The 57,671-nt window shown below is 46.6% G+C and carries 38 protein-coding genes and 1 riboswitch (1 of these 39 cut by a window edge); of the genes, 16 read left to right on the plus strand and 22 right to left on the minus strand.

Features of this window, described 5'->3' with window-relative positions; genetic code table 11:
- Nucleotides 1–72: 72 nt before the first annotated feature.
- The 3 genes from KN811_RS06445 (at nt 73) to KN811_RS06455 (ending at nt 3,001) form a co-directional block, all read left to right on the plus strand.
- Complete coding sequence (locus KN811_RS06445; protein ID WP_187965835.1) at nt 73–816, plus strand: GNAT family N-acetyltransferase; 744 nt, start codon at nt 73–75, stop codon at nt 814–816.
- Nucleotides 817–954: 138 nt separating this feature from the next.
- The gene (locus tag KN811_RS06450) at nt 955–1,404 is read left to right on the plus strand and encodes a RidA family protein (RefSeq protein WP_187965834.1); all 450 of its coding nucleotides are present in this window, start codon (nt 955–957) and stop codon (nt 1,402–1,404) included.
- 292 nt (nt 1,405–1,696) lie between these two features.
- Entirely contained in the window at nt 1,697–3,001 is a 1,305-nt protein-coding gene (locus tag KN811_RS06455) for a Na+/H+ antiporter NhaC family protein (RefSeq protein ID WP_187965833.1), read from the plus strand.
- Between the two features lie 80 nt (nt 3,002–3,081).
- Here the strand turns inward: KN811_RS06455 and tssD are convergent, their stop codons facing one another.
- Nucleotides 3,082–3,468 (minus strand): type VI secretion system tube protein TssD, encoded by a 387-nt coding sequence (gene tssD / locus KN811_RS06460; protein ID WP_187965832.1) that lies wholly within the window; start codon nt 3,466–3,468, stop codon nt 3,082–3,084.
- 294 nt (nt 3,469–3,762) lie between these two features.
- Between tssD and KN811_RS06465 the strand changes: the two genes are divergently transcribed.
- From KN811_RS06465 to KN811_RS06500, 7 genes are all read left to right on the plus strand, one after another.
- Nucleotides 3,763–4,959 (plus strand): lactonase family protein, encoded by a 1,197-nt coding sequence (locus KN811_RS06465; RefSeq protein WP_187965831.1) that lies wholly within the window; start codon nt 3,763–3,765, stop codon nt 4,957–4,959.
- Nucleotides 4,960–5,174: 215 nt separating this feature from the next.
- Nucleotides 5,175–5,241, plus strand: a riboswitch (Fluoride riboswitch).
- Nucleotides 5,242–5,301: 60 nt separating this feature from the next.
- Nucleotides 5,302–6,609 (plus strand): voltage-gated chloride channel family protein, encoded by a 1,308-nt coding sequence (locus KN811_RS06475; protein WP_187965829.1) that lies wholly within the window; start codon nt 5,302–5,304, stop codon nt 6,607–6,609.
- Nucleotides 6,610–6,781: 172 nt separating this feature from the next.
- Entirely contained in the window at nt 6,782–7,651 is an 870-nt protein-coding gene (locus KN811_RS06480) for an alpha/beta hydrolase (protein WP_216334729.1), read from the plus strand.
- A gap of 10 nt (nt 7,652–7,661) precedes the next feature.
- Nucleotides 7,662–8,183, plus strand: a complete 522-nt coding sequence (locus KN811_RS06485) for a hypothetical protein (protein ID WP_187965711.1) — start codon at nt 7,662–7,664, stop codon at nt 8,181–8,183.
- Between the two features lie 39 nt (nt 8,184–8,222).
- Entirely contained in the window at nt 8,223–9,806 is a 1,584-nt protein-coding gene (locus tag KN811_RS06490; protein WP_187965710.1) for a T9SS type A sorting domain-containing protein, read from the plus strand.
- A gap of 477 nt (nt 9,807–10,283) precedes the next feature.
- A complete protein-coding gene (gene pruA, locus KN811_RS06495) occupies nt 10,284–11,909 on the plus strand; it encodes an L-glutamate gamma-semialdehyde dehydrogenase (RefSeq protein WP_187965709.1) in 1,626 nt (541 codons plus the stop codon).
- 239 nt (nt 11,910–12,148) lie between these two features.
- On the plus strand, nt 12,149–14,584 hold the full coding sequence (locus tag KN811_RS06500; protein ID WP_187965708.1) for a TonB-dependent receptor: 2,436 nt from the start codon (nt 12,149–12,151) through the stop codon (nt 14,582–14,584).
- A 287-nt stretch (nt 14,585–14,871) separates the two neighbouring features.
- On the opposite strand, the gene pdxR is transcribed toward KN811_RS06500, so the two are convergent.
- Nucleotides 14,872–16,380, minus strand: coding sequence for a MocR-like pyridoxine biosynthesis transcription factor PdxR (pdxR, locus tag KN811_RS06505; protein WP_187965707.1), 1,509 nt, complete (start codon nt 16,378–16,380; stop codon nt 14,872–14,874).
- A 148-nt stretch (nt 16,381–16,528) separates the two neighbouring features.
- On the opposite strand from pdxR, the gene KN811_RS06510 reads away from it, so the two are divergent.
- Together KN811_RS06510 and KN811_RS06515 are read left to right on the plus strand one after the other, a co-directional pair.
- Entirely contained in the window at nt 16,529–17,011 is a 483-nt protein-coding gene (locus tag KN811_RS06510) for an OsmC family protein (RefSeq protein WP_187965706.1), read from the plus strand.
- Between the two features lie 39 nt (nt 17,012–17,050).
- Nucleotides 17,051–17,713, plus strand: a complete 663-nt coding sequence (locus KN811_RS06515) for a pyridoxamine 5'-phosphate oxidase family protein (RefSeq protein ID WP_187965705.1) — start codon at nt 17,051–17,053, stop codon at nt 17,711–17,713.
- Between the two features lie 282 nt (nt 17,714–17,995).
- On the opposite strand, the gene KN811_RS06520 is transcribed toward KN811_RS06515, so the two are convergent.
- The 4 genes from KN811_RS06520 to KN811_RS06535 all read right to left on the minus strand — a co-directional run bounded on the left by KN811_RS06520 (nt 17,996) and on the right by KN811_RS06535 (nt 26,732).
- Nucleotides 17,996–19,771, minus strand: coding sequence for a M60 family metallopeptidase (locus KN811_RS06520; RefSeq protein WP_187965704.1), 1,776 nt, complete (start codon nt 19,769–19,771; stop codon nt 17,996–17,998).
- 526 nt (nt 19,772–20,297) lie between these two features.
- Nucleotides 20,298–21,896, minus strand: coding sequence for a RagB/SusD family nutrient uptake outer membrane protein (locus KN811_RS06525; RefSeq protein WP_187965703.1), 1,599 nt, complete (start codon nt 21,894–21,896; stop codon nt 20,298–20,300).
- Between the two features lie 136 nt (nt 21,897–22,032).
- Nucleotides 22,033–25,248 carry a TonB-dependent receptor gene (locus KN811_RS06530; RefSeq protein WP_187965702.1) on the minus strand — a complete coding sequence of 1,072 codons (3,216 nt, stop codon included), beginning with the start codon at nt 25,246–25,248 and terminating at the stop codon, nt 22,033–22,035.
- A gap of 329 nt (nt 25,249–25,577) precedes the next feature.
- Nucleotides 25,578–26,732, minus strand: a complete 1,155-nt coding sequence (locus KN811_RS06535) for a FecR family protein (RefSeq protein ID WP_187965701.1) — start codon at nt 26,730–26,732, stop codon at nt 25,578–25,580.
- 370 nt (nt 26,733–27,102) lie between these two features.
- Between KN811_RS06535 and KN811_RS06540 the strand changes: the two genes are divergently transcribed.
- Entirely contained in the window at nt 27,103–27,690 is a 588-nt protein-coding gene (locus KN811_RS06540; protein ID WP_187965700.1) for an RNA polymerase sigma factor, read from the plus strand.
- Nucleotides 27,691–27,859: 169 nt separating this feature from the next.
- On the opposite strand, the gene KN811_RS06545 is transcribed toward KN811_RS06540, so the two are convergent.
- From KN811_RS06545 to KN811_RS06620, 16 genes are all read right to left on the minus strand, one after another.
- Nucleotides 27,860–29,509: a RagB/SusD family nutrient uptake outer membrane protein gene (locus KN811_RS06545; protein ID WP_187965699.1), complete on the minus strand. Its 1,650-nt coding sequence runs from the start codon at nt 29,507–29,509 to the stop codon at nt 27,860–27,862.
- A gap of 30 nt (nt 29,510–29,539) precedes the next feature.
- Complete coding sequence (locus tag KN811_RS06550) at nt 29,540–33,007, minus strand: SusC/RagA family TonB-linked outer membrane protein (protein WP_187965698.1); 3,468 nt, start codon at nt 33,005–33,007, stop codon at nt 29,540–29,542.
- Between the two features lie 175 nt (nt 33,008–33,182).
- Nucleotides 33,183–34,364 (minus strand): FecR family protein, encoded by a 1,182-nt coding sequence (locus tag KN811_RS06555; RefSeq protein WP_187965697.1) that lies wholly within the window; start codon nt 34,362–34,364, stop codon nt 33,183–33,185.
- 261 nt (nt 34,365–34,625) lie between these two features.
- On the minus strand, nt 34,626–35,222 hold the full coding sequence (locus KN811_RS06560; protein WP_345725284.1) for an RNA polymerase sigma-70 factor: 597 nt from the start codon (nt 35,220–35,222) through the stop codon (nt 34,626–34,628).
- 632 nt (nt 35,223–35,854) lie between these two features.
- Entirely contained in the window at nt 35,855–37,099 is a 1,245-nt protein-coding gene (locus tag KN811_RS06565) for a hypothetical protein (protein ID WP_187965696.1), read from the minus strand.
- Nucleotides 37,100–37,224: 125 nt separating this feature from the next.
- A complete protein-coding gene (locus tag KN811_RS06570; protein ID WP_187965695.1) occupies nt 37,225–37,866 on the minus strand; it encodes a hypothetical protein in 642 nt (213 codons plus the stop codon).
- A 17-nt stretch (nt 37,867–37,883) separates the two neighbouring features.
- Nucleotides 37,884–38,378, minus strand: coding sequence for an RNA polymerase sigma factor (locus KN811_RS06575; protein WP_247716421.1), 495 nt, complete (start codon nt 38,376–38,378; stop codon nt 37,884–37,886).
- 181 nt (nt 38,379–38,559) lie between these two features.
- Nucleotides 38,560–40,005, minus strand: a complete 1,446-nt coding sequence (locus tag KN811_RS06580; RefSeq protein ID WP_187965694.1) for an alpha-L-fucosidase — start codon at nt 40,003–40,005, stop codon at nt 38,560–38,562.
- Nucleotides 40,006–40,012: 7 nt separating this feature from the next.
- The gene (locus tag KN811_RS06585) at nt 40,013–41,602 is read right to left on the minus strand and encodes a beta-N-acetylhexosaminidase (protein ID WP_187965693.1); all 1,590 of its coding nucleotides are present in this window, start codon (nt 41,600–41,602) and stop codon (nt 40,013–40,015) included.
- Nucleotides 41,603–41,800: 198 nt separating this feature from the next.
- Nucleotides 41,801–43,948 carry a glycoside hydrolase family 2 protein gene (locus KN811_RS06590; protein ID WP_247716422.1) on the minus strand — a complete coding sequence of 716 codons (2,148 nt, stop codon included), beginning with the start codon at nt 43,946–43,948 and terminating at the stop codon, nt 41,801–41,803.
- Nucleotides 43,949–44,336: 388 nt separating this feature from the next.
- Nucleotides 44,337–45,719, minus strand: a complete 1,383-nt coding sequence (locus tag KN811_RS06595) for a M60 family metallopeptidase (protein ID WP_187965692.1) — start codon at nt 45,717–45,719, stop codon at nt 44,337–44,339.
- Between the two features lie 80 nt (nt 45,720–45,799).
- On the minus strand, nt 45,800–47,182 hold the full coding sequence (locus tag KN811_RS06600) for a beta/gamma crystallin family protein (protein WP_187965691.1): 1,383 nt from the start codon (nt 47,180–47,182) through the stop codon (nt 45,800–45,802).
- A gap of 54 nt (nt 47,183–47,236) precedes the next feature.
- Nucleotides 47,237–49,021, minus strand: coding sequence for a RagB/SusD family nutrient uptake outer membrane protein (locus tag KN811_RS06605; protein WP_187965690.1), 1,785 nt, complete (start codon nt 49,019–49,021; stop codon nt 47,237–47,239).
- Between the two features lie 21 nt (nt 49,022–49,042).
- Nucleotides 49,043–52,534, minus strand: coding sequence for a TonB-dependent receptor (locus tag KN811_RS06610; RefSeq protein ID WP_216334731.1), 3,492 nt, complete (start codon nt 52,532–52,534; stop codon nt 49,043–49,045).
- A 117-nt stretch (nt 52,535–52,651) separates the two neighbouring features.
- Nucleotides 52,652–53,680, minus strand: coding sequence for a FecR domain-containing protein (locus KN811_RS06615; protein ID WP_187965689.1), 1,029 nt, complete (start codon nt 53,678–53,680; stop codon nt 52,652–52,654).
- 624 nt (nt 53,681–54,304) lie between these two features.
- The gene (locus tag KN811_RS06620) at nt 54,305–54,907 is read right to left on the minus strand and encodes an RNA polymerase sigma factor (protein WP_187965688.1); all 603 of its coding nucleotides are present in this window, start codon (nt 54,905–54,907) and stop codon (nt 54,305–54,307) included.
- A gap of 384 nt (nt 54,908–55,291) precedes the next feature.
- Here KN811_RS06620 and KN811_RS06625 point away from each other — a divergent pair, with 384 nt between their 5' ends.
- From KN811_RS06625 to KN811_RS06635, 3 genes are all read left to right on the plus strand, one after another.
- The gene (locus KN811_RS06625) at nt 55,292–55,849 is read left to right on the plus strand and encodes an RNA polymerase sigma-70 factor (protein WP_187965687.1); all 558 of its coding nucleotides are present in this window, start codon (nt 55,292–55,294) and stop codon (nt 55,847–55,849) included.
- 169 nt (nt 55,850–56,018) lie between these two features.
- The gene (locus KN811_RS06630) at nt 56,019–57,002 is read left to right on the plus strand and encodes a FecR family protein (RefSeq protein ID WP_216334733.1); all 984 of its coding nucleotides are present in this window, start codon (nt 56,019–56,021) and stop codon (nt 57,000–57,002) included.
- 235 nt (nt 57,003–57,237) lie between these two features.
- Nucleotides 57,238–57,671, plus strand: partial view of a SusC/RagA family TonB-linked outer membrane protein gene (locus KN811_RS06635; protein ID WP_187966564.1) — the 5' portion only. It continues 2,920 nt past the right edge of the window; 434 of the gene's 3,354 nt are visible here — the first part of the coding sequence; its start codon is at nt 57,238–57,240; its stop codon lies beyond the right edge, outside the window.

Genomic DNA, 57,671 nt, shown 5'->3' on the forward strand with positions numbered 1-57,671 from the left:
TCAGAAGTCAGAAATAGCATTAATCCACATACAGAACCTCAAACTCCGGATTTTCAACCTAAAAATCAATCAATGAAAACACAAGAAAACATCAATATCACCAAAGCCAATATAGAAAACCTGACCTCGCTTTGGGCCACTGTGAGTTCTCCGTTTAAATCCTATCACACAAACGGGTTTTTCGATTATGCTACGGTACCGGACTCTGACTGGCCCAATCGTTTATGGTTTAACCGGGATATTACGGAACACACCGTAAAAGACATCTTAAACATCCTGAAATCGAGCCAGGTAAAACTGACGGTGCCTTACTGGGATATTTACGATAGCAGATCGTATGAATTACTGGAATCCGAAGGGTTTACCCAAATTTTTGAACAGGTAGGCATGTCCTTACCCCTTACCACTCATTTCCCGCAGGCGGACCGGTTGGACATACGGCCTGTTTCCAATCGTGATGAGGCCAGTGCATGGGCAACCCTGTATCCGAAGGCTTTCGGATACCGTATAGGCGAGAACATACTGCTGCACACCGGGAAAGAGGTTTCGTATTTCCTGGTCTGTTTTCAGGACCAGCCCATAGGAACTGCCATTATACACTATACAGGCAGGGTAGCCGGGATACACGGCGTAGGTGTTATTCCCGAAATGCGAAGAAAAGGATTTGCCGAAGAGATCATGCGATTTACACTGAACAAGGCAATAGACGCCGGAGCCCAATACGCCACTTTGCAAGCCTCCGCCATGGGGAAAGGCCTTTATGACAAGCTGGGATTTACCGAACAGTTTGTGATGAAAAACTATACGCTGGTTTAGAGCATGCCAGGCAAATACACGGTGCTGCCATAAAGGGCCACCGTGTATTTGTCTTTTTTCTGATCACTTTAGATTTTGGAAACAGGAAACTAATCCATATTTTCGAAGTAGCATTTCCCTAACCTAACATCCGGAAAAATGAAATCCATCCCCCTGCTCCTCGTTTCCCTGTTATTTATTGCCTGCACTCCCGAACATTCCAAAACCGAATTTATAGATGTTTCCGAAAGGGGCTATTCGAATAGTGCAGAGATAGACCTGGGCGGTTCTAAAATGGTTATTCTGTCCGGCCAGATCGCCGTCAATACAAAGGGTGAAATTGTAGGTATAAACGATTTTGAAAAACAGGCAGACCAGGTTTTCCGGAATATTAGCTCTCTCGTGGAAAAATCGGGAGGAAGCATGGACGACCTGGTAAAAATAGACTGCTATTTTACAGATATTTCCAAACTGGGAACATTCAGAAAAGTCCGGGACCGTTATATTAACCCGGAGGCACCACCTACCAGTACCGCAATGCAGATCGACCAACTGGTCCACAAAGACCTGATGATCGAAATTGCGGCGACGGCTGTGATCAAAAAATAATATTCCCTTTCATTTCAATCTGTTTCTGAAGTTCCGGGGCCGGCTCTCCCCTTTTCTCCTTAAACCTGAAACTTCTTATTGATCCAATGATATTTTTACAGCCCTTTGGCTTCGCCCAACCATGCGGAAGCGCATAAAAAAATACGCCTATATTTGCAGTATCATTAAAATTTCACTTTCCATATCAAAAACGGTGCTGCCATCATCGGGTCGGAAATTGGGGAAATATGGCATTTTTCAATCCATTTTTTTCCAACCGGGACTACCTTTGCCCATCTTATAACGTAATCAAATGTCAAAAAACAAGTTTTACACCTTAATTCCCCTTTTTGTTTTTATTGCGATTTTTCTCGGTACGGGAATTTATCTGGGAGATTTTTATCAGCTTCCCTCTCCCGTGGCGATTGCTTTGGGCATTATGGTTGCTTTTCTGATCTACCGGGCACCGGTTCCGAAAAAAGTGGATCATTTTATAGCGGGCTGCGGTGATCCGAAGATCATCACCATGTGTATTATTTATCTCCTGGCAGGGGCTTTTGCTACGGTGACCAAGGCCATTGGCGGGGTAGATATGATGGTTAATATCGGGCTTACTTATATTCCTGTACGCTATCTGGCAGCAGGTATTTTTATGATCTCATGTTTTTTATCGGTTTCCATCGGTACCTCCGTAGGCAGTATTGTGGCCCTAGGCCCCATCGTTGTGGGATTGGCAGAACAAAGCGGTATTTCTATGGCTTTGCTTTGCGGGGCACTTTTGGGTGGTTCTATGTTTGGAGATAACCTGTCGTTCATTTCAGATACGACCATTGCAGCCACACAAACACTGGGCTGTGAGATGAAAGATAAATTCAAGGCGAATTTCAAGCTGGTATTTCCGGCAGCTCTCATCACCCTGCTGATCCTTTTCTGGAGTGGCCGGAACGAAGTTTTACCGGAAGGACTGTCTATGGCTACGGTCCCTAACAATTATTGGCTAATGGTCCCTTATCTTTTGATCATTGTTCTGGCCATACTGGGCGTCCAGGTTTTTATAGCCTTACTGCTCGGGATCCTGGTGGCAGGTGCAATCGGGTTCGTTCAGGGGGATTTTACTGTGATCTCCTATACAAAAGAGATATACAGCGGTTTTACTTCCATGACCGAGATCTTCTTGCTTTCTATGCTCACCGGAGGATTGGCTTATATGGTAGAAAAACAAGGGGGGATCGATTGGATATTATCGCAAATGAAAAAGCGGATCCGCTCGGCTAAAAGTGCGCAATGGGGCATTGGGCTCCTTGTCGGTGCTGTCAATTTTGCCGTAGCCAACAACACGGTTTCCATCCTGGTCTCAGGCTCCCTGGCCAAGGATATTGCCACGGAATATCACCTCCCGAGGCCCCGGGTCGCTTCGATCCTGGACCTGTTTGCCTGTATTGTACAAGGTATATTGCCCTACGGGGCCCAGGTACTTATTCTATTGAGCTTTACCAATACCCAGCTGGGCTATATGGCATTATTCCAAAACTCTTATTACATATTTGCCGTACTGGCAGTGACCGTTCTGTATTTTCTCCTGCCGCAAAAAAACTATGGCCGGGATACAGGATATTGAATATAAAATAAGGGGGAAGTTTAAAACTCCCCCCTTAGCATTTGATTTGATCACTTACGATATTAAATCAAAAGGAATAATTACACCCATTCGTTCATGTGCTCCCCGCCACCGCTGGAAATCACACGACATGAAATGGTAAAGGTCTCCGTCAAGGGATTCCTTCCTGCAGCTTCGAAATTCTCCCTGTATTTTACAAGGTAACCTTCCGTAAAATGCACTTCCCTGAGTTTAGCGTCAGTATCGCGCTTAATATAAGTGATGGTTCCGTTCTTACGTTCAAAATTATTGGTCATCCACTCAAAAAAGAAAGAGTCCCCGGTAGATTCTACCGTCAGATAAATTCTTCCTCCACGGGTTACAGAAGAAGGACGCCCTGTGGCATCAACTTCCTGTGCCAGATCGTAATTGGCATTCAGAATATTTACTTTCTTCCCGCCTACATTTAACGTTGCTTTAAAAGCCATACTACTAAGTTTTTAAAAATTAAGGTTTACAAAAAAATATACCAAATCAAATATCGAATTACTAATACCCGCAATATATTAAAGATAAAACCGTCCCCCAAGACAAATACGGGTTATTTTCTACTTTTATATAAGAATTAACTTTTAGAAGCTGTTTTAAACAGGCCGGACCCGGTTCAAATGACAAAAACCTTTTTTTGCCTGTTCAAAATGTACAATCGGAAAAATCCTTATTTTTGGAAAGAAAGGGACACAATCCAAAAGCCCCGTCATTCTTTTTAAAAATACATTTCAATGCTAAAAAAAACGTTTTTACTCCTCGCCTGCACCGCGACCCTTCTGGCCTGCAAAGAAAAAAAGAACCGGACCACCCTGCCCGGGGAAAACAAGGCCCCAAAAAATACAGCAGCCCCTAAAGATGCTTCTTTTGCCTTTATCGGTACTTATACCAGGAAAGAAGGACATGTGGACGGCAAGGCAGAAGGCGTATACCTGTTGCAAAGGGAAGGAAACGATGGCCAACTCAAAATTGTAACCACAGCAGCAAAAATGACAAATCCATCTTTTCTGGCCATTTCTCCCGACAGACAAAACCTCTATGCAGTGAGTGAGGTTGCCAGAGAGAACGAAACAGGGGCCCTGCATGTATTTGCCCTGGACGATTTTAAAAAGCCGGTCTTTCTCCAGGAATTACCCACCGATGCCAAGGCCCCCTGCCACGTGAACCTGGACCACAAGGGAAAATATGTATTTGTGGCCAATTATGTAGGTGGCGTAGTAAAAATGTACAAAAGGGACAAAAAAGGTTTGTTGTCTCCGGCAGATACTGTACAATTAAACGGATCAGGCCCTGACACAGCGCGGCAGGGAGAATCGCACCCCCATTCGGTAGCCGTTTCACCCGATGACCGTTTTATATTTATTCCCGACCTCGGTAGTGACAAAATATGGATTTTCGGTATCGACGGGGAAAAAGACCGCCTGGTCCCCGCGCCAGGGGAATTTGCTGCCACATCGCCCGGGGCGGGCCCGAGGCATTTTATATTTCATCCGGAAGGGCATTATGCCTACGTGATCAATGAACTCAACAATACCATCCACGCCTATGCATACGATGCCGAAGAAGGAAAACTGACCGAGATACAAACCATCAACACGCTTCCCGAAGGGTTTGAAGGACAAAGCAATACAGCCGATATACACATACACCCCAACGGAAAATTCCTCTACGGTTCCAACCGTGGGCACAACAGCATCGCAGTATACGCCATAGACCCGGATAGCGGTAAATTATCGCTTGTGCAACACGAATCTACCCGGGGAGATTTTCCGAGGAACTTTGCCATCCACCCTTCCGGAAAGCAGTTGTATGCAGCCAATCAGAATTCGGGAAATATTGTACAGTTCGACATTGATCCCGAAACAGGAAGATTGTCTTACGAGGGGCAATTAGACGTAAAATCCCCGGTTTGTATCACATTCTATCCCTGAGTTCACCAATGATAAACTTACCCCGGATAATGTTATCTGAATTGTAAAAGATTGATACGAGATTGGTCCGGCTAAGCCGGAAGATTGAAAGAGATTGAAACTTTTTTTATCAATCTTCCAACAGCCATCAGGATTCAATCTTCCATCAATCTTTTACCTGAAAAACGAGTTTTGTCTCCGATTTCAGGAAATTTAACTATTTTTGCAGCTTTAATCTTATCAGTGGCAATGGTGTCTGCCGGAAACCGCCCTTTAACGAGGGATGATGGCGCCTGTTTGATCCGGGTAATTGTTTCAGATAACCTTTATCGGGCATTATATTAATGTATAACAGGCATCATTATGACAAAACAAGAGGTTTCCAGAAAACTGCGTTCCATAGAACAATTTCCCTCCCTTTTTTTCCTGGGCAAATGGATCTTGCTATCTGCACTGGTAGGTATCCTGGCCGGATCGGCCTCAGCCTTTTTTCTTATTGCACTCGATTGGGCCACGAATTACAGGGAAGCACATCAGTGGATCATCTGGCTGCTTCCTTTCGGCGGACTTATCATAGGGTTGAGCTATCACTATTGGGGCCAGGATGTGGTGAAAGGGAACAATCAGCTTCTCGAAGAATTTTACAGCCCCAGGCAGATCATTCCGCTGAAAATGGCGCCCCTGGTACTATTCGGCACCGTAGCCACCCACTTTTTCGGGGGATCGGCCGGCCGTGAAGGTACTGCGGTACAGATGGGCGGGGCTATTGCCGACCAGTTTACCAGGATATTCCGCCTGCGCCCGAGAGACCGGAAAATACTGCTTATCATCGGTATCAGTGCCGGATTTGCCTCGGTCTTCGGCACGCCTCTTGCCGGGGCGGTCTTTGCCCTGGAAGTGCTGGTTATAGGCCGAATGCGTTACGAAGCCCTCCTGCCCAGTGTCCTTACCGCGGTCATTGCCGATTATGCCTGCCGCTGGTGGCAGGTAGGCCATACCCACTATCATATTGCCACAGTACCCGACATGCAGTTACCGTTCCTGCTATGGGCTGTACTGGCCGGAATTTTATTCGGCCTGGCCGCCCTGGCCTTTTCGCGGTCGACACATTTTTTCGGCAAGCTGTTCGGCAGTAAAATAAAATACCCGCCGCTACGCCCGGTTCTGGGAGGAGCGGTTATTGCCGTAGTCGTATATCTTATGGGGACTACCAAATACATAGGCCTGGGGATCCCCACTATTGTAGATGCTTTTGAAACAGAACTCCCGCCTTATGACTTTGTCCTGAAGATCGTCTTTACCGCCTTTACCCTCGGTGCCGGCTTTAAGGGTGGCGAGGTGACCCCTTTGTTCTTTATCGGTGCCACCTTGGGCAATGCCCTGGCCCTTTTTATTCCCCTGCCTGTGGCATTACTCGCAGGAATGGGCTTTGTAGCCGTCTTTTCCGGGGCGACGAACACCCCCATTGCCTGTACCATTATGGGCATAGAGCTCTTCGGTATTCAAAGCGGTATGTTCATCGCCATTGCCTGTGTCACCGCCTACCTGTTCTCCGGGCATTCCGGGATTTATTCCGCCCAGGTCATCGGAAGCCCCAAACACCTGTTTTACGGCAGGGACCGCGGAAAGACCCTTACGGAAGTGGATAAAAGGCGTAAGGAAACATCTTAGTAAGCGATAAGAAGGCTATAAGGCGAACTATTAAGCTAAAAGATGAAACTCTAAGTGTGGACACAGGGGGTGTAACCCACAACACGAAACCAACAATCAGAAAGTTAAACCTGCCGCCTCTCCTTTGCCCCGTGCAAACAATACACTAACTTGCATCCTGCAAACCCTGCCTATGGAAAAAAAAGGAAACAACAACGGTTATCGTCAGACCATCGAAATACCCAAAAGCATACGATATACGGGAAAGTTCCTCCAATCGCTGTCCCCCGGCCTCGCTACAAAGTTTGCAGCGAAGCTGTTCACCTCCCCTTTTAAATATAAAATACCGAAACGGGAACAGCATATGGACGGGGAAAGCAGGCAAACCCGAAAGAATATCCCTTCCATTGATAAGGAGATCGTGGTATATGAATACGGGGACAGTCCTGAAAAAATACTGTTGGTACACGGATGGAGCGGCCGGGGCACCCAGTTGGTTAAGATTGCCGACGCCCTGTGCAAAGCAGGATATTCTACCGTGAGCTTCGATGCCCCGGCCCATGGCAGGGCAGACGGAAAGACCTCCAATATGGCAGAATTTATCGAAGCGGTAATGCTGCTCGAAAAGGAATACGGCCCGTTCAAAGCTGCCATCGGCCATTCCCTCGGAGGGATGACGCTGCTCAACGCTGTGAAAAAAGGGCTGGACATACAAAAACTGGTCACCATAGGTTCCGGCGACATGGTCTCGGATATTGCCCTGGACTTCGTGAGGACACTGGGATTAAAGGATGAAATAAGCCACCGCTTAAAAAAGTCCTTTGACCAGCAGATGGGCTTTGACATTAACACCCTCTCTGCCAGTACAGCCGCCCGGGACGTATACATCCCGGTGCTGATCATCCACGATACGGACGACCTGGATGTCCCGGAAAGCGCAGCCCGGAATATCCTTAAAAACCTAAGCCAGGGAGAACTGATGATCACCTCCGGGCTGGGACACAGAAAAATTCTCGGGGATGGACGGGTCATTCAGAAAATTATTACCTTTATCAAAAATTAAAACGAAAACGATGAAAAGAATTCTTGCATTATTAGTAGTGACCAGCCTGGCTTTTGTTTCTTGTGAAGGTGATCAGGGACCTCCCGGGGAAGACGGGTTAGATGGAGCAATTGGTACGACTTATGATTTTTTTGTAGACTTTAACGAAAGTAACGGCTATAGTCATACACTCCTTTTTGCCGATAAAGGTATAGAAGTCTTTGAATCCGATGGTGTTTTAGTTTACAGATCGAGCGAATATTATGAAGATCCGGAAGGAGAAATTGATATTTGGAAACCTCTCTCTCAAAGAGTTTATTTTACTAATGGAGATATTCTGGAATATGATTTCGAGCATACTTTTGGAGAAGTCAATATTTTCTTGGGTGGAAATATCGAAGACTTCGGAACCCTTAGTGACGAATATACTCAAAACCAATTATTCAGAATTATTGTTGCACCGTCTGATTTTATAAATAACGCAAATGTAAATTTAAATGATTATAATTCTGTAGTTAAAGAACTACAATCCTATAAATTGAATCGTCAATAGCCCCCTATTTAATCCAAACAAACTAAACCTACTTCTGCTATGAAACAAAATTACTTTTTGTTAGCTACGCTATTGCTAACAATTTCATTAGCCCATTCCCAATCCATTAAAATTAAGAATGTTAAATATTCCGGAGGTTCTTCTATAAGCAACGGAACCATAGAAATACCGGATGGAGGAAGTGTTAAAATTGATTTTACCGTGGAATATAATACTGGTGGAATTGATTATGGAGGGTCGGCTAATATTGGAATTATGTTCCCCAACTCCTCCATGATAACTTCTATTTTAGGCACCATGACCATTTCACCGAGATACTGGGATAGTCGAACTTTTTCTAATAAAACTTTGTCATCCTCAAATTATCCCGATGGTTCAACTCTTATTGCCGAAATGAATATTCCTAGTTATGGAATCACGAAAAGCAATAAAATTCCAATAAAAATAAAACCTAAACCGATAAAACCTATAGATCATAACGATATAAGAGATAATCAATCCGTTGGACAAGGCGTTACTCCTAAAAAATTGTTAGGCAGCACCCCGACGGGAGGAAATGGACAATATGAATATCAATGGCAACATTTCAACAGTGGCCGTTGGCAAAATATAACTATAAATTCAAAGGGGAAAGATTATCGACCTCCTGTTCTAACCAAAACTACAAAATACAGGAGAATTGTAAACTCAGGCGATGCTAAAAAAAGTATTAGTAATGAAGTTACCATCCGGTTTATCTCAATTAACAATACAATTTACGGAGATAAAACTGTATTTTATAGAGAACATTTTGAAATAACAGGAAATAATGCCTCTGGAGGAGATGGAGACCCAACTTATAAATGGCAAAGAAAAGAAGAGTCTCAATGGATTGATATATTTAATCGCGGTTCTTCCAATCCAATAAATCTTCACTTATACCCCAGAGCGACATATAAATATAGGCGTTTAGCAATTTTTGAAAATGTAACAGGCGCAAGTAATACGGTAACTATTACCGTTAAGCCTAAATATGTTATTGAAAACAATTATATATCAGGAGATCAAACCATAAATATCAATGAAAGACCAAGTGTAATAACCGGAAGTACTCCTCAAGGAGGTAGTGGTACCTATTCTTATCAGTGGAGAGAATTAAAAGGTAGAGGAGCCCGAGATATTGAAGGTGCAACATCTAAAAACTACCAGCCTCCGAGTTATTCTGAAGCCCAAACGATACAATACAAAAGATTTGTGTATTCTAAAAATTCGGATAGAAGTCAGAGCAATATCATTACAATAACAGTAGTTCCTAATTCTCAAAAGACAAATGTTGATCTTATTTCAAAACCCATTGCAGAAACAACAGACATAAACACTTCTTTCCAAGTTTACCCCAACCCATCCAACAACGGAAGAATTCAACTTCAATACACCGCAAATGATAATATAGTCTCAGATAATGCCAAAGTTATTATATACTCCGGGACTTCCGGAAAAAAGATGTTTGATAAAGATGTCAAAATAGTGAACTCTGAAGTACAAACAGAGATCAACATCCCTCAATATCGAAGTAATGATATTTATGTTATAAAACTTTTGGTTGATGATAAAACCCTGACCAAAAGAGTACTCGTTAAATAGAGTTATAATTCAGCGTTTCTAAAAACACCTGTTAATTTTTTTTCGATATTAACAGGTGTTTTTTATTTTACACAAAAAAGAGGTGATATAAATCTTCACAACCATGTCAGGCTACAGATCCAAATTCGAAACAGCACCTCATTCACAGTTACAGATTGTGTTTCATATTATGTATCAACGAAACCAGAACAAAGTACTGTGTGAACTCCGCCAGCCTAACGTGAAAACCGAAAAAATACACCCCCGCTTCGCATCTGTTTCAACCTTATTTCCAAAACACACTTACACCACTCATTAACAACTATTTAACCCTGATTTTCGCACCTGTTTTTCCGGAGAAAAAATTTCTTGATCAAATCCCCCTAAAACCTTTTCGTATTTATTACCTTTGGCCCTTGTTGTACACATAATATGTACCCTGAAAGAGATATCAGGGGCTTAAAAGGAAACACTAAACAATTAAATTCAATCTGAGAAATGGGAAAAGGTTTTTTTCATGTTCCGGTGGCAGTTAATGAACCTGTAAAGTCATATGCCCCTGGAAGCCCTGAAAGAGAAGAGGTACTAAACCAGTACAAAGCCTATTTTAACGGTTCGGTAGATATCCCCATCTATATAGGTGGTGAGGAGATCCGTACCGGGAACACCAGGTCTATTGCACCTCCGCATGACCATCAGCACATTGTAGGCCAGTACCACCTTGCTGAAAAATCGCATATAGAAAAGGCCATAGCTACGGCTCTGGAAGCCCGTAAAAAATGGGCTGCCCTGCCCTGGGAACAGCGTGCTGCCGTGTTCTTGCGTGCTGCTGATCTTATTGCAGGCCCTTACCGTGCCAAAATGAATGCAGCTACCATGCTGGGGCAATCCAAGAACATCTATCAGGCCGAAATTGATTCAGCATGTGAGATCGTAGACTTTCTGCGGTTTAACGTAGAATACATGGCTCAGATATACAACGACCAGCCCGAATCGTCCGAAGGTATCTGGAACCGGGTGGAATACAGGCCCCTGGAAGGTTTTGTATATGCCATTACCCCGTTCAATTTTACAGCTATTGCAGGAAACCTGCCTTCGAGTGCTGCCCTGATGGGTAACGTGGCCATTTGGAAACCCAGCGACAGCCAGATGTTCTCCGCCAAGGTGATCATGGACGTATTCAAGGAAGCAGGAGTACCCGACGGTGTTATCAACATGGTATCCGGCGATCCCGTGATGATCACCGACACCATCCTGGCCAGCCCGGATTTTGCGGGAATACACTTTACCGGGTCTACCAACGTATTCAAGAACATATGGTCCAAGATAGGAGCCAACATACACACCTACAAGACCTACCCGAGGATCGTAGGCGAAACCGGGGGAAAAGACTTTATCATCGCCCACCCCAGCTCGAAAGCAAAACAGGTGGCTACGGCTATTTCCCGCGGAGCTTTCGAATTCCAGGGACAAAAGTGCAGCGCCGCCTCGAGGGTATACCTGCCGAAATCGATGGCCGATGAAGTCCTGTCCTTTGTTAAGGCCGATGTGGAATCCTTTAAGATGGGATCGCCCGAAGATATGAGCAACTTTATCACGGCAGTGATCCACGAAGGTTCCTTTGACAAGCTGGCCAGCTATATCGACCAGGCCAAAGCAGATCAGGATGCGGAGATCGTTGTGGGTGGAGGTTATGACAAATCCAAAGGATATTTTATCGAACCCACCGTGATCCTCACCACAAACCCGCAATACAAGACCATGACCACCGAATTGTTCGGCCCGGTAGTTACTGTATATGTCTATGAAGACGAGAAGTGGGCAGAAACACTTCAGCTGGTAGACAGTACATCCGAATACGGCCTTACGGGAGCAGTCTTTTCCAATGACCGCTATGCCGTGGAAGAAGCTGCCAAAGCCCTGGAAAACAGTGCAGGTAACTTCTATATCAACGACAAACCCACGGGAGCCGTTGTAGGACAGCAGCCTTTTGGCGGTGCCAGGGCATCCGGGACCAATGACAAAGCCGGGTCTGCGCTCAATCTGCTGCGATGGGTCTCTACCCGCCTTATCAAGGAAACTTTTGTATCTCCCGAAGATTACCGCTACCCCTTCCTGGGATAAGCTTTCTTCCGGAACAACTATAAACCAAACTTCCCTGCCAGCCCGTGATCTTTTCGATCCCGGTCCGGGCAGGGATTTTTTTGTTTCCCTATTTGTTCCTTTTCCCTTCTCCCACGCCTGTTTACAGGGGTTAAGTGTTAAATTCCACATTTAACAAACATTTAACCATATCCCCTTAAACCTTGGCTTACATTTACGATCTAACTTAAAAATCCTAAAAAAAATAACTCACCTAAGTAATGAAAAAAACCTTATTATTACTGAGTATTTTCCTTTTACAATACTCTTTCGCCCAGCAGTCGGGATCCGATTCGGTAACTCTTACCGGAACAGTAGTAGACAGTGAAACCAATGATCCCCTGGAATTCGCCACCCTGGTGGTGCGAAGCCTCGATAACCCGGAAAAAGTTAGCGGGGGCCTGACCGATGCGGAAGGAAAATTCAATGTAACCATAAGTGCCGGAAACTATGATGTAAGCGTGGAATTCATGTCTTACAAATCCTATACTTTAAAAAATCAGTCCCTCACCGGTTCCAAAAACCTGGGGACCATCCCCCTTTCTCTAGACATCGCACAACTGGATGAAGTGGAAGTCGTGGGACAACGGACCACAGTAGAACTTCGTCTCGACAAAAAAATATATAATGTAGGACAGGACCTCACTACCAAGGGAGGTTCCGTTTCAGACGTCCTGGACAATGTACCTTCTGTTTCTGTCGACGTGGAAGGGAATGTAAGTTTAAGGGGAAATGACAACGTTCGTATCCTCATCAACGGAAGGCCTTCGGGCCTTGTCGGGCTGAACTCCGCAGACGCATTGCGGCAACTTCCGTCTGACGCCATCGAAAAAGTGGAGGTCATTACCAGCCCTTCCGCCCGCTATGACGCGGAAGGTACCGGGGGTATACTGAACATCATCCTCAAGAAGGGAAAAGCCGACGGCTTTAACGGCTCTGTAACCGTTAATACAGGAATTCCGGATAATCACGGGGTTTCTACAAACCTCAATTACAGAACAGGTAAATTCAACTTTTTTACCAATGGAGGTTACAGTTACAGGGACGCTCCCGGAAACTCATATAACTTCACCGAATACAAGGGCAATGTGGACAACAGATTCCTGGAAGAAACGCGTGACCGAAACCGAAAGTCCAATAATTTAAACGCCAATGTAGGGGCTGAATACAATATCAATGACAAGCACTCCATAGTAGGGTCTGTTCTTATTCGTGACCAGAACGGTGATAACACCACGAAAAACTATACGGATAAATTCGATGATAACCGCAACCTCACCAACCAGGTCTTCCGCTACACCGGAGAAGATGAAAAGGACAAGACCCTGGAATTCAACCTCAATTATTTAGGAAAGTTCAACGATGAGGGCCACGAACTTTCTGTTGCCCTGCAGCACAGTGACGACGAGGAAGATGAACGCTCCAACATTTACGATCAGCCGGTCTATCCGGATGAAGGACCGCGAACCTATGAAAAGCTAAGAACATTTGAAAAACAAAAGAATATCCTGGTGCAGGCCGATTATGTCCTCCCCCTGGGAGAAGAGTCCCAGTTCGAGGCCGGTTTTAAAAGCAACCTCAACGATATGTCCAATGACTATACCGTAGAGAACCAGGACGATGAAGGGAACTTCTACGTAAACGACAGCCTTACCAACCTGTTCAACTACGATGAACACATTCATGCCTTCTATGCACAGTATGGCACGAAATTCGACAAATTTTCCGTGCTCCTCGGGCTGCGTACCGAAATTACCAATATCGATATTTCCGTAGAAGGCTTTGACCTGGATGCCAAAAAGAATTACACCAAGGTATTCCCCACTGTAAACCTTGGGTACGAACTCCGGGAAAACGAAAGTATTACCCTCGGCTATAACCGCCGTATACGACGCCCCTGGTCACGATTCCTCAACCCTTTCCCTTCCAGGGAGAGCAAGACCAATGTATTCCAGGGAAATGCCGACCTCAACCCCAGCTATTCCGATGCATTCGACCTGGGATACCTGAGGCAGTGGACAAACCTAACCTTTAATGCTTCCGTATATTACCAATACGCCACCGACGTTTTTCAGTTTATTTCCGAACCTACGGGCAATGTTACAGACGAAGGGGATCCCATTATAAAACGCGGTCCCATAAACCTGGCTACGGACAGCCGTTTCGGTTTTGAACTGGCCCTGATGTACTCTCCCTTTCAGTGGTGGAGAATAAATACGGACTTTAACTTCTTCAGATCCTCATTAAGGGGAAGTTATAACGATGTCAGCTATGACGCCGACAATACCAGTTGGTTTACCCGTCTTAATTCCAAGGTAAACCTGCCCGGAAAAATTGATTTCCAGACCATCCTTTTTTACAGGGGGCCATACAGTAATTCCCAGAACGAATACAAGGGCATGCTGTCTACCAACCTAGCCTTCAGCAAAGACATTCTTAATGACAATGCTACCGTTTCCCTTAATGTCAGTGACCTCTTTAATTCCCGCAAACGGAAAATGGAGACCATTACGGATTCTTTCGAAACGGAAAGTGAATTCCAGTGGAGAGAACGTCAGTTTACCCTTTCTTTTACGTACAGGTTCAACCAGTCTAAAAGACAAAGGGACAGGCAGGAAAGAAACGGAGACGAAGATATGGGAGGTTTTGAAGGATAAAGCCCGTATTTTATCGGTCGGCCTCCTTTAAACAAGGCCTCTTTATTTTCGGTTTTAGAAATAGATAAGGGATGTCTAAAAAGTCCAGAATCCTGTCATGTTGAACTCGTTTCAACATCCCATTACGCTGATCAGACAATCGCTATGGGAACCTGAAACGAGTTCAGGTTGACGTGAAATTTTTTTTAAGGCATCCCTTTTGCGTTTTTTATATGGTTTTGTGCCTCGAAAGTCCGGCTCTGACCATAAGAATATCACAAATCCGGGGACCTGCAAAAACATCTATATTACACATAGCTTTCTACTTTCTGTTCCAGGAACTTCATGGTTGTTTCCAGCCTGTTCACCGCTTCTTTTATTTCGTCGGGGGTCAGTGAGGCGAAGCCCATACGCAGGCCGGGATAGGGTTGGTCTATGGTATCGTCTTCATCGCCGCAATACCCGCCCAGTTTCAGTTTGTTCTTCTTCGCCTCGGCCTTTATTTCTTCCCAGTCATAACCTTCCCGAAGGGTAACCCATATGGCCATTCCCCCTTCCGGTTTTCTGAATTCGAAATATTTTCCCAGTCTTTCCCGGAGCAGTGTGCAAAACAGGTCGCGCCGGGCATGATAGATCTTTAATGCTTTTTTGCTGTGCCTTTGTATTTCGCCATCGCGTATCATCCGGGCCAGGGTTAGTTCCAGGATCTGGTCGCCCTGCCGGTCTATGACCCTTCGCAGACGGGCGGCCTCATCTACAAAATCTTTCGGGGCTACCAGATACCCTACACGAATAGCCGGGGCCACGATCTTGCACAAGGCTCCTATATAAATCACATTTCCTCCGGAATCACCACTGGCCAGGGGTAATATCGGGGCATTACAATAGTGAAAATCATAGTCGTAATCGTCTTCAACGATGGCAAAATGGTACTTCTGGGAAAGTTCCAGAAGGTGCATACGCCGGGGTGCCGAAAGGGTTACTGTGGTAGGGTGATGGTGATGTGAGGTGACATAAACCGCCCTGATCTTCTTTTTTTTGCACAGGGCTTCCACATCGGATGTCACCATACCGTTTTCATCCACTCTTACCCTGTTCAGCCTGCCCCCTGTCTCTATAAATACTTTATTGGCCGACCGGTAATTGGTTTCGCCTACCACGATGTTTTCTCCTTGTGCAAGCAATAACCTGGCGGAAAGATAGATCCCCATCTGGCTGCCCCGGGTGATAAGGATGTTATCGGGGCTCGTACTCAATCCCCTGGTATCGTTCAAATAATCGGCCAGGGCTTCCCGGAGTTCCATATTACCGTAAATAGACCCGTAGGACAGATGCCTCCTGTTATAGGACTTCTTTACGATGTTGCGATATACCCGCGCTATCTCTTCTATCGGGGCAATACGGTTATCGGGGACACCGTCGTCCAGCCCCAGAATGCCTTTCCTGGGAAATTCGGTATCCCTGCTGTTCAAATGTTTTCTTTGGATAAAGCTAAAACCTGCCTTTTGCCGGGCTTTTTCCGCTAACCCGGTCCCGGAGATGGGCTGCTGTTCTACCAGGGGAAGCGATCCGTTTACAAATGTTCCTTTGGCAGGACGAACCTCTATCCAGTCCTGGGCCATGAGCTCGTCATAGGCAGCTATTACCGTTTTCCGATGGACCTGCAGCGTATCTGCCATCCATCTTGTTCCCGGAAGTTTGGTAGAAGGTGCCAATACACCACATTTTATAAGTTGTATAACCTGATTGCACAGTTGAATGTAAAGCGGGGTGCAGGCTTTTTTATCGAGCTTGATCACTGTCTTGTATGGAAGCATAACCGGACTACTTAATATATTAAAACTGGACCACTAAAACACTCCATAAAACTAATACTTTTGACATTATAAATCAACATAGACCGATGATTTTTCATATTTCCGGGCTTCGATTGATGCCTGGTCCGCCAAAATAATAAAAGTAGTTATGAACAAGACCCACAAATACGACCTTACGGTAAAATGGACAGGAAACAAGGGATCGGGAACCAGCAGCTACCGTGCCTACGACCGGGACCATTCCATTATTAAAGAGGGGAAAGCGGATATAGCGGGCTCGTCCGACCCTGCTTTCCGGGGCGACAGTACCAGGCACAACCCGGAAGAATTGCTGGTCGCTTCCGTATCATCCTGCCATATGCTGTGGTTTTTACACCTCTGTTCCCAAGCGGGGGTGCTGGTCACCGATTATGAAGACCATCCTGTCGGCCATATGGAAGAGACCAGGGAAGGCGGTGGCCGTTTTACAGAGATCGTACTGCACCCCAGGGTAACGGTTTCAGAAGAATCCATGACAGGCAAACTGGACGCGTTACATCACAGGGCCGGCGAGCTTTGTTTTATTGCCAATTCCTGTAATTTCCCCATACGCCACGAGCCTGTCTGTCTCGTAAAAAACAAACAGAACTGAAGTAAAGGATCAACTGAACACTTGTAAATAATCAAGGTTATGCCGAATTACGAAACCACGCCCCTGAATAAACTGGTCCGCGGACCGAAACGGGCTTCTTACGACCAGGAGCAGATATATCGCATACTGGACAAAAAATTCCTTTGCCACGTGGCTTATACCTGGAACGGAAAAGCCATTGTTATCCCCACGGCTTACGGCAGGAAAGGAGATCGCCTGTACATTCACGGTTCACTGAAGAACAGGATGATGTCCTGCCTGTCCGAAGCGGGGGAGGCTTGTATATCGGTGACCCACCTGGACGGGCTGGTCCTGGCGCGTTCGGCATTTCACCATTCTGCCAATTACCGTTCGGTCAATATCTTCGGGAAAGTGAGAAAACTGGAAGGGGATGAAGAAAAAATGCAGGCCCTTGAGTGTATACTGAATCACATGGTGCCGGGCCACTGGAAACACGTAAGGCAGCCCAACGACAAGGAGCTCCGTGCCACCCTGGTACTGGAAATAGCAATAGACAGCGCTTCTGCCAAGATAAGATCGGGAGGAGTTGCTGACGAAAAAGAAGACCTGGACCTGCCCATATGGGCGGGAGTAATCCCGATTACAGAAACCGTGGGGGAACCCGAATACGACCCGTTCCTGCCAGAACATATAAAAGCCCCGGCGTCTGTACTGAATTATGTAAAAAATCACCAACCCTAAAACAGAAAAAACTATGGCTGCATGCACACCGTGTCAATGCGACACATCAATCGGTAAAAGCGAAAACCACCTGACAACCGGGATTTATAATCTCCTGCCCTACGTTATGGAAAGGTTTGTTCAAAATCCGGGGAAGAAATATCTGGATATCGTTTCTTCACTGACCCCGGAATACTTGTCCAAATACAAATAATTCCGCTAAATCAATTATTTTTCCATAACAACAAGCCCGGATGTATGTTACAACCGGGCTTGTCCAACGAACAAAACTTAGCAAACAGGTCAGTAAACAGCGACTTCTGCCATAGCGGCAAACTGAAGGCCGTCGTGCGCTGATTTCATAATGAGTTTAAAATACCGGAACGACCTGCTTTCGGCCAGATCGATATTCTGTGGAGTTGCATTGTCCTCCAATACAAAATCTCCCAGGCTTTCCCAATCTTGATTGTCGTTACTTACCTGTATTTCCAGGTCCTTTACCTTTCTTTGCCCGTCGCGCTGGGTAAGTGTAAACCCGCCGACCGCGGCAGATTCTTTCATATCCACCGTTACGTAGTGCGGATATTCGGCGGCATTGTCGAACCAACGTGTATGCCAGTAGGTCGCCGGATCGCCATCAATGATGTTGGACGCCCTGCCGTTTTCGCCGGCGGTCTCCTGTGAACTGTAATCTGTCACCAGCCACCTGCTGTCCCAGTCGGGATCATCTGTAAGTGTGGTGAGGTCAATATCCGGTTGGGGCAGGTTCAGGGCAGCGATCTCGTCATATACCGATGCGCTTGCCTTAAGCCCCCACTTCCGGAAAAATTCAGCGAGGTCATTTCCCGAAATTTCACAGGCTTTCAGCATAAAATACCGCATTTTCTCTTCTCTGCTGCTTAGCGACGGCTGTTCTTCCCGGGTATGTTTATGCAATTCCTGGAAAAACTCATCGCCATAGGCCAGCCATAATTGCTGAAACATGGCCAGGCGTACGAACAGTCCTGCTGCATTGCTGTTAAAATCGCGTTCTTCATCGGACAGGGCCAGGTAATCGGCTACGGCATACCATACCCCATCCCGTACCAGCCGGGAAGGGCTCACTCCCATGGCCCTTTCTGCGGCAAGGGCATATATGTTTACGGTAACTTCGCCCAGGGTATCCCAGGTCCAGGCACTTTGCTGGTGCATATGCCCGAGTTCGTGCCAGGGGCCCCAGCCATTATTTCCGAGGCCTTCTACCGTGAGAATATGATTTGCGACATCGCGGTGATACCAGGTGCGGTACCAGGTCGCCGCCATAAAGGTATCGTCCTTATCGGTCTCTGTCATCAGTATACGGTGTACATTGCGCTGATGTTCGGGAGCAGAGCCGTCCAGCCCGCTTATATCGTCTTCCGTTTTCAGCACCTCATCTACCAGGGTGAGCAACTGGTTCTGGTCGTCATCCCGGTATTGGAGGGCCTTGTCCCTGGAGGCAACGATAATGGCCTTATCGCTCACAAGCTGTACGTCCGGGGCTTCTGTCCAGGTATCGAGCATAGTCTGCCACTGGCCGTTAGTAGTTTCTCCCAGGACAAAATACGGCAACGGTTCATGCCCGTTCATAAATTCAAGACGGACACGGCCCGAGGAGACATTATTGCTCTTGGCATTGTAGCGAACGTACAACAGGCCCCCATACTCATCTCCCTTAATGGTATTTATCCCTTTGTGGAGCTGTACCTCAGCAGGATTCCACTTGGCTTCGTACCTGGAATAGGAACCTATAAGCAACACCGGGGTGCCACTCCCCTGCTCCAGTTGTTCCATTTTTACCATCAGGTCCGTACCGGGCGGCAGGTAAAATCCTGAAGGTGTAAAATCCGAGGCCGGAAAAGACTGTCCGAGCCGTGCGGCCTCTTCCTGCCCCGAAGGGGTTTCGTTAAATTCCTGTATTTCATTGACAGCAATGCCGCTTCCGTCCGGGTTATCGGGGTCTCCCGGATCGGTTTCCGGGGGCACACCACAGGAAAATACAACTCCTGTCAATGCTACGAACAGGATAAAACGGTTAAGTTTCAGGTTCAGGTGTTTCATAAGTATTTGGATTTAAAGGTTAATATACAATGATCCGGGACTAAAAATGTTGTCGAACACATTTTAAAACGTAACATACTTCAGTTTTCCATTGTTCCCAACCCGACTTTTTATCGCAAATGAAGATTATTTATAAAATGGTATCGAACACATTACAGAATAAAGATAAAAATATTTTTAATATTTAACATATTTTTAGCTTTTAATTTTAGTTAACCCCTCATAAAAGTTAAAAAAATCGTAAATTCACCACAAAAGCGCCTCTATCGTCATGACTGCTACAACTTTTCTTTCAAATCATATAAAAAGCCGCTACTGCACTCGCATACAGCAACGGCTTTGACCAACTAACTAACTCAAACAAAGGTTAAAAGATTGATAGGAGATTGATAGGAGATTGATGAAGATTGATGGAAGATTGAATCCCGATCGCTATCGGGAGATCGATTTGAAGCATTTCAATCTCGTTCAATCTTCCCGCGTAGCGGGACCAATCTCCTATCAATCTCCTTTAAAAAACACCGTCTTAATACCCAGCGTTCTGTTTCAGGTTGGGGTTCACTTTCAGGCTGCTTTCGTGAAAAGGCCACAGGTAATTCCGCGGGGCGAAGGAACGGTTTTCGATCTTCAGGGATACTTTGCTTCCGTTTACCATTCTCGTATGTCCCAGGGCAGGTTTATTGAGCATATCTTCCGCGATCTTCCACCTTATGATATCGTCATAGCGCAATCCTTCCCCGGCAAATTCGATACGGCGTTCGTTCCTTATGAGGTCTATCCACTGCTGCTGCGAATAGGCACTGTAATCCGGCAGGGTAACATCGGCCACGGTCATATCCAGGCCTGCCCTTTCCCTGACCTGGTTAATGCAGCTTTTGGCCAGGTTATCGACATCGTTCATCATGATCTTCGCTTCGGCATAGGTGAGCAATACTTCGGCGTAACGGAGCAATCCGTAAGTAAGGTTGCCATTACGGAAAGCATCGGCCTCCGATACGAATTTCCGGAACCAGTAGCCGGAACGGCTGGCCCGCTGGTTTTCGTAAAACATCGGGTTGTTCGGATTGTAGATATCTATGGTCTCTCCGTAAAACTCATCGCCGGGCCCCATGATACTGGCCTCATAACGAGGGTCGCGATTGAGCTTGGGGTCGAGTTCGTATTCTTCTTTGGTGTGTAACGGGCATTCGTCAATAGGGCGTCCCTGAAGGGTCCAGTAGGTGTCTACGAGGGACTTCAGGGGAACACAATAGGACTCCCCGTTCCCGGTTCTGAAATGCGGCCCGAGGTCGCGAAACGAATAGGTGGTACTACCGCTGAAACTTTCGATATCCTGGTGCTGGATAAACTCGTTGTTCGTGGTGGCCCCTTCGTATTGGAAGAGGTCCCTGTAACTGGAGTGCAGGCTATAATTCCCACTGTCCATGATTTCCCTGGCCAGCCGTGCAGCGAGTTCATAACGTTCATTATAAAGGGCATACCGCATCACCAATGCCTTAAAGGAGTATTTGTTGAACATGTATTTATTGGTCGTATATTCATCCGGGGGAAGCCGGTCTGCTATATCTTCGGACATCTGGAACAGCTGGTTCAGTATTTCTTCTTTAGGAGTAGGTTCTACCGTTGCTTCTTCCACGGTGACCGGTTCCAGTAGAAAAGGGACATCTCCCCACCTTGCGGTCAATTCGAAATAATGCCAGACCCGGAGGCCTTCCAGTATGCTTTTATAACGGGCTCGGACAGCTTCGTCTTCCACATAGGGTACATCGATATTGGCAATATAAGTGTTTAGCCTTCCCACGTGTTTGAGGCGCAGGGTGTAGTAATATTCAAATGCCCGTGTATTGCTGTTGATCGTACCGTTGGCAATACGAAGGTGATGGTCGTCTTCCGAACGGGCATAGGCGTTATCGCTCCTTCCGTCTTTCATATACAGCAACGTTCTCCTGTTACTGTGATGGGTGAATACATCATAAAAACTACTGTAGGTCACCCGTCGCAGGTCGTCTTCATCGATAAAGAATTCCTGGAAGGTGGTGGCCTTGGGGTCTGTCTTGTCCAGGAAGGACTCGCACCCGGTCATTCCAAGGATCATAAAAATGTAAATAATAAATATTCTTTTCATGTGTATATTTTTTATTTGTTTTTCAACGGCCATGCTTCGACTAAGCTCGGCACAGGCATGGAACACCCATATTCATGCTTGTTTATGTTAAAGGAAACTTTATCGTGGGTGTTTCATTTTTGTTTTGCTTAAGCGGTTATAGTATGGTAAGTTTTAATCCCAGGCTATAGGTAGCCATTCTCGGGTAATTTCCATTCCCTCCGTCTCTTTCGGGGTCCAGGCCTTCCCAGTTGGTAAAGGTTATGGCATCCTGGGCATTTATGTAAATACGAAGGTTCCTGATACTCTTTCCTATTTCGGGGATGGTATATCCCAATTGCAGGGTTTTTATCCGGAAATAAGCCGCATTGCTCAGCCAGACATCACTGAGCACGGCATTGGCGCTGGCTCCTGTCCAGACTCTCGGGAAACGGCTGTTGGGATTATCGGGTGTCCACCGGTTGTCCATATAATATTGCCGGGGGGTCCCGAGATCGTTGTCCCTGCCGTCCATCAATACCGGGTAGCCCTCAAGGCCGTTAAGTCTGCCTGTCCGCTTGCCTACCCCCTGTCCCAGCATACTGAAATCCCAGCGCCTGTACTGAAGGTTCAGTGTCACGGAATAGTTCATATGGGGAAAAGGATCACCCAGGTTTATCTTGTCCAGCTCATTAATGATCCCGTCGCCATTCTGGTCTACATAACGGATGTCCCCCGGAAGGGTATTGGGCAGTTTGGCCGTGGTGGCGTCTACTTCCTCCTGGTCCTGAAAATAGCCGTTACTTTCGTAACCGTAAAAGTTATCTATGGCAATACCACGATACCATACTTTGTCGGGGTCTTCTTTAAATACAAGCGTATCAGACTTGGAATAGCCGGCTTTCAGTATTTTGTTCTTATTATCGAACAGCATGGCGCCGATACTATAAGACAACTCTCCTATCTGGTCGCTCCACCTTGCAGATATCTCCCAACCCTTATTCTCCACTTCTCCGATGTTTACCGAAGATTCCGGGATGTTGGCCCCTGTGAGTGGCGGTACGGTAAAACGGGAGTAAATAAGGTCGTACGAATGTTTCCTGTACAGTTCGGCAGTGAGGCTGAGCCTGTTGTTCAGTACAGTGAGGTCCAGCCCTGCATTGGCCTGTCTTTGCTTCTCCCAGGTAAAATCGGGATTGGGTACGCGAATGGTCCACCCCCAGTTGTTCACTATTTCCTGGTACAAATAGGGGGCTACATTCTCATTACCGATCAGCCCGTACGAAAAACGGAGTTTCAGGTTATTGACCGTCCCGTTATCCCTGAGGCCGGAGAGGAAGTTTTCGTTGTGAACGTTCCATGCCACGGCTGCGGAAGGAAAGAAGCCCCATCGGTGCCCCGGGGCAAATTTACTGCTACCGTCGGTACGGGCGGTCATTTCCAGGATATAGCGGTTGTCCAGGGAATAGTTCAGTTTTCCGAAAAAAGAGGCCTTACTGATCTCCCGGTAATCGGTATAGTTGTAATTCATGATCTCCGACCCGGCTATAAGGTAGAGTTTATCCTTGTTTTTCCGGAGTGGCTGTTCGTAATTGACATTAGCTCGGGCCGTTAACTGGCTGACACTGGTACCCTGCCTCGACTTTACATGATTGCCCCATGTATCTGCAGGTTTGCCGTCCCCGTCAAAAAATTTAAAAGTTTCGCGTTTAATCTTACTGGCCGACTTATTGATCATATAAGAGACATTGCCATCAATAGACAGGTTGTCGGTAATAAAATACCTGGGCCTGAGATTGATGGTACTTCTATCATACATATTATTCCTAAGCCCACCATGGCGAATGGCAGCCACAGGGTTTAAATTGTTGTGAAGGATATAATGCTCAGGCAGATCGGAATCATAAAATATTTTCTGGGTAGGATTCATTTTCCAGGCATCGCGATACAACCAGTGCGAACTGGGATCATCACTCGAATCATCAGACAGATCACTCAGTTGCAGCCGGTCTACCTGCAACCTATGCGCATAAAAATCGGCCATCAGGATAAACTTATCGTCTATATTGATATTGGTATTGAAACGGGCGCTGAATTTTTCGCTGCCTTCCTTGGCGTTCAATCCCTTGTCGGTAATATAACCTAGCATCAGGTTAAAGGTACCTACCCCCCCGCCTCCGGAAATACTCGCGGTGGCGTTATAGGAGTGTGACCTCTGTTTCATGACCTCGTCCAGCCAGTCCACATCGGGATAAAGTCCCTGATCGGCCAGGCTTATATCCTCTTCGGTAAACAAGGGGGTCTGGCCCTGCATGTTCCTCGCTTCATTATTGAGCCGCATATAATTTGCAGAATTCACAAAATCGGGCAGGTCTATGGGATCGCTTGCGGCCGCCCAGGTATGCAGGTCTACCTTGAACTGCCCGGTAGTTCCCCGTTTGGTCTCGATAATGATCACCCCGTTAGCCCCGCGCGAACCGTACAGGGATGCGGAGGCAGCGTCTTTCAGTACGCTAATGCTTTTTACCTGGTTGGGATCAATGTCGGTAAGGCTTTGCTCCATTCCATCCACGATAACAAGCGGGGTTTCATTTTGCAATGTACTTATCCCTCTTATGGAAATGGTTCCGGGTACTTCTCCCGGCATATTGCTTCCCTGCATCAGGGTAACACCGGGGAGGGTTCCGCTGAATGCCTCCTGTAATTTAAAGATAGGACGGTTCACGGCACGGTCTATATTCATTTCGGCCACGGACGAGGCCACGTGCTGTTTTTCTATGGTGCTGTAACCGGTGACCACGACCTCATCGAGTGCCGTACTGGCCTCCTTCAATACAACATCGATCTGCTCCTGGCCTTTAATATGTATTTCCTCATTCTTATAACCGATCATACTGAACATAAGAATGTTTCCTTCCCCGGCAGTAAGCTGGTAATATCCGTCTTCATTGGTGTTGGTCCCTACATTGGTCCCCTTTACCAGGACCGTGACTCCCAGTAATGGTCCTCCCTGTTCATCGGTCACCGTGCCGTATATCATATCTTGCTGATACCTGAGGTTATTGGTCTTCCCGTACCGGAATGCCCTGGCTTTTTTACGGGTAAGTACTATTTGTTCGTGTACAACTTTATAACTGATCTCCGAGCCCCTGAAGAGTTCGTCGAGCACATGGCCGAGTTGCTTCCGGTCGGCCCTGACGGAAACAGGCCTCCGGGTATCTACATCATTGAGGTTATAGAAGAATTTATATTCCGTCTGGGATTCTATGGCCTTAAAGACTTCTTCCAGGGGGCTGTTCTCCATTTTCAGGCTTACTTTTGTCTTTTGCCCATAGGAAGAAAAGGCCTGGAGTTGAAAAAGAGAAAAGACTGTAAACAATACAGCGAGTTTCATTTTGAGATCAAATTTTAAAGGACAAAGGGGAACTCCTTTAATCCGTAAGGGATTTTTCATACTTTTATGTTTTGGTGGTTCTACTTTATTTTTAATCACTAAAAATCCGGATCGGGGGATGTGGCGGCATTCCCCGGTCTTTTTTATACGCTCTGAAAAATGGAAATGTTTTTACAAATGCATAGCTACAATGTAGGTGGCCTGATGGAAAATGGTTTCATAGAGTTGGTTGTTTTTATGTTAGTTGATGCTTCTATTAAAAATTTACTAAATAACCACACTTATATTACACGGGTATTTTCCGTGTATTAATATATGGTTAAGTCCCCCTATTCTTCGGGTTTTTCAATAACAATAATATTATTTCGGATACGATAACTGAAAAGCCGGCTCTCGGTAAAGGTCCTTAATACCTGTTCTATGGTTTCGTCGTCGAAAATCGCTTTGAAACGTTCTTTATTCAGTTCGGGGTAATCGTTCTTAATGGTTACGTTGTATTTGCGTTCGAGTATTTTCAGTACATCCTTAAATGCCTTGTTATAAAAGATAACCTTGCCGTCCATCCAGGCGATATAATCTTCCACATCCACTTCCCGTAGGTCTATACGGGATGTGCCCCTGGCCAGTGCCCCCCTTTGTCCCGGTGACAGGGTTGCAGAGGTTCCGGTTTTGCCCGATCTCCCGGTACTGTGAATGGTTATGGCTCCTCCGGCCAGGACCACGGAGGTTTCGGGGTCGTCTTCATAGGCGGAAACATTGAACCTGGTCCCGGTAACCTCGATGTCCATATTTCCGGTCCGGACCAGAAACGGTCTGTCCTTATTTTCGCTTACGTCAAAAAACGCTTCTCCTTCGAGGAACACCTCCCTGGCCCTCCCGCTGAACTTCACCGGGTATCGCAATGAAGTCCCTGCATTGAGATGGGCCATGGTGCCGTCAGATAATTTTAGCTTAAAGGTCTTTCCGTATGGTACCCGGAGTATATTGAACAACAGACTGTTTTCCGGGAGCCCGGAACTGTAATAAAGCGTATCTCCCTGCCGGGTAGCTACCGCCTTGCCCTTCCCGGTAGTGATCTGTTGTGGCTCCCCGGGCGTAATGGTTCGTATACTACCGTCCTCCAGCTCTAGCGTGATCTTTTCATCGGAAATGACGAGCTGTTCTTTTGTGTTCGAAGACAAATGCGTATATAAAAAATAGCCGCATCCCAGTGCGATAACCAATACGGCTGCATATCGAAGGTAGGTCCGCCAGCAGAAATGCTTTTTTTCAGCTTTTTGCACGAGCCGGGAAGTTTGGCCATAGGCTTTTTCCCCGTCAAAGCTGTGCAAAGTGGCCCGGACGAGGTGGTGTAACTGTATTTCTTTTTTGAGGAATTGCCGGCCTCCCGGGGTTTCCAGCCACTCGCGGAGTTCTTTTTCCTCTTTCGGAGACAGTTTGTCCTGTAAAAATCTTTCTATCAGTTGATCCGGTCTGTCTTTCATCTTAACTTCAAACACATTTTTTTTAGTACACGACAACATTTGTTTTCTTAGGAACTGTTTGAATTTTTTCGCCCCTCTACAGGTGTTATACTGAGTTAATCGAAGTGCTCTGGGCAACTTTGTGTAATAGCTATTTCACAGAGATACACAGAGGTTTCACAGAGTTTCGCAAAGATCTAATCACGGGTTTTAACGTCATCACCGGCTACCGATCACCTAACACCTGTCGCTTAACGTAATTTCCATACGTTTCTATACAGTGTTACGCAGTTTTTGTCAAAATCCCCCACGCCTTTTTAACTTTTTTTTGGAAAAGTATTATTCTATCTTTAATTTACTATCCCAAAAAAAGATGATCCCCTAATTAAACATGGAATATTTTCCGGAGAACGAAACGAAATCGATTTCAGATATACGGGCAGGCAGCGAGGCTGCTTACCGGTCTGTATATCTGTATTATTACGACAGGTTGTGCGTATATGTTCTTAATTTTACTTCAGACCGGGAAGTTGCTGAAGATGTGGTACAGGAAGTGTTCCTGAAACTCTGGACCAGGCGAAAGGAGCTCAAACCGGAGGGATCGCTCAACGGCTATCTGTATACCCTGGCCTACCACGAATTTGTAAACGCCTTCCGTCAAAACAAACAACGTGATAAGGAACTGGAGGCTTTCAGACTGAAGAGTCTCTCCGAACTTCTGGAAGGCAACGAGGACGCCTTTCAACGTAAACTGGAGCAGGTAAAAAAGGCCATAGAAGAACTCCCTCCGCGCTGCAAAGAGATCTTTATCCTGAACAAACAGCACGGCATGCGCCACAAGGAAATCGCAGCACAACTGGACATTTCGGTAAAAACCGTAGAGAACCAGGTGGGCAAGGCCATGGCCCAATTGCGGAAGAAGGTCACTTCAGATTCACTGATGCTGCTTTTTTTATTGAAGAAGGCATTGACAACATAGTTTGGCTCCGATCTCCTCCGTAAAAAAAGCCGCCCCGTAATACATATTACAGTGACGGCTTTAACAACTAACTAACTCCATTAGCCGATCGTCTACGGCTAACTTATCATTACACTTACAAGCTCTCCCGGCCTTTTCGGAAATCCTGTTCCGGAATTACTGCAAGTGATCAGTACCCCGGGTTTTGTTCCAATATCCCTTCAGACAGGTCTATTTCCGATTGGGGTACAGGCATGAGGTAGAGCTTATCGTCCCAGATACGGCTCTGGGCTGTGGTATTTTTTATATTTTTGATATCTTTCATGACTTCAGGAGCTATTTCCCAGCGCCTGATATCCATATACCTGTGCCCTTCCAAAGCCAGTTCTACCCTTCTTTCGTTCCTGATCGCCTCCCGAAGTTTGCTCTGCGTATTGTAGAGATTCCTGTCAACCGGGGGCATCCCTGCCCTTTCCCTTATCCGGTCGAGGGCCTCATAAACAGACGTGTCCGGACCATTCAGCTCGTTTTTCGCTTCAGCATATGTAAGCAGGACTTCTGCGTAGCGTATCAATACCACATTGGCGTGGTTTCCGATATTCTGCTGGTATATTTCCGGATCAACCAGTTTTCTGAAATTATACCCGGTCTGTGACATATTGGAAGCACCTTGTATCCATTCGAATGCAAAATCGTTTTTGATGGCATTCCAGGGAGATCCGGGAAACATTACGGTAGCGTATAAACGCGGGTCCCGGTTGCGGAATTCTTCTTCGAAAGCCGGGTCTTCATTGTCATACCAGGTGGCACGCTGTTCCGGTGATGGCGGGGAAACGGGCTCACCTGTTTTATAACTGCCATAACTGTTGACCAATTCCTGTGTGGGGGTTACTGAACTCCATCCTCCTATGGACCCCGGGGGCAGATAGGTGTTCAGGAAGTTATCATCTACCTGCGGGATACGTTGCCGGTCGAGAATAACCTCTTCATTGCCTTCATACTTCTGATGAAAAAGAGCTTCATAGCTTCGCAGTCCCAGCCTGAATCTCGTTTTGTCGCTTTCGTCCTCGAAATCCACCCAATGGCTGTAATCATCCGCCAGGTTTTTTTCACTTTCAGTATCCAGTTTAAACAGGTCGTAAACCCCGAGGTCCATGACCTGGCTGGCAGCATCTGCGGCTTCCTGCCACTGGCCTTCATAGAGGTGTACCCTGGCTTTGAGTGCCAATGCGGCACCCCGGGTGATCCTACCCTTTTCGTTGGGGGCCCCTCCGGGATAACTGACCGGAAGTATTTCAGCAACTTCCTCAAGTTCTTTTACAATAAAGTCCAGGACTTCGGCTCTCGGGGTACGGGGAACATCAACCTCATCGATCTTCAAAGTAGTGGTAAGCAACGGAATATCTCCGAATTTACTCATCATCCTGAAATAAGAAAATGCCCGGACAAACCTCACTTCTGCTTTATATCTCGCCAACAGGCCGGGGTCTACATTTTCTACAATATCCGCATTTTCCAGAAAATAGTTACAGCGGCGCTTGTCAATATATCCCCAACCGGCATCAATAGCGGTGGTAACGCTTCCGGAGGACACTTCCGTTGCCGTGCTTTCCCAGGGATACTGGGCATGGGCATTATCTGACGCACCGTCGTCATATATAAAACCCTCAGCCGGCAACTGGTTGTATATGCCATTCACGGCCTTGTAAAGGTCTTCTTCGGTTTTCCAGAAGGTCTCTTCAGAAAGTTCATCGAGCGGGGGCCTTTCCAGGAAATCATCCGAACAGGATGTTATCACTGCCAGAACTCCGATGAGCATGTATATTAATTTCTTATTCATAATCTTATCATTTATACTGTTAGCAATGGACTAAAACCGGAAATTAAACCCGAGGGAAAAGGTTTTGATACCCGGATACCCTCCCCGTCCGGAACCGGACTCGGGATCGTAATCTGCCAGACGTTTGTCTGCCATAAAAGTGAAGGGATTGTTGGACGTAGCATAAACACGGAACATGGACATCCCCAGTCTTGAACTCACCTCTTCGGGAAATGTATACCCCAGGGTAATAGCCCTTATCCTGAAGTAAGAACCGTCAAACAACCAAAAGGAAGAGCGGTTACCCGAAGCATAGTTCTGAGTTCCGTCCTGCGACAGCAACAAACGTGGAAAATCCGCATCGGGATCCGGGTTGTCCTCGGTCCACCTGTTTTTCAGTTCTTCTTTTATTCCCGCACCGTTAAAGAAGGGAAAAGAAGCCTCATTATCCAGGTATGTCTTGACTTTGCCCACACCATAGGTGAGTACTTCAAGGCTAAGCCCTTTATATTCTGCACCGAGGTTAAAGCCATAGTTCAGCCAGGGAACGTCATTCCCTATGACCACGCGGTCCTCGGCATCGATCACCCCGTCGCCATTGATATCCCTGTACTTGATATCTCCGGGAGCGGTTGCCGCTGACTGGAAGGCGTGATTTTCTACATCGGCCTGGTCTGCGAACAGGCCGTCTGCCTGGTATCCGTAAAAATCTCCGACAGAACCGCCTACCCTTTCTATCCAGTAATCCCGGATCCGTTCTTCCCGGCCGCCTCCCAGGCTGAGTATCTCATTATCGATCGTAGAGAAGTTACCTTCTATGGTATAACGGAAGTCCTCCCCGATCTTATCGGAGTAGTTGACCGTAAGTTCAAAACCTTTATTCCTGGTCTTGGCGAGGTTCTCGTACGGAATACCGTTATTAATTCCGGAATCGGGAATTCCGTAGGTTTTTAATACGGGCCTTCGCGTAAGTATATCTCTGGTATCTTTGATATAATAATCGGCAGTAATGTTCAATCTGTTATTAAACAAAATAATGTCGAGCCCCACATCGGTCATATTCACTTTTTCCCAGGTAGCCAGTTTATTCACGCCTTTACCCTGCCATACACCGTCCTGCGGGCCGCCTTCAAAGTTATACTGGTAACCGATATCGAGCAGATCAAAATAATTCCCGATCCTCACTACATCCTGATTTCCCAGGGAGCCCCACGATCCGCGGAGTTTAAGGTGACTCAGCCAGTCGATATTTTCCATAAAGGACTCTCTCGAAATGATCCATCCGGCAGAAAAGGAAGGGAATACCGCCCTGCGCTGGTCCGGGTGGAAACGGGAGGAATAATCGATACGGGTATTGGCTTCCAGCAGGTACTTATCGGCAAAGGTATAGTTGAACCTTCCGAAAAGGGACCGCATAGCCCATTCTACCTGCCCGCTCCTGTTGGCCTGCCCGTCATCGTCCGAGCTTATATCCTCAGGGTTTCCTGAGCCGCTTCCGACAGTGGTCATATCGTCATTGGGAAAATTTTTCCGGCCTACGAAGGCCGTACGGTATATATTGCTTTCCTGGCTTGCTCCCAGGGTTATCTTTCCGAAGTGTTCGCCGAAACGGCGCTCATAATCTATAGTTCCCTGTATGAGGAACTCCTGTCTTTTTCTCCAGTATTCCTCCATTTCGTTCGGAGTTACCCAGGTAGGACTCATAGGCTCCCCGGTTAGAAAATCATTGACCGGGGCTATGGTACTGTCAAAAGACCAGGAATTGGAATTGGTGTACTTCAGGGAAGTAAGCCCGTTTATTGACAAGCCTTCCAGGGGGGTTAACGAAGCATTGGCGGCCATTTGCAGGTAGTTGTCCCTGTCCCAGCCACTTCCTCCTTCTCTCAGTTTACGAAGCTGGTTCCGTTTGGCGGTCTCCGCATTGATATCCCCGGCATCCATGGAACCCCATTCACCGTTGGACTGGCGTACTACGGAGGTGGGAAGGGAACGGTTGAGTTCCGTCCAGCTCATATTTCCCCCGCTCCGGTCAAAATCCTGTTTGATAAAAGAGAAGTTGGTCCCCACTTTTAAAATATCTTCGATAACCTTGCTCTCCGTGTTCAGTTTGGCTACGATCCTGTCCTGTTTTTTTCCGGGGATCAGGGATTTCTGGTCAAAATAAGACAAGCCCAGGTAATAATTGGTCACTTTCCCGGGGGCACTGATACTGAGGCTGGCCTCACTTTGTGGTGCGGCCGACCGCAACACTGTTTTGTACCAGTCTGTATTCGGATACAGGTCGGGTTCTGAGCCATCTGCAAATTTTTGTATTTCCTCTTCGGTGTATATGGGTGCCCGTCCTGCATTGCCCAGGGCTTCGTTATAGAGCCTGGCATAATCTGCCGAGTTTACATAATCCGGCAGTTTTGTAGCGGATTGCCACCCGTAACTGGTATTGAGTTCAATGGTCACCTTTTCTGCACTTCCGCGCTTGGTCGTTACCACGATAACCCCGTTTGCCGCACGTGAACCGTACAAGGCGGCAGAAGAAGCATCCTTGAGGACCGACATGTTTGCAATGTCATTCGGGTTGAGTGTGGCAAATTCCTGGGCCGTAGCCGGAATACCGTCAATAATGTACATAGGCCCCGGAGAGTCGAGGTTACTCCGGCCCCGTATGGTTATCCCTCCGGTATTACTGCTCGTTCCGTCTTTTGCACGACCAATATCCCCGGGCCGTTGCAATATGGTTACACCGGGTGCAATACCCTGCAGGGCATTCTGGGTAGATGTCACAGGACGGTTGGTCAGTTTATCACTACTTACAGATACTACTGCTCCCGTAAGGTTTTCTTTTTTCTGGGTACCGTAGGCCACTACGATAACCTCATCCAGTTCGGATACATCTTCCTTAAGCGTTACATTGATCCGGGCCTGATCATTTACCGGGACTTCTTTAGTGACAAATCCTATGTAACTGAATACCAGCACAGGTCCCTGTCCCGAAACTTCGATCTCATAATTGCCGTCAAAATCCGTGGATGTTCCCGTCTGTGTTCCCTTGACCAGTACCGTCACACCAGGTAACGGGCCGCCGTTTTCATCGGTCACAGTACCGTTTACCTGCAATTGCTGACTTTCCTCTGCCCTATCTTCTTTTGCAGATTCCTCCTTTGTTTTTGAGGTGAGAAATATTTGCCTGTTAAACATGCGAAAACCTGTTCGGGTATTGTCGAAAATGCGATGCAGGATAGAAGTTATCTCTTCTTCTTCCGCTTTTACGGAAACCCTGCGTTGCAGGTCAACATCCCTGGTCTTATAGACAAACCGGATGTCGCTTTTACTCTCAATAATGTCTATCAGCTGTGCTATTGAGGTGTTGTTTTCATCCAGGGAGATCCTTGTTTTCTGTGAATAAGAAGTATTGGCCTGTGCCGTTAAAAGCACTATGCACAAGAAAAGTGTGCTGAGCTTTATCTTTGTCTTAAATTTAATGTAAAGCCCTCCTCTTCTTCTTTCGTGAAGAAAATTTTTCATACTTTTAAAATGTTTAAGTGTGGTTAAATTTTGATTTAATCACTGTTTCCAAATCGGGAAATGCGTCACCATTTTCCGATTTTTTTATGGCCCCGGGGCCAAACAGCATTAACCCTTCGTGTTACTCTTGTCGATCAACTTGGTTTTTCCATACATATCTGAGTTTTAAGTTAGTTTAATCTATAATGATCCTGTCTTCTTCTACGATATAATGCATCCCGTAGGTGATCCTGAGATATTCCAGGACCTTTTCTATGGGTTCGGGGCCGAAACTGGCGTTAAACTCTTCTTTTGCCAGGGCCTTATTCCGGATCTCAATGGAGATATTGTAATGCCTTTCCAGTTTTTTGAGAATATTTTCAAAGGTCATATTCCGGAAAGACAGTTCCCCGCTTATCCAGGAGGTGTAAATTCCTGTTTTGACCGGGTTGACACCGATCGTTTTCTCCTCCCGGTCAAAACTTCCTTTATGCCCGGGAGTAAGTATAGCCTTTGCGGGAAGGGAAGCCATCTCCTGTGTGCCTTCGTACAGGCCTACGGACCCGTCTACCAGGACCACATCCGTAAAGCGGTCTTCCGGGTAAACGGAGACATTGAACCTGGTGCCGAACACTTTGACATGGAGCTCGCCGGTATGCACCACAAAAGGGTGATTTTTATCCTCCGTAACATCAAAAAAGGCTTCTCCCATGAGGAATACTTCCCTTTTTTTGCCCTGTATAAATTTTACGGGATACCTGAGGGAGGTCCCGGCATTGAGGTATACAGTGGTCCCGTCAGAAAGGACCACGTCAAAACGCTTTCCGTAAGGTACTTTCAGGGTATTATAGACCAGTTTTTCTTCTTTTCCGGAAGTCTCCTTGTAGGTAAGCCGGGCCTGATCCTGTTTTCCGAGAGTCTGGCCGGAAGCATCCGTAACTTCGCCCGAACTTTCCGGTTCTATAACCCTTATCTCACCGTTATCCAGCACCAGGGTAATGGAGGGTTCGGAAGGCAGTCCCGGCGGATCGTCTTTTTGAGAAAAAGGATCCTGAAAAAAGAACACTCCCGCCGATATCAAAATTGCGATCGTTGCAGCAGCCATAAGAAACCGGTTTTTACGGCACTTTTTTACCGGGGGAAGGGCCTCCTCTTTTTTTTGGCCTTTTTCCAGAATACGGGCGTAAATACGATCGGCCATACGTTCTTCCATCTGCGGCACTTCCCTGAGCTGTCCCAGTATGTCTTCTACGGATGGCATTTCTTCAGTAGGTGTCCGCTCTTTAAAGTAGGCGATGACCGCTTCGATCTCTTCCGGTGTGCAGCGCCCGAGCACAAACTTTTCAATAAGGTCTTGTATGTTCTTATGGTCTTTCATTAAAAAATGTTGTTCGTGCACATTTCTATATATAATACAGTTGAAAACTATCCGAGTACTATTCCAAGGGGATTTTTTTTTAGATTGAATGAGATTGAAGAAGATTGATGAAAGATTGAATCCGACAGTTCGGGAGATTGATCTTAAACATTTCAATCTCATTCAATCTTCCCGCGTAGCGGGTTCAATCTCCTATCAATCTTTTAACCTGGCCTACATCAGCACGGAAAAAGACACGTCGATGGTCCGGCAGCAAAAAGATCACAGCCACCCGAAGGCTATGAAAGTTATGATAAGGGTGAGATCGCTATGGGCAAACAAAAAATTGCGAATGGTTTCCAGGGCGGCGCTCATCTGATTTTTTACAGTGCTCACGGAGATACCGAGCTCTTTGCTGATCTCTTCATAACTCATTCCCCGGTTACGGGACAGTTCGAAGATCTGCCTGCGCCTTGGCGAAAGTATATCGATAGCCTGTTGTTTGATACGGTCGTAATAGGCGGCATCGATATTGTTCTCTGCCGGGTTATACGATTCCTGGCTTTTGTAGAATACTTCTTCCCGGAGCCTGGCATCGTTGGCTGCCTTGTGCAGAAAATTAATGGCCAGGTTTCGCGTTATGGCAAATATATACGATCTGAAGGAAAGCTCAGGGTCGAGTTTTTCCCGGTTCAGCCATATTTTCAAAAATACGTCCTGTACAATCTCCTCGGCATATTCGTCGTGTTTAAGAATGCTTTTCCCATAAGCATAGATATCGTGCCTGTACAGGTCGAACAGCTTCCGGAACGCCGCTTCGCGATGCTCCATAAGCGCTCTTACCAGTAGCTTCTCTTTATCTCTTTTTCTGTTGTACACGAACTATATATTATTCATACTGAAGACCCTACATTTCTTCATCGTTTTCCGGAAGAACCCGGATAAACCCACAAAAAGTGTACGAACACATATTTATAGCAACAAAATATGCAAATCCTGTTCATACTACCAAAAATCCATATAATTCTTAAAAAAAACCTAAAACTCTGGCTAATATATAACTTTATTCACATACACCGGGAAAAATATATTTTTTCTTACTATTGATTCGTTAAAATTTAAGTTGTTAAAATAATTCTGTATTGTTTTAACAAATTTCAAGAGCTCCCCTCTTCAGATGAGGAAGGGTGTCCCGCTTGCGGGACGGGAAGTATGGCCCGGCCCAAGCCTTGGGAATTTATCCTGAACAGCTATGTTTATCCGATGGTTTGGGCTTTCTAACTCCCGATATCTCGGGACAGGCTCTCCGCTCCCGATCAGAGATCGAGACCTCCTCCACTTCAACGGGCTCAGTACTGGCCTTGTGGCGAAGGCGTGGTACTGAGCCTGTCAAAGTGGAGGAGCCTTGTTTGCCTTAATCAAGGCATATGTGAAAACATAAAAAAGTAAAACCGTCCTTTATACTGATAAAAGACGGTTTTTTAATTTGTTGATGGTAGAACAGTCAGGGCTTATTTTTCGGCCTCTGTGAACCTGTTTTCCGTGCTTATTGCCAGGTTTTCTTCTGCATCCGGAGCTACGAGTTCGGGTAATTTTTCTTCGAACAATTCATAAAATTCCTGGCTGGAGAGGATATGTCCCTTTTTATGTGCACGCTGTGCCAGTTCATAGGCCCATTTTGCTGCGGCCATCCGTTGATTGGGCGTACCGTGGTGGCCGGAACTGGTAAATCCGCAATCACCTATATTATAAAAGACTTCCATAAACTTCTTTACCCTTTTCCAGTTCATGGTAGCTCCCCGTTTGTGGGTGAGGTAATACGCTGCATAGGCATCGGCCATCAGTTCGGTCCGCCTGGTGGCTTCGGGTTCGTCCTCGGGGTCTACATCTACGAAATACCCATTGTCGTACTGGATCTGGTGCCCGAACTCATGGGCCAGTATGGCCTGCGCGGCCACATCTCCGAAACCTATGGCATCCATGCCCTGCATAATACCGTCTCCCATTACTATTTTGTCGGGAATAAACCCTAGCGGTGATACTTCCTGTCCTTTAAAAGCAAAGGCATTAAAGGTAAAAATGGCTCCGTTTTCACGGTTAAGGGTTTCATACTCCTCTGTTATTTCCTTCAGAAATTCTGCCGTCTCCATATTTTCTTCTATGGTACCTCCGTAGAGCAGTTGAAGGGTTTTTGCAGATTTTTCCAGGTCGAGATAGGTGTCGAAATGCATCCCGGTCAGCTCCATGTCACCGGCGTTGATATCCCAAAAACGGGACAGGTCTTTGAACGTACGCTGCACCTGGTTGGTATATTCGCCATTGGGGCCGAAATAGGCCCTTTTGTTTACATCTTCATCCAGGAACAGGGCATAGTAAGTAGGGATATCCCCGTAGAATGTATAGACCAGGGCCTCAAACAGGCTCCAGCCTTCGGTAAGGTAGCCGGTATATTCGGTGAGGGGAAGATCGTCGGTACTGCATTCGTACTGATCGCCATCTATGGCAGCTTTTACCTGGTTTGTGAACTGACCGTCGATAAAACGGAACTGACCGGAAAAGTCACGCAGTTTTTCTTCGGCATTTTCCGGGAGGGTGGCCCTAAGTCTTTCGATAAGTTCAGATTGTTCTACAGTATCTATTTCGGTCACAGCATACTGAGGATTTAGTTCTTCTTCGTAAGGGTTCTCTTTACTACAACTTACGAACAATGAGGCAGACAGGGTGCAAACACCCAACAACATTTTAATTTTTCTCATTTTTAAAAAAATTTAGGTTGTTTGGTTAAAAAATTAACATTATACAAACTATAAGTTAAAAACCTCCTTCGTTTCTTACACGAAGGCCCTGTTTTTTTAAGAGAAAAATATCAGATATATGATTGTCAATAATTTATATCGGAAAGTAATTTATTCAGCCTGCGGATCCTCCATCCGTAGAACAGCCAGACCAGCAGCCAGAAAAGGAGGAAAAGTATGATCCCGAAAAGCAGTTCATTCCCTATGAAAAGGGCATATCGTTTTAAGGGATCTGCTATCTGCAACAGCTCCAGCGACCTTTTACCTGCCGCGTGGAAATCACTGCCGCGCACCAGTGTGCCGATAATGTAGTATATGACCACGCTGAAGGAATACAGCAAAGCCAGTAAAAGGTAGTAACGATAAAAACGTTTCATTAGCAGTAGTACCTTTTCCGTGTTTTCCCTTACGGAAAGGGTCCGGTTAAAAGGACTCCTGATCTTTTTGATGATCCGTAAAAAAATGACGATAAGCACAACAGAAATAAGAATGTTCACCCCTTCGAAACCTTTGGACCAGCTATCGTCGGTTTTTGATATTTCCATGATGGAGTCTATGATCTCCCATACGAAAATAAGGATCTCGATACGCATAAACAGCCTGAAATACCGCAGCACCGATCTGCGTTTCGACCGGATAACAGCAGCCATTTCTTCTCTGTCGGACGCTTCAAAAACCGGGGTATCCAGTTTTTTGCTCAGGCTTTCTTTAAATTCGTCTAAATCCATGGTCCACCTATCGAACGTTAATATTTACCCGCTTCCTTTTTCAGGAATTGTTTTATCCTGTTTATCTTCACCCCTACATTACTAACGGATATTCCCAGTATTTCTGACATTTCTTCATAGCTGTGGTTATCGATATACAACAACACGAGTGCTTTATCTACGGGAGAAAGTTTATTAATGATCCGGTACAAAATATCGATCTGCCGCTTCCGGGCCTCGTCTTCTTCGCTTATATACCTGTATCCGGTTTCGAACAACCTGGCATTGTTATTTTTCTTTCGCTTTTTTACATGTGTAATGGCTGTGTTCATGGCCACCCGGTACAGCCAGGTGGAAAACTTGGAATTGCCCTTAAAATTGGAGAATGAAGACCACGCCTGGTAAAGGATCTCCTGGAACAGGTCTTTTTTATCGGGTTCTTTCTCTACATAAAGGTTGACCACTTTATGTATGATCTTCTGATTTTGCCCGATCAGTTCCATAAATTTTTCCTCCATTACAGATCGTATCATTTATACACGTTCAGATAATGCCAGGGGGTAGTTGTATTATTGTTTTCTGGTCACAAACATACGATTTTTTCGTTAGGGTCTGTCCGGGAGTACCTGAAATTGATGGGAGATCGGTCCGGCTGTGCCAAAAGATTGAAGGAGACTGATCTCAATCTTTCAATCTCCTATCAATCTGTTTTTATCAGGTCTTGGCTTTCTGGTAATGTCCGTCCTCTATTTTCGCATCCGTGGTTTCCACGCCAATGACAAAAGGCCTGTCCGTGGCAGAAGCGGGCTTATAATGTATAAAATATTCATTGCGGTGAATTTCCTCCAGTTCGAGTGAAGCACCGGGATCGTTGAGCAGGTAGGCTTTATTGAGCTTTGTTTTACCCGGGACTTTCACCCTCAGGGCACCAGAAACGGGGATATTGAACACCGTCATGTATTTTTTACCGGTTTCCCTGTTTACGGTATAATAGCCCCAGTCCTGCTTTTCCCAGTCCAGATAACCGCATCCGTAAACAGCTTCGTTATTCTCTTTCATCCACTCCCCTATTTCGGCGGCCAGGCGGGTCTCTTCGGAGCGGATATTTCCCTGCCCGTCAGGGCCGAAATTGAGTACAAAATTACCATCCAGCGAAGCGGCTTTTACCAGCATTTCTATCAGTTCGTTAGTGGTTTTTACATGGCCTTTCCAGTCGGAATGATACCCCCACTGATTTTCGGGGACGGTCATGACACAGTCCCAGTCATTGCCGTTGGTGTCTTCGATGGTGTTGGGCATTTTGCGTTCCCAGCCCTGTTCGTAATCACCGATCAGGTCGCCGTTAGTATCGAAATGGCGGTTACCGTTGTCATCGGGACGGAAACGGCTGCCGATGATAAGGCCGGGGATCATCTCCCTCAGTTCCTTTCCCAGCGCATCGGCAAATTCAGCCTGTTCTGTCCATGCCTTATCCCAGGACCCGTCAAACCACAATCCTTTGGTGGATGGGTACAGGGTGAGCAATTCCACAAGCTGATTGCGGGTAAACTTTTTAAACTCCTCATATTCCTTTCTGTCCTGTTCGCTTTTAAGGGTACTCCTGTATCCCGGATGGTTCCAGTCTATGATGGAGAAATACAGGTAGACATCAATGCCCTCGGCATCGTAGGCTTCTACCAACTGGCCTATAATATCCTTTTTATAAGGGCTGTTCGCTACGGTATAATCGGTGTATTTGCTCGGCCAGAGGCAAAAACCGTCGTGGTGTTTTGTGGTGATGATCACGTATTTTGCCCCCATGTCCCCGGCCTGTTTGGCCCAGGCCTTGGCGTTGAATTTTTTGGGGTTGAACTGTTTGTAAAGGTTGTCATAGGCATCTTTGGGCATGCCCTTCCAGGAGCGTATCCATTCGGCTGCCCCGGGATAGTACTGGCCTTCCCAGTGTCCGCCGGGAATAGCATAGACCCCCCAGTGAATAAACTGCCCCAGGCCGTAGTTGCGCCAGGCCTGCATGGGTTTGTCCGTTCGCTTGCCGAGACGGTGCGCCCCGTGTTCGAGCTTTACCGAAATTCGCTTTTCGGGCTTTTGCGACTGGGCATTTAAACTCACGGCAACCGATAAAAATGCTGCCAGTAAACAGGTAAATGATGTTCTTTTCATGGGTTCTTTATTTCTTTTTTGTGTATACCGGTTCCGGCGTGGTTTCCGGTTTTAACGGATTGTAATAGTATATTTTTTCGCTTCGATAAAGTTCCAGGTGGTCTTCCAGCCTCTTCATAAAAAAGGGAAGATCATCGCGATCTGTGGTCCAGGCCGATTCTGACAGGGCGGCAATACGCGGGAAGAGAAGGTAATCGAGCCGTTTGATGCTGGTGACGGTCTCTGTCCAGAGATTGGCCTGTACGCCCAGTATTTTCCCGGTAGCTTTACCTTGTGTCCAGTCTCCGGCAGAAAAGTGATAGACGTCTTTTATGGGACTGAACTTTCCTCCCCATTTACGGCCCGAATTGTGGGTACTGTCCTGGACAAAATCGAAATAATAGGGCAGCCTGGGGCAAATAACCGTACGGTACCCACGCTCCAATGCCTTATGCAATTGTTCCGGCTTGTCGTGCCGCCACCAGAACAGTATGGTTTTGTCTGCAGGCAGGTCGGTATCTGCCAGTTCGTCCCATGCCAGCAGGTTGGCCCCCATGGCATAAACAGAATCGGCCATGCGTTTCATAAAATGGTATTCTACTTCCCTTACGTCTTTTAGCCCGTGCCGGCTCATTAATTCCTTTATTCCCCGGCTCTGTATCCATTTGTCATTGCCGAAGCTCACTTCGTCCCCGCCGAGATGAAGCATGCGCGAAGGGAAAAGGCCATTGACTTCTTTTAGTATCCCTGTGAGATAGGCGTAGGTATCTTCATTCTCGGGATCGAAGGTAAATTCCGGATGCTGTTCACTGCCTCCGCCGCTATATTGCGGATAGGCCCTGTTTGCGGCAGTGGCATGCCCGGGCATATCGATCTCGGGGATAACGGTGATGTTCCTCTTCCCTGCGTATTCCACAATTTCTGCAATGTCCTCCTGTGTAAAATATTGTGCGGGTTTATGGGGATCGTTTTGATCTCCCACTCCACCTACCGAAGCCAGCCTGGGATATTTTTTGATCTCGATACGCCAGCCGGGTTCGTCCGTGAGGTGTAAATGCAGGCGGTTCAGCTTGTAAAAGGCCATCCAGTCCAGCAGGGATACTATTTTTTCCTTCGGAATAAAATAACGGGACACATCCAGCATAAGCCCCCGCCAGGAGTATTGCGGGGCATCCCTGATCTGCCAGGCGGGAATTTTTACCTGCCCGCCACTTTTCCCGGTATTGGCGATAAGCTGCAATACACTCACGGTTCCGTTGAACACTCCCGGCACACCGGAAGCCCTGATCGTTATTCCACCGGAGTCGATATGAAGTTCGTAGGCTTCTTTGTCTCCCTTTTCTTCCGTAAGTTCCAGCCGGATGGCCGGGGTATCGTCGGATCCTTTTGCTTCGGAAAGGGAAATACCTGCAAACTTTATTACCTGTGAACGGAAATAATCTGCAGTGCTCCGAAGAACGTCGGAAGCAACTACAAGCGGCGTCTTTTCGCTGAGAAGAAAGGTATCGTTTCCTTTTACGGCTTCCTGCGGCAATGGAATCACCGGGCAGTTTTGCCAGGCTGCCACCGGTAAAGACACCGCAAGGCAAAGGATTGTTGTTATACAAAATCTTTTCATCAGTTGATGTTTTGGTTGTCTATGATTTTAAAGGAGCGCAGTCGAGACGCTTAGGTCAGCCAGAAACCCCTCGACTTTAGTTTATCCTGAGCTTGCCCGCACTGAGCACAGTCGAAGTGCCGAAGGACTCGGGGTTGCAGGCAGCGTCATTACTAATTTATGCGATTGCCAAAACGCTAGTTCTCGTTGTAACGCGTGTTACTTTAGTATCCACTCCATTTCATCTGCAAGCGTTTCTCCCCTGCTTTTACCGGTTGCTTTGACCTTGTTCACTCCCTTTTGGAGCTGCACTTCAAACACCCGATGTTTGTCGTTTACTCCCGGTTGGCCCGGCACCTCTTTTCCGTTTACAGTGAGGCTTATATCGGCCAGGTTGGTAAAGACCTGCACAGTGGTGTCCGGCTTTGTGCGTTTGTTATCCCTCCTGTTGGCGAGATAGAGCATGGGTTCGGGGTTCCAGTTGGCCTTGTACCAGTAAAAGGCATCTTTTTTCCGTTTGCGGTCGAAGGTGATGAGTCCTTTCAGGTTCCGGGCATTCACCCCTCCCCGGTTCCACATGGGTACGGAAAATTCGAACATGTTCCACAGGTAGGAAGCGACAATATAGGGATGTTTTTCGATTATGGCCCACTGTTGGATATGGGTTTCGGTCTGATAATTTTCAGGGAAGAACTTTCCACTCACGGGGTTGCGGTTTTCGGGCAGTTCTTCGGCGCTCTGGTCTATGTTGCCGTCGGCCCCGTATTCGGCAAGGATCACTTTATGTCCGGGATACTCCTCTTCCAATCCGCTTGCCCAGCCTTCCAGGTCGCCTATTTTTCCTTCGTACCAGCCGTAATAGCGGTTTATGCCCTGTACATCACCGCCGAGATTGGCAGGCCTGTCCATTTCGCCATAGCCACTTACGGCTCCCGTTAACCTGTCCGGGTCGTTGGTTTTGGCAATGTCGTTCAGTTCACGGGTCAGTACGGCTACGTATTCGTCCTGGTTTTTGGAATAGACCTCATTGTGCATGCCCCAGATATAAATGGAAGGGTGATTGAAATTCTGACGTACCAGTTCCGCCATCTGTTGTTTGGCATTGGCTGCTTCTTCTCCTGAAAAATTGTTTACAAAAGGAATCTCAGCCCAGATGAGAAAGCCCATCTTATCGGCCAGCGAATAAATATGATCGGATTGCTGGTAATGAGCCAGGCGAATGGTGGTGGCCCCTATTTCCCTGATAAACTGCATATCTTCCTCTTCCTGCTTTCCAGACAGTGCATTGCCATATTTCCAACGGTCCTGGTGACGGGTAACACCATACATCGGATATTTTTTTCCGTTCAGGTACATCCCTTCTCCGGCTTTGAGCTCAAAACGACGTATACCGAGTGGCTGGGTCACCGCATCTGTTTCCTTTCCGTTTTCGCTGACAGAGGTGGTCAGGGTATACAGGTAAGGGTCTTCCACACCCTGCCACAGGTGGGGAGACTTTAACCTGAGTTCCTGTGCTGCCACAGTGGTCCCCTGGGGGCTTACGGTTATTTCCTTTTCTTCACGTGCTACCTGTTTTCCATCGGCATTTTTTATCACGGTCCGCAGGGTGACTTTCCGGGCTTGCTTTTCCTTGTTTTCCAGTTTGGCCCTTACGGTGATGTCCGCTTTTTTGCGGGAAACGTTTTTTTGAGATATGTAAATGCCGGGAGAAGCATAGTCGGTTACACTGATATTCAGCTTGTTGGTAAGAATAAGGCTTACGGGCCTGTATATGCCCCCGTAGATCGGGAACAGAAAATGATTGATGGGCAGTACATCTTTTCTCGCCTCGTTATTGACCTTGACGAGAATGGTATTTTCCTTTCCGTAATCTACCGAATGGGTGATCTCAAAGGCAAAAGCGGAATAACTTCCCTTGTGTTCCCCGATAAAACGGCCGTTCACATAGAGCGATGCCACCGAGCCCACACCTTCGAACCGGAGAAAAAGCCTTTTGTCCTTCCATTCTTTTTTGACATGCAGTTCTTTTTGATAAAAGGCGTCCCCCGTGTAAAAATCACGGCCCAGTTGCATGTCTTCTTTATTATAGGAATGCGGAACGTCAACCTGTTCCCAGTCCCGGCTCACAAAACCGATGTTCCGGCCATAATCCTTTTCTCCCTTCTTGAACTTCCAGTCCTTATTGAGGTCAACGACTTCCCTGCCCTGGGCATGGGAGGACATGACCCAAGTAAAATTCACCGCCAGGAAAAGGGCAACTATCCCCGTAAATTTTCCCGGTCTCAATTTTCCTTTGCGGTTTGTTCCTGTTTTATTGTTCCCTGTTTTGTACTGCATTTTAGTTGTAATGATTGATAATAAACTCATTTAAACTTTTTCAATTGGCTAAAAAATGGCCCTTTTGTTGCCGGTGCGCCACCTGGCCCCTTCACTAAAAACAGCCGCTGGCTGTTTTCTTAACGTTCGGTCCTACCTTTTTTTCCTTCCCGTAGCTATGCTTCGGCTTTGTTCAGCAACCGTGGCTATGCAACTCAAAAAGGGCCGCAATTGGCCTAAATATGACTCATTTTCGCTTCAATCAAAAAAGTTTAAACGAGTTCATTGTTTATGCTTTGTTCTTTGCACAAGATATGAAGTTATTTCGATATGGGTTCGAGCACATTGTTAAAAATACGGCTTTTTGTGATAAAAAGGCTCCCCTTTCCGTATGGTGAAAAGGAGAGCCGGTAAAAACAAACCAACTAACTCCAGAATATTACATCGGTTGATCCCTCAGCAAGGTGAGGTCTTCATCCGGGGCCGGTAAATGGAGCCCGGCGATCTCATCGTAAACATCTGATGATACGGGAAGTCCCCATTTCTGAAAGAAATCCGTAAGATCATATCCCGATATGGTACAGGATTTCAGCATAAAATAGCGCATTTTGTCGTTGTCGTTCCCTGCATTTGGATTTTCTTCGCGGGTCTCTTTGTGCAGTTGGATGTAAAATTCATCCCCGTACGCCAGCCACAGTTGATGGAACATGGCCATCCTTACTCCCAGTGATGCAGCATTGGTATTGAAATTGCGTTCTTCATCCAGCAGGGAAAGATAGGTTTCCACCCTGGGCCATTCTCCGTTGGTCGTTACCCTCGAGGGTGACAGCCCGAATTCTCTCTCTGCGGCAAGGGAATAGATATTTACCGTAGCTTCTGTGACGGCAGACCATGTCCAGGCAGCCTGCTGGTGCACATGTCCCGCCTCATGCCAGGGGCCCCATCCCTGCATACCACCGATCTTTTCGGGCATTAACAGACGGTCAATGACCCCTTGTGTAAAATAAAGGGCTATACTGGCTGCCATATACCCGCCGGCAGCGGGGTCTCTTACGGTCAGCAGGAACCTGTGTTCCCGGTTTTCGTGTTCGGGAGCGGAGCCGTCCAGCCCGCTGATACGGCCTTCGGCTTCGAGGATCCTGTCGAGATATTCGCACATCAGGTCCTGGTCTTCGTCCTGGTAAGCGATGGCATCTTCCAGTCCCACGGTGAGCATGGCACGGTCGGTGACGAACATGACATCCCTGACATCGTTGAACAGGTCGAGCATTTGCAGCCATTCGGTTTTTGTAGTTTCTCCTTTTACATAGTAAGGCACTTTCTTAAAACCGTCCCGAAATTTGAGCTCTGCCGTGCTGCCCGGCTCATCGGTGGTCACGTAACGGACGTAAACCGTTCCCCCGTATTCGTCAGCTATAAAAGTATTGTCTCCTTCCTGCAGGCTGTAATAGGTCCTTATGGGACGTATATTGTCGCGAAAAGGTGTTCCTACCACTACCTGCGGCAGGCTGTTGCCGGTGAGCTGTGTTGCTTTTACTTTCAGCGTGTCAAAGGGGTCTACATGAAACCCGGTCGGCAACATATCGTTATGGTTTCCCCTTTGGGCAAGCCTGTTTTTTTCGGCTCCCTGGGTCGGTCCTTCTTCAAAGACCTGTTTGCGTTTGGCACCGAGTTCTTCCTTCAGATAAGTGTTTTTCTGACCTTCAGGAACAGCTTCCCTGCCGGGCTCTTCAAGTTCTACCGTGTCATTACAGGAAACGGCCAGGACGAATACGGCACTCCACAACAGGGCATACCGTATTTGTTTTGCATAAGTTTTCATGGTTATTGTTCTATTTCAGGTTAATTATTAAATTTTATACTATAAATCACCTCCCCCGGTATCCGAAGGAGGTTTTATTGTTATTCTTTACTTACGATAATAGAGGACGCCATATCGTTAAAAGAAGACAAAAAAGACACATTGCCTGCGGTCACTTCATAGGACTGCCCGGTAAAATTGTCTTCGGAATACAAAGTGACCCTGAGGCCAAGAGGAACTTTTACCGAACTGATATCGTTATCTATTCCGCCAAGGGCCACAAGCTGACCGGTGGTATACGAACCTACTTCCAGTTCCACTCCCCAACCGTTGTAGCTGGAATGTTGATACACGCCTACGTTGGTTTCGGGCGTATATTCTCCGTTTACAAATTCAAAAGAATAGCTATGGGTTTTAATGGTACCGTTTTCCATAAGAAGTTTAATCTTCAGTTCATAGGGCCAGTCGCCGTGATCCTGTACTTCATTGATTGGGATATCCACCTGGAACGCATCGTTGTTCCTGTCGGCCACCCAGGACACTGAATTGTAGTCCCTGTTGACCCCGGAGCCCTCACCGTTTACATTCGGATCGAGCCAGACAAGTACTTCGCTCACGGCTTTATCACTGGTAAAAGTACCCGACAGCCGAATGACATCATTGACCTCATCATAACTTAAAACCGGGTTCACCGTGGTGGTAGCTCCGCCATAGATATCGGAAACAGGGCTGGCCTGAAAAATCTGGTTCCGGTTGAGTATGGCACAATCCGCAGGTGGAATAAATGTAGGCTCCCTTCCCCAGGTATAATTTCCGGACCCCATAAGCGAAGTTCCCAAAGTCTGCTGGTCTGGTGCCGTGGCCTTATTGTGCGCCAGGTTTAAACCATGTCCCAGCTCGTGCAGCATCCCCGCTATTAAATTTGAAGATGTACCCGGGATCTCTTCCACACTGATATTCGGGTTGTCTACTGCAAAACAGTTTCTTCCCCAACCGTAAAATGGCTGGCTGCCTCCATCTGTTCTCTGGGGAAGGATGATCAATGTATGCTGACTGCTAAAATCTTCCGGATGATCCTGTTTGTAAGCATTAATTTCATTGATAATAGTGCTTCCGCTACCGTAATCGTAGGTTACCTGGTCGTGTTCTCCGTAAATAGTGACCAGCTTTACCCGGTTGTTCAGGGAATCGACAGGGAGGCCGAAGGTCGTTTCTCCAAATCCGTTCCGCCCCATTTCGGCTTTTATATAATCCTGGAAATAGATCAGTAATTCACTAAGCCGTTCTCCGTAACCTTCCACCTCCGGGTTGTCCGTCGGTACGAAATACACAATGTTCAGATTTTCCGGATGTGTAACAAAGTCCGGCCCGGAGTCTCCGGGCAACGATCCATCGTCACCTTCCTGCGGAACATCACAGGAAAAGGTAAACAACAAAACACTCCATAGCATCGCGGACAGTGTCCGCTTTAATAAAGTTCTCATAATAGTGGTTTTTGGTTAATAATTAAAAAAACTGGTTAAAATTCATTGTTGGTCTCAATTGGAGCCCCAGCCCGGGTTTTGTTCCAGGTTCGGGTTGAGCACCAGGTCTTCGACGGGGATGGGGAAGAGGTACTGACGGTCGTTCCACTTACGTCCGTTGGGCAGGACTTCGTAATAGGGCAATATATATCCTTCTCCGCTCAGGAATACGTCTGCTCCCACGACAACCCCGGGAAATTGCTCCTGTACGAATTTGATGCCTTCCACGGGTTTTTCGAGAAACCTTCCGGCTTTCCACCGCATAAGGTCGTCCCAGCGGAAATTCTCAAAGGCCAGTTCCACGCGTCTTTCCCTTCGTATTTCCCGGAGTACGGGTTCCGGAACGTAATCGCAGTAAGTTGCATAATCACTATCCATCATCGGGTCGGCAGGGATTGCACCTATGTTCAGCGGCGGCATATCCACCCTGGCCCTGATCTGGTTTACGGTCTGATCAATCACATCCTGGCTTATCTGCCCCAGTTCGTATTTGGCTTCGGCATAATTAAGCAGGATCTCGGCATAGCGGAATATAGGAGCGGCCTGCATGCCACGTGTGAGCCTGCCCCAATCGTCCGGTTCGTTAAAGAACCATTTGGCAACCCTGTACCCGGTGGGACATTTGTTTCCGCTAAGCCCGGGGATATTGGGCAATGGCGCATTATCTGCTCCCATCACTCCCTCTGCCAGGGCATACTCCCCGAAATTGCAGATGGTTTGCCGCAGCCGCGGATCGCGATTGAGCATTTCTTGCTGTATGGAATCTTTTCCCTCGAACAGAGGGCTTAACGCAATCGGTTGCCCGTCGGTACACAAATAAGTATCCACCAGAGCCCGGGTAGCTCCATGACGGTGACGTAAATTCTGGGCGTAGTACCGGCTGAAGGCTACTCCGAGGTTTTCATCGGCGCTGTATTCTTTCCATAAAATAATTTCCGGGTTATTACCATACGAATACTGGGAAAAAAGATTGTGATAATCTTCATTGATATCTCCGGTAGTATAGAGTGCATATCCGGCATTCATCAGTTTTTCGGAGGCCTCTATGCTGGCTTCGAGAAACCTGGCACCGTCCAAACCGAGTTCGGTATGATATTTACGGTAAGTTCCTTCAAAAAGCCCTATACGCGACTTCAGGTGCAGGGCCACATCTTTACTGATCCTCCCAGGTTTCTGTGATCCTTTTTCGGGAAGATTGGCAATGGCTTCGTCCAATACTTTCATCACGGAATCCATAACTTCCTCTCTCGGGGAACGGGGGGCATAAAGTTCTTCGGAATCGGTTTCCAGTACATGGGTATACCACGGTACATCTCCAAAAGTCTTTACCTTTTTAAAATAATCCCAGGCTTTAAAGAACAGAACTTCCCCCAGGTAAACATTCCTCACCTCAGGGGCTACATCCCCTCTTTGGTAGTTGTCGAGAAAGTAGTTGAGTTTTCTCATATCTCCCCAGCTCCAGCCTCCGCTGCCGCTACCTTCTGTCGTGTGACTGGTATATTCATTGGCTGCTACTTTGGAATAAGAGTTTGGCGCAGCATTATCGGTAATAACATCTCCATAGGGAATGGCAGCTTCATTATAACCATACGGACTAATAGTACCATCTCCCCATTCGTAACTGAACCCACGGATATAAACAGCATACAGTTCGTTACAATACAGTTCCAGGTCCTGTTCGGTCTGCCAGAAATTTTCGTCAGTGATCTGGTCCAGGGGATACCTTTCCATAAAATCGTCGTTACAGCTACTGACGAGAAGTCCGGCACATACTGTTATAAGTATATATAATCTCTTCATTTGGAAATAATTTAAATGTTGTTAAAAGGTTACCTGAAGGCCAAGTGCAAAAGATCGCATCATGGGATAATCAGCACTCATGAGTTCGGGGTCAAACAGATCCGGGACCTTGGTATACTCCCAGATATTATAGGCCGAAGCAGACAAACGCAATTTTTCTACCTTGATCTTTTGGCTGACTTCCTTTGGCAATGTATAACCCAGGGCCAGGTTTTTCAGGCGTATATAAGATGCATCCTGCAAATACCGGGTTTGTACCTGCCTGTTCGCGCCCTTGTTCTTGTAGGCCGGGAAGTAGGCATCCGTGCGTTCCGGGGTCCAGGTATTGTTATACACGTCCCAGGTCCCGGAAGAACCGGCCATACCGCCCCAGTACATATTATGCCCCAACCAGAAATCCCTTTTGCCCACGCCCTGGAAAAAGATATTCAGATCGAAGTTTTTCCAGAAAGCGTTCATGTTAAGACCGAATTGGTATCTCGGAGTGCTGTTCCCGATGATCTTCCGGTCCCCGGAATTTTCCAGGGTATTCTCCCCGGGGCCTATCTCCCCGTCACCATTCAGGTCCTTGTAACGGACATCTCCCGGGAACCATCTGGAATTGAGCAGTTCCTGGCTGGGCGCAGCCTCAATCTCCTCTTCACTTTGAAAGATCCCCGCAGTTTCGTAACCCCAGATATCTCCCAGTTTCGCGCCCTCATACAGGCCTCCACTCCGGTTTCCCGAATCTATGATCTTATTGGGATTTCCGTCAAATGACAATACCTCACTTTGATAGTCCCAAAGGTTCAGGCCTATATCATACCGGAAACCGTTGCTCAACTGATCTCTCCATTTTACTTCCAGTTCCCACCCGGTAGTCTGGATCTCTCCGGAATTCTTTGTCGGGGACGACGCTCCCAATACCGCCGGATACTTGTCACCATCGACCAGTATGTCTTTTACTTTCTTACGGTACCATCCAAAGGAAAGGTCCAGCTTACTGAAAAGGGTCATATCTACTCCCAGATCGAGTGTAGTGGCTGTTTCCCATGTCAGGTACGGGTCCACCAGTCCGGGGGGCGTTATCCCTATCGGGCGTGTTCCGTTAAACAAATGCTGTACCTGGGAAACTGTTCCATAAGACGGGATATAGATATAGTTAGACACGTTCTGGTTGCCCAGGCTCCCATAACCCGCCCGGAACTTCAGCTCGTCAAATGCAGGTTTCAGAAACCCGGCAAACGATTCTTCCGAAAACCTCCAGGCGCCGGAAATGGACGGGAAGAACTTGAACCTCCGGTCCGTCGGAAACCTGGAAGTACCGTCGTAACGCCCGTTAGATTCCAGCAAATAACGGTTGTCAAAATTATAAGTGATCCGGTAAAATGCTCCTCTTACCGCCCAGTGGCTTTCACCGTCATAGGCATATTCGTTTCCAGTAGTTTGATTGATCACGGGGATTCCGGGAGATAAAATTCCTTCTCCCCTTCCCCTGAGATGTTCATACTTCAACCATTCCTGATTAAATCCGGCCAGCAGGGTTATATTATGGCTTCCAAGTGTAGCCGCGTAATCGGAATAGATGTTCAGGGTGTACTGATCTGTACGATCGCTTGTCTTATCGATGTAAGACGGGCTGGTATGGGCATTTGTGAGATTGTCCCAATCCTTTTCCACACGCAACAACTCAGGCAGAACATCTTTTTTTCTGTAATTCCTCGACATATAAGAAAAATCCGCCTTCAGGTTCCAGTTGTTCAGCAGCCTTATGGAAGGAGCTATTTTCATAAGTAACCGCTCGTTCACGCTCTTTCTGTTTGCCCCGTAACTCATAAAGGAAAGGATGTTGTCCGTATACATTTCACCCACGGGAGAATCGGCAGGAGTTTTGATCGGCATATTGATATTCCTGTCGGGTTCCCGCCCCAGGGCATTCCACCAGTTGCCCTTTCCTCCCGGGCCTATGGGTTCCTCGTATACGGTATTGTTCCAGGAGACCTGATAATCCATTTTAAGCCAATCGGTCACTTCCGAACCGACATTGACCAGCACATTATACCTTTTGAACTTATCGGTATTGATCTTGTATATCCCTTCCTGGTCCTGGTAACCGAGAGACACCATATACGTATTCCTTTCCGATCCGCCGCGGAGGCTCAGGTTGTGTTTCATCATGGGAGCCGCATTGCGTACCGCTTCATCGTAAGGCCGGGTGTTGGCCACCCAGATAATGCTCCCGCCGGGACTCATAATGTAAGGCTGATTTTCTTCAGGGTTGTCCCTGTATGCCTTTATGGCGTCCAGCGTTTCATACATATCACCGGAAGGGGTACGGCCTTCCAGTTCTACTGCTTTTATTGCCGCTTCCTGTATGGTATAGGCGTCCAGAAGGCCGGGCCGGGCCGAAGGACGGCTGTACTGAAAGGAGGTATTATAAGTGATCCGGGGTTTTTGGGATCTCCTTCCCTTCTTTGTGGTTACCAATACCACACCATTAGCGGCACGGGCTCCGTAAATAGCGGCAGAAGCAGCGTCTTTCAGGATACTGATACTTTCTATATCTTCGGGGTTGAGCATGTTAATGTCCATCTGAACCCCATCTACAAGGATAAATGGACTGCCCGTCTGAAATTCGAATTTCTTGTTATTCGGATTATCATCATTCAACTGGAGGGAAGTACCTCCACGGATATTAAAGGTTGGAGTGGCATTCGGGTTTCCGTTGGGAATATTAATATTAAGATTAGGCAATACCCCCTGCAAAGCCTGCCCCATATTGGCCACCGGACGGTTCTCCAGGGCCTCCGATGTAACCTGGCTTACGGCTCCCGTAAGGTTAACCTTTTTCTGGGTACCATAGCCCACCACTACAACTTCTTCCAGGTTGGCCACATCCTCTTTTAAGGTTATGTTTATTTCAGATTGCCCGTTTACCGGGACTTCGGTGCTCACAAATCCCATATAGGAAATGGCCAGTATTGCATCCTGGTCAGAGACAGTTATGGAAAAATTCCCGTCAAAATCGGATTGAGTTCCGCTATCGGTCCCTTTTTCCACTATACTGGCCCCGGGAAGTGGTTGTCCTTCCGTATCGGTCACGGTCCCGGATACTTCCCAACCCTGCACGGCCTGCGGAGCTTCTGCATCATCCGGAATTTTTAACGGTTTTTTCCGGACCACAACCTGCCTGCCGTCGAGTTCATAAACCAGTCCGTTTGCCGGGAATACACGGTTCAGAATATCCTGAAGCGTGGCATTTGTGAGCTTTACAGATACTTTCCGATCACTGTCTATCGTACCGTCCTTGTAAAAGAATACATATTCACTTTTTTCCTGTATTTTTTTGAACAGGTTCTGTATGGTAATGTTCTCGACATTTATATCCATCCGGGTCTGTGCGGTGGAATGGCTTGCATAAACGGAGGACAAACCGATGCCGATAAATAGGAGGAAGATCTTCATCACGGTCCACAAGTACCTCCATAAGGGATCTATCTCCCTAAGGAAGTCAAGGTTAGTTTTTTTATTCATATTTTTGTTGTGTTTGTTGATTAATTTTACTGTTTCAGCACAGTAAGGTTAATTTCTTTCCAACAGGAGGTGTTGGCGCATCTCCTGTTTTCTGTATTGCTTTTTTATTTCACAGGCTTAATTCTTTTGGTTAATGATCCATTGGTTTTCTCCGCCTCTTGAATATTCAAAATCGGTGGTTTTTCCTATTGTACTTATAACTTGTTCTACACTGTTTTTCAGGTCGAGATAACCCGAGAAGGTCTGTCCGGCCAGGGTTTTGTTTTTTATCCTGATATCCACATTGTAATACCTTGACAGCTTTTTTACGATATCGTCCAGCCTGTCCCCCTCAAAAATAAATATGCCCTCTTTCCACGAAAAATAGTTTTCTACATCCACTTCCCTGGACGCCATCTGTTGAGAACCTTTGTCATATACAGTCATGGTTCCGGGAGATATTCTGATGGTTTTCTCTTTTTTCAGCAATCCATCCCCCTTGTAGGCTATTTCTACACTACCGCTTTTAAGTACGGTACTGACCGAACTGTCTTCAGGATAATTGCTCACGTTAAAGACCGTTCCCAATACTTTTATTTTATGGTCGTCTGCAAGGACCAGAAAAGGTTGGTCTTTATTGTGGGCCACATCAAAAATGCCTTCTCCTTCCAGATAGACTTCCCTGTTTTTTTGTGTAAAAGCCACAGGATATACCAATTTCGAACCCGAGTTGAGCCAGACCACTGTACCATCGGAAAGTGCTACCCTGGACCTTCGCCCATAGGGCACGATCAGGGTATTATAAGCCACTCCCTGCTGCTCTTTATCCTGGGTTATGGTCCTGGAAGCCCCTATCCTGACTTCCTTTCCCGTTTTGGAATAGGTTATGGCCGAGTCGCTCTCAGATACAACCACTCCCTGGCCGTCACTGAATATGAGTTCTACATCGCTGTTATTTTTGTCGGGATCCTCTGTCCCGGTCTTCGCGTATTTGTAGATGGCAGATGTTTGTTCACCGCCGTAATAATAAAATCCGGCCGACATGGCCAGCAGCATACAACCCAGGATCACCGTGCCCTGTTTTATGCGCTGCCTCCTTTTGTACCTCCCCACAGAGTGGAGTATCCGCTTCTTTAATGCCTTTTTATCGTCCTCGTGTATATTCACTTTTGTTTTTTTCCGGTTTTGGTACTTGGCCCAGGGGGATTTTACATGGGTTAGCCATAATTGTCCCCCTTGCCTCTACTTCGGCTATGCTCAGCACATCGTCTCCAGGGCAATGTCGTTTGGTTTGGCAAACTATATCACCCCTTCGGGGTTTGTTTATTGTTTTAATGTTTCGGGCTATAAATATGTCATCCCTTCGGGATTTATTATTGCCTGAATAGTCGATATCTTTATAGAAACAAAATCATCAAAGGCCACCATCCTTTCTCAATTTATAAAGCCTGAAAGGCTGACATATTTATAAGCTATAAATATGTTATCCCTTCGGGATTTATTATTACCTGAAAAGTCGATATCTTTATAGGCACTAAATCGTCAAAGGCCATCATCTTTTCTCAATTTATAAAGCCTGAAAGGCTGACATATTTATAGAAACACAATCGTTAATGATGCATTAAACCCCGAAGGGGTGACATATTATTCTCCATGGCCTTAATTAAATGACATTGCCTCACGGAGGGTATTTTTTCACACCCGACCGAAAGGCGGCATTGCCCTTTATTATATAAGAGGGCATTTTTTTGGTTTTATAGACAAAAAATTTGCGAAAATTTTACGGTAAGTTTACATTTCCTTCCGGAAAAACACATAAAGAGCAGTGACCAGGCATGGGAGAAAATGCTTCCTCAACATTTTTACCGCCCTATAAATCAATGTCCTGGAGGTTTCTACGGAAACATTCATGATCTCGGCTATTTCCTCATAGGGCTTTCCTTCGTTGAATTTCAGGGCCAGTGCCTGCCGCTGCCTGTCGGTAAGCTGGTCGAAAGAGGTCTTTAAACGCAATACTTTTTCGGTCTGGATCTCAGAAAAGATAAATTCTTCTTCGACAGACTGTACAGGGTCACTGGCAGGCACCATTCTACCGGAGGTTTCATCATTGAACAGGGGTTGTTCGCGGGTTTTGCGTTTCCGGTTTATATTTCGCTGCAGGGACCGCAACAGGTAAGACCGGACATTGACACCCGCAGAAAGTTTTTTCCGGTACTTGTACAGGTCCAGGAAAAGGTCGTGGATACAATCCATCACACACGCCCTGTCACCGCAGATACGCATGCCGTGGGCAAACAATATATCGGCATAGTGGTCATAGATATCTCCAAGTGCAACCGAACTGCCTTTTCGCAGTTCCTGCCACAGGTGTTCTATGTTCTCTTGCGGTTCCAAAAAACTTGAATCTGGTTATATACAACTAAAGCAATCCGTTCTCCTGTGTCCTGAACCAAAAACGCCTTTTTCCTTCCCTGTTGCCGGGATTGTTTATAAATTCCTACAACGAGGTTCTTATTTTATGTTATCGAACACATTAGCACAGGTAAAGTTAACACATTTTTTAGAAAAACAAATTAATATCCGCCAAAACGAAGCGTTATCTGTAAAGAACAGGGCATCCTGTTACATTTTTTCTTTTTGTTGTTGATAAAAAGTATATTTTATTCAAAAGCAATTTGTATATTATCCCGACAAAACCGGAAGGCGAAACTTAAACAGTTTCTTAAACATTTATTAATAACGGGCTCCCGTAAATTTTATACTATTGCCTTTGCTACTATGGAAGTTACAGACAACAGACTTTTTGACCTTATCCGGGAAAACAACGAACTCGCTTTTCATGAGGTCTACAACAGGTACTGGCAGAAACTGCTGGTAGTATCTTCTTCCATTTTGCAGGACAGGGAAGCCGCGCAAGACGTGGTTCAGGACGTTTTTATACGGATCTGGATTAAACGCCGCGAGCTGGAGATTGAAAACGTCAATGCCTATCTGTACCAGGCCGTAAAGCTCAGGTGTTTTGAATACCTCCGCAGGAACAAGATCAACCAGAAGCTGATGGACAGGATCAACCACATCCTCCATGTGAACGATGTTGAGGAAAGCCTGAACCTGAAAGAAACCCAGGGCATCCTTCAAAAAAGCATACAGTCCATTCCGGCCAAAAGCCTTGTTATCTTCCGGATGAGCAGGGACGATGCCATGTCGCACCGGGAGATCGCGGAAAAAATGCAGATCTCCAAAAAAGCCGTGGAATACCATATCACGGTCTCCCTTAAACACCTTCGCAAACTCCTTACGGAATCTACCATCCTTTTTTTGTTTTATTTTTTTTAAGGCCAGTTATTTTCGGACTTAAGACTTCAGGACATATGACGTGGGAGTAACGTTTAAAATTTAAAAACCCTACATCTTACATACTGATTCTTATGTGATTACTGATAATTTTTATATTTTTTTAGGGTTGTCCCCTTCCGGTGCATCTATAAGGTAGAAACACCTATTGATGGACGAAAAAGAACTACAACAGCTTTTCCGGAAATACCTGGACGGAAAATGCTCGGAAGACGAGAAAGAACTGCTGGACCGGCTTTTTGACAGCTACGCCGAAAACCAGGAGCGTTCCGGGCACCTCAACATACACCATTCCCGTATAAAAAAGGAAATGTTTTCCAATATCCGGAAAGGCATCCGAAAACAAGAAGACAATCATAAAAACCCCATATCCCGGCGCTGGCTGTCCATCGCCGCCTCTTTTCTTATCCTCGTCGGGCTGGGAACAGCGCTATGGCATTACCGCGATACAATTTTTGAAGAGCATATTACTTACGAAACCGTTACCACCCCCCCGGGACAACGGTATAATGTAGTCCTGGAGGACGGAACCAGGGTCAGGCTCAATGCAGGGAGTACCCTCAGCTTTCCCGACCGCTTCCGCAGCGATATCCGGAAAGTGGAGCTTACGGGCGAAGCGTTCTTCGAAGTAACTCCTGATCCGGAAAAACCATTTGTCATTCGTTCCCAGGGGCTCAATACCACTGTTCTGGGCACTTCTTTCAACATACAGGCCTATCCCGAAGACAAAGCGGTACGGGTTACCGTAGCCACCGGAAAAGTAAAAGTGGGTCCGGAAGAAGCCTCCTCCGGAGCAGGGAAAACATTCCTCACCCCAAACCAACAGGCCTTATTTGACAAGCAGACCCATACCGTATACACTAAAAAAGTGAATACAGCCCATTTCCTGGAATGGACCGATGGCATCATACGTTTTGACGATACTTCACTCGCAGAAGCCATTGCCATACTGGAGCGCTGGTATGGAGTAAAGATCATCCGGGAAGGCCATCTGGAACAATGCCATATCACCGCAAAATTTGAAAAAGCGGAACTCCCCGTGATACTGGAAAGTATCACTTTTGCCAAGGAAGGCCTGGAATATGAGTTTGTCTCGGACAAAACCGTTCTCCTAAAAGGCTCTTGTAGTGATTAACAGGGAAAACATGGTGGCAGATAAGCATGGAATTGCTGTAAGGGAACACCCCCTGTGTAACAGGCAAGATGAAAAAACTTCAACCCTATAACTTTAAATCTAAAATGATCAGCCTATGACATAAAACCCTCAGAAAACAAAAAAAGGCAGCCCGTAACACTTTGGCGAGCAGAACGGGCCGCCGGAAGCCTAACAGTATTGTAAAAACAACAACCATTAAACATTGTGTAAAAATATGAATTCATTAACTGGCAAACAATTACTAAGAGTGACATTCCATATATTTTGCTATCTGCTCATCTTTACCCTGCTCAACCCTATCCTCGCCGCAGAGATCAAGGGGCAGGATCTCAGGGACGTCACCGTAAGCCTTTCCGTCCGGGAGGCATCGGTCGCGGATATCCTGAAAGATGTGGAAGCACAGACCGACTTCCGTTTTGTCTATGACAGGAAGATAGATAATGTAGACCAAAGGTTCGATATCGACAGTAAAAAGATCTCCCTGCTCGAGATCCTCGACCTTATCACCGAAAATACCGGCTTATCTTACAGGCGTATCGACGAGTACATCTCGATCGGTATTACAGGTAAAGGAACAGAAAAAGAGATCCGGGCATTCCAGACCGTTACAGGTCAGGTGACAGACGAAAACGGGCAACCGCTTCCCGG

Origin of the sequence: Sinomicrobium weinanense (assembly GCF_018863395.1) — a bacterium.
In the GTDB taxonomy this organism is placed as follows: Bacteria; Bacteroidota; Bacteroidia; order Flavobacteriales; family Flavobacteriaceae; genus Sinomicrobium; species Sinomicrobium weinanense.

Bases quoted from the DNA above. Each gene is read 5' to 3' on its own strand.
- KN811_RS06445 (WP_187965835.1), top strand. From the start codon at position 73: ATGAAAACACAAGAAAACATCAATATCACCAAAGCCAATATAGAAAAC.
- KN811_RS06450 (WP_187965834.1), top strand. From the start codon at position 955: ATGAAATCCATCCCCCTGCTCCTCGTTTCCCTGTTATTTATTGCCTGC.
- KN811_RS06455 (WP_187965833.1), top strand. From the start codon at position 1,697: ATGTCAAAAAACAAGTTTTACACCTTAATTCCCCTTTTTGTTTTTATT.
- tssD (WP_187965832.1), bottom strand. From the start codon at position 3,468: ATGGCTTTTAAAGCAACGTTAAATGTAGGCGGGAAGAAAGTAAATATT.
- KN811_RS06465 (WP_187965831.1), top strand. From the start codon at position 3,763: ATGCTAAAAAAAACGTTTTTACTCCTCGCCTGCACCGCGACCCTTCTG.
- KN811_RS06475 (WP_187965829.1), top strand. From the start codon at position 5,302: ATGACAAAACAAGAGGTTTCCAGAAAACTGCGTTCCATAGAACAATTT.
- KN811_RS06480 (WP_216334729.1), top strand. From the start codon at position 6,782: ATGGAAAAAAAAGGAAACAACAACGGTTATCGTCAGACCATCGAAATA.
- KN811_RS06485 (WP_187965711.1), top strand. From the start codon at position 7,662: ATGAAAAGAATTCTTGCATTATTAGTAGTGACCAGCCTGGCTTTTGTT.
- KN811_RS06490 (WP_187965710.1), top strand. From the start codon at position 8,223: ATGAAACAAAATTACTTTTTGTTAGCTACGCTATTGCTAACAATTTCA.
- pruA (WP_187965709.1), top strand. From the start codon at position 10,284: ATGGGAAAAGGTTTTTTTCATGTTCCGGTGGCAGTTAATGAACCTGTA.
- KN811_RS06500 (WP_187965708.1), top strand. From the start codon at position 12,149: ATGAAAAAAACCTTATTATTACTGAGTATTTTCCTTTTACAATACTCT.
- pdxR (WP_187965707.1), bottom strand. From the start codon at position 16,380: ATGCTTCCATACAAGACAGTGATCAAGCTCGATAAAAAAGCCTGCACC.
- KN811_RS06510 (WP_187965706.1), top strand. From the start codon at position 16,529: ATGAACAAGACCCACAAATACGACCTTACGGTAAAATGGACAGGAAAC.
- KN811_RS06515 (WP_187965705.1), top strand. From the start codon at position 17,051: ATGCCGAATTACGAAACCACGCCCCTGAATAAACTGGTCCGCGGACCG.
- KN811_RS06520 (WP_187965704.1), bottom strand. From the start codon at position 19,771: ATGAAACACCTGAACCTGAAACTTAACCGTTTTATCCTGTTCGTAGCA.
- KN811_RS06525 (WP_187965703.1), bottom strand. From the start codon at position 21,896: ATGAAAAGAATATTTATTATTTACATTTTTATGATCCTTGGAATGACC.
- KN811_RS06530 (WP_187965702.1), bottom strand. From the start codon at position 25,248: ATGAAACTCGCTGTATTGTTTACAGTCTTTTCTCTTTTTCAACTCCAG.
- KN811_RS06535 (WP_187965701.1), bottom strand. From the start codon at position 26,732: ATGAAAGACAGACCGGATCAACTGATAGAAAGATTTTTACAGGACAAA.
- KN811_RS06540 (WP_187965700.1), top strand. From the start codon at position 27,103: ATGGAATATTTTCCGGAGAACGAAACGAAATCGATTTCAGATATACGG.
- KN811_RS06545 (WP_187965699.1), bottom strand. From the start codon at position 29,509: ATGAATAAGAAATTAATATACATGCTCATCGGAGTTCTGGCAGTGATA.
- KN811_RS06550 (WP_187965698.1), bottom strand. From the start codon at position 33,007: ATGAAAAATTTTCTTCACGAAAGAAGAAGAGGAGGGCTTTACATTAAA.
- KN811_RS06555 (WP_187965697.1), bottom strand. From the start codon at position 34,364: ATGAAAGACCATAAGAACATACAAGACCTTATTGAAAAGTTTGTGCTC.
- KN811_RS06565 (WP_187965696.1), bottom strand. From the start codon at position 37,099: ATGAGAAAAATTAAAATGTTGTTGGGTGTTTGCACCCTGTCTGCCTCA.
- KN811_RS06570 (WP_187965695.1), bottom strand. From the start codon at position 37,866: ATGGATTTAGACGAATTTAAAGAAAGCCTGAGCAAAAAACTGGATACC.
- KN811_RS06575 (WP_247716421.1), bottom strand. From the start codon at position 38,378: ATGATACGATCTGTAATGGAGGAAAAATTTATGGAACTGATCGGGCAA.
- KN811_RS06580 (WP_187965694.1), bottom strand. From the start codon at position 40,005: ATGAAAAGAACATCATTTACCTGTTTACTGGCAGCATTTTTATCGGTT.
- KN811_RS06585 (WP_187965693.1), bottom strand. From the start codon at position 41,602: ATGAAAAGATTTTGTATAACAACAATCCTTTGCCTTGCGGTGTCTTTA.
- KN811_RS06590 (WP_247716422.1), bottom strand. From the start codon at position 43,948: ATGAGTTTATTATCAATCATTACAACTAAAATGCAGTACAAAACAGGG.
- KN811_RS06595 (WP_187965692.1), bottom strand. From the start codon at position 45,719: ATGAAAACTTATGCAAAACAAATACGGTATGCCCTGTTGTGGAGTGCC.
- KN811_RS06600 (WP_187965691.1), bottom strand. From the start codon at position 47,182: ATGAGAACTTTATTAAAGCGGACACTGTCCGCGATGCTATGGAGTGTT.
- KN811_RS06605 (WP_187965690.1), bottom strand. From the start codon at position 49,021: ATGAAGAGATTATATATACTTATAACAGTATGTGCCGGACTTCTCGTC.
- KN811_RS06610 (WP_216334731.1), bottom strand. From the start codon at position 52,534: ATGAATAAAAAAACTAACCTTGACTTCCTTAGGGAGATAGATCCCTTA.
- KN811_RS06625 (WP_187965687.1), top strand. From the start codon at position 55,292: ATGGAAGTTACAGACAACAGACTTTTTGACCTTATCCGGGAAAACAAC.
- KN811_RS06630 (WP_216334733.1), top strand. From the start codon at position 56,019: ATGGACGAAAAAGAACTACAACAGCTTTTCCGGAAATACCTGGACGGA.